This window comes from Streptomyces sp. NPDC033174, assembly GCF_055577795.1.
Genome location: NZ_JBVIPQ010000011.1, coordinates 131,126 through 186,793 on the forward strand (window position 1 = coordinate 131,126; position 55,668 = coordinate 186,793).

50 protein-coding genes and 1 pseudogene (1 of these 51 running past the window's edge) are annotated in these 55,668 nt (G+C 72.6%); 14 read left to right on the plus strand and 37 right to left on the minus strand.

The window, feature by feature from the left end; translation table 11 throughout:
* Window positions 1-129 precede the first annotated feature (129 nt).
* Window positions 130-1,278 carry a DUF5685 family protein gene (locus ACZ5VC_RS29640; protein ID WP_469123058.1) on the minus strand — a complete coding sequence of 383 codons (1,149 nt, stop codon included), beginning with the start codon at window positions 1,276-1,278 and terminating at the stop codon, window positions 130-132.
* A gap of 287 nt (window positions 1,279-1,565) precedes the next feature.
* Between ACZ5VC_RS29640 and ACZ5VC_RS29645 the strand changes: the two genes are divergently transcribed.
* Window positions 1,566-2,000: a cell division protein SepF gene (locus ACZ5VC_RS29645; protein ID WP_469123059.1), complete on the plus strand. Its 435-nt coding sequence runs from the start codon at window positions 1,566-1,568 to the stop codon at window positions 1,998-2,000.
* Between the two features lie 28 nt (window positions 2,001-2,028).
* Here ACZ5VC_RS29645 and ACZ5VC_RS29650 read toward each other — a convergent pair whose 3' ends face one another.
* The gene (locus ACZ5VC_RS29650; protein ID WP_469123060.1) at window positions 2,029-3,219 is read right to left on the minus strand and encodes an acyl-CoA dehydrogenase family protein; all 1,191 of its coding nucleotides are present in this window, start codon (window positions 3,217-3,219) and stop codon (window positions 2,029-2,031) included.
* A 69-nt stretch (window positions 3,220-3,288) separates the two neighbouring features.
* Window positions 3,289-4,989, minus strand: coding sequence for an MFS transporter (locus tag ACZ5VC_RS29655; RefSeq protein WP_469123061.1), 1,701 nt, complete (start codon window positions 4,987-4,989; stop codon window positions 3,289-3,291).
* A 418-nt stretch (window positions 4,990-5,407) separates the two neighbouring features.
* On the opposite strand from ACZ5VC_RS29655, the gene ACZ5VC_RS29660 reads away from it, so the two are divergent.
* A complete protein-coding gene (locus tag ACZ5VC_RS29660) occupies window positions 5,408-6,403 on the plus strand; it encodes a phosphatase PAP2 family protein (RefSeq protein WP_469123062.1) in 996 nt (331 codons plus the stop codon).
* Window positions 6,404-6,528: 125 nt separating this feature from the next.
* Here the strand turns inward: ACZ5VC_RS29660 and ACZ5VC_RS29665 are convergent, their stop codons facing one another.
* The 6 genes from ACZ5VC_RS29665 to ACZ5VC_RS29690 form a co-directional block, all read right to left on the minus strand.
* Window positions 6,529-6,744, minus strand: a complete 216-nt coding sequence (locus ACZ5VC_RS29665) for an I78 family peptidase inhibitor (RefSeq protein WP_468709637.1) — start codon at window positions 6,742-6,744, stop codon at window positions 6,529-6,531.
* A gap of 388 nt (window positions 6,745-7,132) precedes the next feature.
* On the minus strand, window positions 7,133-8,095 hold the full coding sequence (locus ACZ5VC_RS29670; protein ID WP_469123063.1) for a helix-turn-helix transcriptional regulator: 963 nt from the start codon (window positions 8,093-8,095) through the stop codon (window positions 7,133-7,135).
* Between the two features lie 55 nt (window positions 8,096-8,150).
* A complete protein-coding gene (locus ACZ5VC_RS29675) occupies window positions 8,151-9,002 on the minus strand; it encodes a hypothetical protein (RefSeq protein WP_469123064.1) in 852 nt (283 codons plus the stop codon).
* Window positions 8,999-10,282 carry a glycosyltransferase family 4 protein gene (locus tag ACZ5VC_RS29680; protein WP_469123065.1) on the minus strand — a complete coding sequence of 428 codons (1,284 nt, stop codon included), beginning with the start codon at window positions 10,280-10,282 and terminating at the stop codon, window positions 8,999-9,001. Before ACZ5VC_RS29680 ends, ACZ5VC_RS29675 begins: the two co-directional genes overlap by 4 nt.
* 74 nt (window positions 10,283-10,356) lie before the next feature.
* Window positions 10,357-11,658: an ABC transporter substrate-binding protein gene (locus ACZ5VC_RS29685; protein WP_469123066.1), complete on the minus strand. Its 1,302-nt coding sequence runs from the start codon at window positions 11,656-11,658 to the stop codon at window positions 10,357-10,359.
* Complete coding sequence (locus ACZ5VC_RS29690; protein ID WP_469123067.1) at window positions 11,636-12,193, minus strand: MTB12 C-terminal domain-containing protein; 558 nt, start codon at window positions 12,191-12,193, stop codon at window positions 11,636-11,638. The genes ACZ5VC_RS29685 and ACZ5VC_RS29690 overlap by 23 nt, the downstream gene beginning before the upstream one ends.
* Before the next feature lie 115 nt (window positions 12,194-12,308).
* Between ACZ5VC_RS29690 and ACZ5VC_RS29695 the strand changes: the two genes are divergently transcribed.
* The 3 genes from ACZ5VC_RS29695 to ACZ5VC_RS29705 are packed head-to-tail and all read left to right on the plus strand — an operon-like array spanning window position 12,309 to window position 16,035.
* Entirely contained in the window at window positions 12,309-12,734 is a 426-nt protein-coding gene (locus ACZ5VC_RS29695) for a hypothetical protein (RefSeq protein ID WP_469123068.1), read from the plus strand.
* Window positions 12,722-15,379, plus strand: a complete 2,658-nt coding sequence (locus ACZ5VC_RS29700; RefSeq protein WP_469123069.1) for an ABC transporter permease subunit — start codon at window positions 12,722-12,724, stop codon at window positions 15,377-15,379. The genes ACZ5VC_RS29695 and ACZ5VC_RS29700 overlap by 13 nt, the downstream gene beginning before the upstream one ends.
* On the plus strand, window positions 15,376-16,035 hold the full coding sequence (locus ACZ5VC_RS29705; RefSeq protein WP_469123070.1) for an ATP-binding cassette domain-containing protein: 660 nt from the start codon (window positions 15,376-15,378) through the stop codon (window positions 16,033-16,035). Before ACZ5VC_RS29700 ends, ACZ5VC_RS29705 begins: the two co-directional genes overlap by 4 nt.
* Here the strand turns inward: ACZ5VC_RS29705 and ACZ5VC_RS29710 are convergent.
* Entirely contained in the window at window positions 16,022-16,534 is a 513-nt protein-coding gene (locus ACZ5VC_RS29710) for a LysM peptidoglycan-binding domain-containing protein (protein WP_469123071.1), read from the minus strand. The genes ACZ5VC_RS29705 and ACZ5VC_RS29710 overlap by 14 nt on opposite strands.
* Window positions 16,535-16,725: 191 nt before the next feature.
* Between ACZ5VC_RS29710 and ACZ5VC_RS29715 the strand changes: the two genes are divergently transcribed.
* Entirely contained in the window at window positions 16,726-17,499 is a 774-nt protein-coding gene (locus ACZ5VC_RS29715) for a hypothetical protein (RefSeq protein WP_469123072.1), read from the plus strand.
* Window positions 17,500-17,627: 128 nt separating this feature from the next.
* Complete coding sequence (locus tag ACZ5VC_RS29720) at window positions 17,628-17,984, plus strand: hypothetical protein (protein WP_469123073.1); 357 nt, start codon at window positions 17,628-17,630, stop codon at window positions 17,982-17,984.
* A gap of 124 nt (window positions 17,985-18,108) precedes the next feature.
* On the opposite strand, the gene der is transcribed toward ACZ5VC_RS29720, so the two are convergent.
* The 5 genes from der to aroH form a co-directional block, all read right to left on the minus strand.
* Window positions 18,109-19,557 (minus strand): ribosome biogenesis GTPase Der, encoded by a 1,449-nt coding sequence (gene der, locus ACZ5VC_RS29725; protein ID WP_469123074.1) that lies wholly within the window; start codon window positions 19,555-19,557, stop codon window positions 18,109-18,111.
* 62 nt (window positions 19,558-19,619) lie between these two features.
* The gene (locus ACZ5VC_RS29730; RefSeq protein WP_469123075.1) at window positions 19,620-20,303 is read right to left on the minus strand and encodes a lysophospholipid acyltransferase family protein; all 684 of its coding nucleotides are present in this window, start codon (window positions 20,301-20,303) and stop codon (window positions 19,620-19,622) included.
* Entirely contained in the window at window positions 20,261-20,944 is a 684-nt protein-coding gene (cmk, locus tag ACZ5VC_RS29735) for a (d)CMP kinase (RefSeq protein ID WP_469123076.1), read from the minus strand. Before cmk ends, ACZ5VC_RS29730 begins: the two co-directional genes overlap by 43 nt.
* Before the next feature lie 156 nt (window positions 20,945-21,100).
* Window positions 21,101-22,189, minus strand: coding sequence for a prephenate dehydrogenase (locus tag ACZ5VC_RS29740; RefSeq protein ID WP_469123077.1), 1,089 nt, complete (start codon window positions 22,187-22,189; stop codon window positions 21,101-21,103).
* Window positions 22,186-22,548, minus strand: coding sequence for a chorismate mutase (gene aroH, locus ACZ5VC_RS29745; RefSeq protein ID WP_468709664.1), 363 nt, complete (start codon window positions 22,546-22,548; stop codon window positions 22,186-22,188). Before aroH ends, ACZ5VC_RS29740 begins: the two co-directional genes overlap by 4 nt.
* A 269-nt stretch (window positions 22,549-22,817) precedes the next feature.
* On the opposite strand from aroH, the gene ACZ5VC_RS29750 reads away from it, so the two are divergent.
* The 3 genes from ACZ5VC_RS29750 to ACZ5VC_RS29760 all read left to right on the plus strand — a co-directional run bounded on the left by ACZ5VC_RS29750 (window position 22,818) and on the right by ACZ5VC_RS29760 (window position 24,524).
* Window positions 22,818-23,153, plus strand: coding sequence for a DUF952 domain-containing protein (locus ACZ5VC_RS29750; RefSeq protein WP_469123078.1), 336 nt, complete (start codon window positions 22,818-22,820; stop codon window positions 23,151-23,153).
* A gap of 96 nt (window positions 23,154-23,249) precedes the next feature.
* The gene (locus tag ACZ5VC_RS29755; RefSeq protein ID WP_469123079.1) at window positions 23,250-23,756 is read left to right on the plus strand and encodes a Rieske (2Fe-2S) protein; all 507 of its coding nucleotides are present in this window, start codon (window positions 23,250-23,252) and stop codon (window positions 23,754-23,756) included.
* 30 nt (window positions 23,757-23,786) lie between these two features.
* On the plus strand, window positions 23,787-24,524 hold the full coding sequence (locus ACZ5VC_RS29760) for a nucleotidyltransferase domain-containing protein (RefSeq protein ID WP_469123080.1): 738 nt from the start codon (window positions 23,787-23,789) through the stop codon (window positions 24,522-24,524).
* On the opposite strand, the gene ACZ5VC_RS29765 is transcribed toward ACZ5VC_RS29760, so the two are convergent.
* The 13 genes from ACZ5VC_RS29765 to ACZ5VC_RS29825 form a co-directional block, all read right to left on the minus strand.
* On the minus strand, window positions 24,456-25,208 hold the full coding sequence (locus ACZ5VC_RS29765) for a nucleotidyltransferase domain-containing protein (protein ID WP_469123081.1): 753 nt from the start codon (window positions 25,206-25,208) through the stop codon (window positions 24,456-24,458). The genes ACZ5VC_RS29760 and ACZ5VC_RS29765 overlap by 69 nt on opposite strands.
* A 3-nt stretch (window positions 25,209-25,211) precedes the next feature.
* Window positions 25,212-26,234, minus strand: a complete 1,023-nt coding sequence (locus tag ACZ5VC_RS29770) for an ADP-ribosylglycohydrolase family protein (RefSeq protein WP_469123082.1) — start codon at window positions 26,232-26,234, stop codon at window positions 25,212-25,214.
* Window positions 26,231-26,974, minus strand: coding sequence for an NUDIX hydrolase (locus ACZ5VC_RS29775; RefSeq protein ID WP_469123083.1), 744 nt, complete (start codon window positions 26,972-26,974; stop codon window positions 26,231-26,233). Before ACZ5VC_RS29775 ends, ACZ5VC_RS29770 begins: the two co-directional genes overlap by 4 nt.
* Complete coding sequence (locus tag ACZ5VC_RS29780; RefSeq protein ID WP_469123084.1) at window positions 26,971-28,047, minus strand: AAA family ATPase; 1,077 nt, start codon at window positions 28,045-28,047, stop codon at window positions 26,971-26,973. The genes ACZ5VC_RS29775 and ACZ5VC_RS29780 overlap by 4 nt, the downstream gene beginning before the upstream one ends.
* 129 nt (window positions 28,048-28,176) lie before the next feature.
* Entirely contained in the window at window positions 28,177-29,286 is a 1,110-nt protein-coding gene (locus tag ACZ5VC_RS29785; RefSeq protein WP_469123085.1) for a pseudouridine synthase, read from the minus strand.
* Window positions 29,286-29,891, minus strand: a complete 606-nt coding sequence (scpB, locus tag ACZ5VC_RS29790) for an SMC-Scp complex subunit ScpB (RefSeq protein WP_469123086.1) — start codon at window positions 29,889-29,891, stop codon at window positions 29,286-29,288. The genes ACZ5VC_RS29785 and scpB overlap by 1 nt, the downstream gene beginning before the upstream one ends.
* Window positions 29,888-31,030, minus strand: coding sequence for a segregation and condensation protein A (locus tag ACZ5VC_RS29795; RefSeq protein ID WP_469123087.1), 1,143 nt, complete (start codon window positions 31,028-31,030; stop codon window positions 29,888-29,890). Before ACZ5VC_RS29795 ends, scpB begins: the two co-directional genes overlap by 4 nt.
* A gap of 50 nt (window positions 31,031-31,080) precedes the next feature.
* The gene (locus tag ACZ5VC_RS29800) at window positions 31,081-31,617 is read right to left on the minus strand and encodes a hypothetical protein (protein ID WP_469123088.1); all 537 of its coding nucleotides are present in this window, start codon (window positions 31,615-31,617) and stop codon (window positions 31,081-31,083) included.
* Entirely contained in the window at window positions 31,602-32,627 is a 1,026-nt protein-coding gene (locus ACZ5VC_RS29805; protein ID WP_468709684.1) for a ParA family protein, read from the minus strand. Before ACZ5VC_RS29805 ends, ACZ5VC_RS29800 begins: the two co-directional genes overlap by 16 nt.
* A 529-nt stretch (window positions 32,628-33,156) precedes the next feature.
* The gene (ald, locus tag ACZ5VC_RS29810; protein WP_469123089.1) at window positions 33,157-34,272 is read right to left on the minus strand and encodes an alanine dehydrogenase; all 1,116 of its coding nucleotides are present in this window, start codon (window positions 34,270-34,272) and stop codon (window positions 33,157-33,159) included.
* 146 nt (window positions 34,273-34,418) lie between these two features.
* On the minus strand, window positions 34,419-36,467 hold the full coding sequence (locus tag ACZ5VC_RS29815) for a tetratricopeptide repeat protein (RefSeq protein WP_469123090.1): 2,049 nt from the start codon (window positions 36,465-36,467) through the stop codon (window positions 34,419-34,421).
* Between the two features lie 313 nt (window positions 36,468-36,780).
* Window positions 36,781-37,407, minus strand: coding sequence for an NUDIX domain-containing protein (locus tag ACZ5VC_RS29820; RefSeq protein WP_469123091.1), 627 nt, complete (start codon window positions 37,405-37,407; stop codon window positions 36,781-36,783).
* Between the two features lie 81 nt (window positions 37,408-37,488).
* On the minus strand, window positions 37,489-39,138 hold the full coding sequence (locus ACZ5VC_RS29825; RefSeq protein WP_469123092.1) for a CTP synthase: 1,650 nt from the start codon (window positions 39,136-39,138) through the stop codon (window positions 37,489-37,491).
* Window positions 39,139-39,605: 467 nt separating this feature from the next.
* Here ACZ5VC_RS29825 and ACZ5VC_RS29830 point away from each other — a divergent pair, with 467 nt between their 5' ends.
* Together ACZ5VC_RS29830 and ACZ5VC_RS29835 are read left to right on the plus strand one after the other, a co-directional pair.
* Window positions 39,606-41,408 carry a glycoside hydrolase family 15 protein gene (locus ACZ5VC_RS29830; RefSeq protein ID WP_469123112.1) on the plus strand — a complete coding sequence of 601 codons (1,803 nt, stop codon included), beginning with the start codon at window positions 39,606-39,608 and terminating at the stop codon, window positions 41,406-41,408.
* 95 nt (window positions 41,409-41,503) lie between these two features.
* Window positions 41,504-42,904 carry an FAD-binding oxidoreductase gene (locus ACZ5VC_RS29835; protein ID WP_469123093.1) on the plus strand — a complete coding sequence of 467 codons (1,401 nt, stop codon included), beginning with the start codon at window positions 41,504-41,506 and terminating at the stop codon, window positions 42,902-42,904.
* 2 nt (window positions 42,905-42,906) lie between these two features.
* On the opposite strand, the gene ACZ5VC_RS29840 is transcribed toward ACZ5VC_RS29835, so the two are convergent.
* Window positions 42,907-44,526 (minus strand): flavin monoamine oxidase family protein, encoded by a 1,620-nt coding sequence (locus ACZ5VC_RS29840; RefSeq protein WP_469123094.1) that lies wholly within the window; start codon window positions 44,524-44,526, stop codon window positions 42,907-42,909.
* A gap of 11 nt (window positions 44,527-44,537) precedes the next feature.
* Window positions 44,538-46,036: pseudogene (locus tag ACZ5VC_RS29845) on the minus strand (APC family permease).
* A 161-nt stretch (window positions 46,037-46,197) separates the two neighbouring features.
* Between ACZ5VC_RS29845 and ACZ5VC_RS29850 the strand changes: the two are divergent.
* Window positions 46,198-47,826 (plus strand): PucR family transcriptional regulator, encoded by a 1,629-nt coding sequence (locus tag ACZ5VC_RS29850; protein ID WP_469123095.1) that lies wholly within the window; start codon window positions 46,198-46,200, stop codon window positions 47,824-47,826.
* An 80-nt stretch (window positions 47,827-47,906) separates the two neighbouring features.
* Here the strand turns inward: ACZ5VC_RS29850 and ACZ5VC_RS29855 are convergent, their stop codons facing one another.
* From ACZ5VC_RS29855 to ACZ5VC_RS29875, 5 genes are all read right to left on the minus strand, one after another.
* On the minus strand, window positions 47,907-48,983 hold the full coding sequence (locus ACZ5VC_RS29855; protein WP_469123096.1) for a glycosyltransferase family 4 protein: 1,077 nt from the start codon (window positions 48,981-48,983) through the stop codon (window positions 47,907-47,909).
* Window positions 48,984-49,182: 199 nt separating this feature from the next.
* Window positions 49,183-50,901 (minus strand): DNA repair protein RecN, encoded by a 1,719-nt coding sequence (gene recN, locus ACZ5VC_RS29860; protein WP_469123113.1) that lies wholly within the window; start codon window positions 50,899-50,901, stop codon window positions 49,183-49,185.
* A gap of 496 nt (window positions 50,902-51,397) precedes the next feature.
* Complete coding sequence (locus tag ACZ5VC_RS29865; RefSeq protein ID WP_469123097.1) at window positions 51,398-52,306, minus strand: NAD kinase; 909 nt, start codon at window positions 52,304-52,306, stop codon at window positions 51,398-51,400.
* 23 nt (window positions 52,307-52,329) lie between these two features.
* Entirely contained in the window at window positions 52,330-53,145 is an 816-nt protein-coding gene (locus ACZ5VC_RS29870; RefSeq protein ID WP_468709706.1) for a TlyA family RNA methyltransferase, read from the minus strand.
* 7 nt (window positions 53,146-53,152) lie between these two features.
* The gene (locus ACZ5VC_RS29875) at window positions 53,153-53,425 is read right to left on the minus strand and encodes a hypothetical protein (RefSeq protein ID WP_469123098.1); all 273 of its coding nucleotides are present in this window, start codon (window positions 53,423-53,425) and stop codon (window positions 53,153-53,155) included.
* 42 nt (window positions 53,426-53,467) lie between these two features.
* On the opposite strand from ACZ5VC_RS29875, the gene ACZ5VC_RS29880 reads away from it, so the two are divergent.
* Window positions 53,468-53,815 carry an SCP2 sterol-binding domain-containing protein gene (locus tag ACZ5VC_RS29880; protein WP_469123099.1) on the plus strand — a complete coding sequence of 116 codons (348 nt, stop codon included), beginning with the start codon at window positions 53,468-53,470 and terminating at the stop codon, window positions 53,813-53,815.
* Here the strand turns inward: ACZ5VC_RS29880 and ACZ5VC_RS29885 are convergent.
* Window positions 53,812-54,699, minus strand: coding sequence for an ABC transporter ATP-binding protein (locus ACZ5VC_RS29885; RefSeq protein ID WP_469123100.1), 888 nt, complete (start codon window positions 54,697-54,699; stop codon window positions 53,812-53,814). The genes ACZ5VC_RS29880 and ACZ5VC_RS29885 overlap by 4 nt on opposite strands.
* Window positions 54,696-55,668, minus strand: the 3' portion of a protein-coding gene (locus tag ACZ5VC_RS29890; RefSeq protein ID WP_469123101.1) for a FecCD family ABC transporter permease. Its footprint extends 80 nt past the window's final position; only the last 973 of its 1,053 coding nucleotides appear in the window; its start codon lies beyond the right edge, outside the window; the stop codon is at window positions 54,696-54,698. Before ACZ5VC_RS29890 ends, ACZ5VC_RS29885 begins: the two co-directional genes overlap by 4 nt.

Here is a 55,668-nt window from a genome sequence, read left to right on the forward strand (position 1 = left end):
ACGTCCCCCCCCCCCCCCCCCCCCCCCCCCCCCCCCCCCCCCCCCCCCCCCCCCCGCCCTCCCCCCCCCCCCCCCCCCCCCCCCCCCCCCCCCCCCCCCCCCCCCCCCGGGCCCCGGGGGCAGGGGAAATCAGCAGTCGCAGCCGCAGTCGCAGCAGTCGCACCCATCCCCACAGTTCGAACAACAGTCACAGCAATCGCAGCAGTCCCCGCAGTCCCCCTGGTGACACAGCCCTTCCCGCCGCTCCCTGCTCCACGGGTCCTCGAACGTGCCGCAGCACATCTGGCACGTGCAGGCCAGGCCCATCCAGACCGCGCAGCCGGCTATCAGGCCGCGCCTGCGGTTCGGGGGTTCCGGAGGGAGGGGCGCGCCGGGACCGCCCGGGGCGTACGGATTGCCCGGCAGGGGCTGGTGGGCGCAGGGGGCCGTCGCGAAGGCCCTGTTGACCGACTGCTTCAGCTCGTGCACCAACAACACGTGCAGCAGCGTGTCGTCGACGAAGTCCGCGTCCCGCAGGGCCAGCCGGATCCCGTGCAGTGCGTCGTCCGCCAGGCGGCGCGCCTCGCCGAGTGAGGTGCCCGTCGCCGTGAGCGGGTTCCATGCGCCCGACGCCGCGTCGGCGTCCTTGTCCTCCACCGCGTCGAGGAGGTGCGCGAGACGGCCGAAGAGCCGGCCCGCCTCCGCGAGGGGCGCCGCGTTGCCGGGGCGGCCGGCGAGGACGGCGGTGTGCGCGAAGGCCGCCGCCGTCGCCGTCTCGGTCGGCTCGGTGACCGTGAGGACGGACGTGCCGGGACCGGCGAGCGCCTCGATGCCGGTCTGCCGGTCGACCGCGTCGACCAGGACCGCCGTGTCGAAGCCGAGCGCCCGTCCGGTCCTCGCCCCGGCCCGGTCCCAGCCGAGGGCGACCCGCCGGGCGGCCGCGGCGGCCGGCCGCCGAGCCAACAGCCCGTCCCCGTCGGCGACGTGGTCCCGTACCTTCGCCGAGGCCAGCACCAGCGACACCGCCGCCGCCAGCCGCGCCCCCTCTCCCCGGGCGACCGGGGCGGTGCGCATCGAACGAAGCGGGCAGGGCCCGGCGGTGCGCCTGCCGCCGGCCGTGACCCCCGTCTGAGCCTCCGTCAGAACCGAGACAATGAGGCCGTCGTAGTTGGTGACGACCCGGGCGAACTGGCCGTGGTCGGCCCGGAGTGCGAGGCACAACCCGCAGAGATGGGCCATCCACTCCGTCTTCAGGCCCTCGCTGAGCCGATGCGTGCAGGGTCTGACGATTCCGAACATGAGCACTTCCCCGTGAGTCGATCGCACGTGCGCCGGGCATCGTATCGAGTGAGTCGTTCACCCGTACGTCCCCTCGATCACCCGTCTGGCCCGACCTTCATATTTTCTGTTCCGCGATGCCCCATCAGGGGCTGTACCAAGGAAGAACCTTGACGAATCGCCACATGTTCTGCACCAGTACCGTCACGAATCCCCTGCGCGCCGACTATCCACTTGGCGCACGATCCGCATCATGGACGACCATAGGGGTGCGGAACCACAAGTGACCGCGCTGAAAGGAGGCGTCCATGGGATCGGTGCGCAAGGCAAGTGCCTGGCTGGGACTCGTCGAGGACAGCGACGAGCGTTACTACGACGACGAGTACGCCGAGGGTGCTGAGAGCGACGACGCATGGGTGACCGACCCACGGGTGCGGGTGGCCTCCGAATCGGCGCAGGAGGAGGGCCGCCGGATCGCGACGGTCTCCCCGGACGGCTTCCGGGACGCCCGCGGCATCGGCGAGCTGTTCCGTGACGGCGTCCCGGTCATCGTGAACCTGACGGCGATGGAGCCCTCCGACGCCAAGCGCGTGGTGGACTTCGCGGCCGGTCTCGCCTTCGGTCTGCGCGGGTCGATCGAGCGCGTCGCGACCCGCGTCTTCCTGCTGACCCCCGCGGACACGCAGATCGTCAACGGGGAGTCCGCGGGCCGGGCGACGGACGGCTTCTTCAACCAGAGCTGACGGCAGGGCCCCTCACCGGCGGCGCCTCTCAACGGAAGGCGTCGAGTCCGGTGAGCGCCTTGCCGAGCACGAGCTGGTGCATCTCGACCGTGCCCTCGTAGGTGAGGACCGACTCGAGGTTGGTGGCGTGCCGCATCACCGGGTACTCCAGTGAGATTCCGTTGGCGCCCAGGATGGTGCGCGAGGTGCGGCAGATCTCGATCGCCTCCCGCACGTTGTTGAGCTTTCCGAAGCTGACCTGCTCGGGGCGGAGCTTTCCGGCGTCGAGCCGCCGCCCGAGGTGATGGGCGAGCAGGATGCCCTTGTGCAGCTCCAGTGCCATGTCGGCGAGCTTGGCCTGGGTGAGCTGGAAGCCGCCGATCGGCCTGCCGAACTGCTCACGGCTCTTGGCGTACTCCAGCGCGGCCTCGAACGACGCGCGCGCCGCCCCCATCGCGCCCCACACGATGCCGTAGCGGGCGTGCGACAGACAGCTGAGCGGGCCCTTGAGACCGGTGACCCCGGGAAGGACCGCGTCGGCCGGCAGCCGCACGTCGTCGAGGACGAGTTCGCTGGTGACCGACGCGCGCAGCGACCACTTGTGCTTGATCTCGGGCGCGGAGAAGCCCGGGGCGTCCGTCGGTACGACGAACCCGCGGACGCCCTGGTCGGTCTGCGCCCACACGACGGCGACTCCGGCGACCGACCCATTGGTGATCCACATCTTGCGGCCGGTGAGCACCCAGTCGGCGCCGTCCTTCTTGGCGTACGTCCGCATCCCGGCCGGGTCGGAGCCGTGGTCCGGCTCGGTCAGACCGAAGCAGCCGATGATCTCGCCCGCGGCCATCGCGGGCAGCCAGCGCTGCTTCTGCTCCTCCGAGCCGAACTTCCAGATCGCGTACATGGCGAGCGAGCCCTGTACGGAGACGAGGGAGCGGATGCCGGAGTCGGCGGCCTCCAGCTCCAGGCAGGCCAGTCCGTACTGGACGGCGGTGGCGCCCGCGCAGCCGTAGCCGTCGAGGGACATGCCGAGCGCGCCGATCGAGCCGAGTTCGCGGGCCAGTTCACGGATGCCGGGCAGCTCGCCGCGCTCGTACCAGTCGGCGATGTGGGGCATGACCCGGTCGGCGGCCCAGGTGCGGACGGTGTCGCGGATCGCGAGGTCCTCGGGGTCGAGCAGATCGTCGATGCCGAGGGGGTCGCTGGGGTCGAAGGGCGGGAGCTTCGCGGGTGCGGACATGGCGGGGCCTCCGGCGGCTGACACTCGTAAAACTAGCGTTGGTAGTTACAGCGGCGCTGACGTTACGGCTCAGTGTGCCGTGCGTCCAGACCGGGCCGGCTCCACGACCTCGCGCCTCGCCGGGACCCTCGCTTCGATGCGCGTGACGGGCTGCGGCGGAACGGCGACGGCGGCCTGGTCGCGCTCGTCCGCCGTCCGGTCGCTCTTGTCCGCGGACGTGTCCGGCTCGTCCGCCGGGCACTCCATGATCCGGGGCAGTCGCAGGGCCATCAGCGCTCCGAGGAGCAGCAGGCCGGCGCTGACGAGCAGCGTGACGTGGAGGCCGTGGACGAAGGCGTGGCGTGCGGCGGCGTGCAGGGAGGCTCCGGCGGCGCCGCCGAGATGGGCCGCCACCTGATAGGCCTCGCCCAGCGAATTGCCGGCCGCGCGGCTCGCCGCGGCCGGAACGCCGGTGATCGACGCGAGGCCGGGGGCGTAGACCGCGTTCATGACGCTGCCGAGCAGGGCGATGCCCATGCCGGCGCCGAGCTGGTAGGAGGTCTCGCCGATCGCGGCGGCGCCGCCCGCGCTGTCGGCCGGCGCCTCGCTGAGCATCGACTCGTACGCGCCGAAGAGAGTGGTCTGCAGTCCGAAGCCGAGGAGCACGAAGCCGGCGGTGAGCAGCAGCGGACGGTCGTGCTGCCCCATGAGGAGCAGGAGGAGTACGGCGCTCGCGGTGAGCATGAAGCCCCAGCCGACCATGCGGCGGGGGCCGATGCGGTGCAGGGTGGACGACCCGGTGGCGCCGGCCGCCATGGCGGCGAAGGTCAGCGGCAGCAGCCTCAGGCCGGTCGCCAGTGGGCTGAGCCCGAGCACCAGCTGGAGGTACTGCACGGCTATGAGCTCGAGGCCGACCAGCGCCAGCATCGCGAGGACGATGCACCCCACGGAGGTGGTGAAGGTCGCGCGGGAGAACAGCCGCATGTCGATCAGCGGATGGGTGCGGCTCTTCTGCCGTCGCACGAAGAGGACCAGCAGCGCGGCGCCGACCAGCAGCGGCACGGCGGTCGCCGCGGACAGCAAGGGGTCCATGGCGCCGAGACGCTTCACTCCGAGGACGACACCCAGGACACCGGCCGCCGCCATCAGCGCGCCCAGCACGTCCCAGGGTCCGTCGGCGGCGCCTCTCGACTCGGGCAGGAGCCAGCGGCCGAGGGGAAGGATCAGCGCCATCAGCGGGATGTTGACCAGGAAGACCGAGCCCCACCAGTAGTGCTGGACGAGGAAGCCGCCCAGGACCGGCCCGGTCGCGGCGCCGACGGCGGCGACGGCCGTCCAGATGCCGATGGCGGTGGCCCGCTCGCGCCGGTCGGGGAAGACCGCACGGAGGAGGGAGAGCGTCGCCGGCATGATCATCGCGCCGCCGACTCCGAGCAGGGCGCGGGCACCGATCAGTACGCCCGGGTTGGTGGCGAGGGCGGCGACCGCGGAGGCGGCGCCGAAGATCCCGTACCCGAGGAGCAGGACCGTGCGCCGTCCGATCCGGTCGCCGAGCGTGCCGAAGAGGATCAGCAGTGAGGCACAGACCAGCGGGTAGGCGTCCACGATCCACAGCAGCGCGGTGCCGCTGGGGCGGAGGTCCTCGGTGACGGACGGCACGGCGACATGGAGCACGGTCGCGTCGAGCGCGACCAGCAGCAGGCTCACACAGAGGACGAAGAGGACGACCCAGCGGTTGGCACCGCCGCCGGCGGCACGCAGCCGTGCTCCGGCCGTGATCGTCCCGGACATGTACGTACCTCCCAGTGAATCCCTCGCGCTCGGTGGGCGCCGGCCGGGGGCGGGACCCTCCGGGGCGGCCCGGCATCGACGGGCGAGTGAGCAGTCAGCGTACGCGAGTTCACCCGGGGGGCGCGTGGTCCATCTCTCACCCTGTGGGCCGGGGAGTGTGGCGTACGCCACTCCGGGCGCCCCGCGCGTCGTCTCGCATCGCGGCGGGAATTCCGTACTCACATCCGTACGGGCCATTTCATCGACGTACAAACACACTTCCGCCAAAGCTTCACGGCGGTAATAGGGCGCAAGGTCCCGGGGGTTAGTGGATTGTCCGGGAATAAATCACTCGCTGAGACGGACTCCACATCACATGGTCATCACGAAGAGGCCGGATCGGCCGGGACCCGCACTCACTCGCTGTAACGTCGATTGGGTGCGTACCGACATCTTTGCCCGGCTGGACCGGGAGCCGGAACCGCCGAAGATAGAGATCCCGGGGATGACCCACACGCGTCTCGCCCTCTTCGGCGGGACGTTGGCGTTCTATCTCGCCATCGTCGTCGCCGTGCTCATCTCGTCCTGGCTGGTCATCCTCGACTGGAAGATCATGCTCTTCCGGCCCTACCAGCAGTGGCCGGAGCTGCACGCCTTCCTGGACTACTACGTGGTTCTCGGCCAGCGCGGCCCGACGGCCGTGATGGTGGCGGCCTGGCTCGGCTGGCGTTCCTGGCGTCAGCACACGCTGCGACCGCTGCTCGCCCTGGGCGCGTCGCTGCTGCTGCTGAATGTCACGGTCGGCGCGGTCAAGATCGGCCTCGGCCGGCTCGGCCCTCACTACGCGACGCAGATCGGCTCCGCCGAGCTCTTCGCCGGCGGCGATATATTTCCTTCCGGACATACCGCCAACGCGGTCGTGACCTGGGGAATCCTGGCCTATCTGGCCACCACGCCGCGGGCGAGGCGCTATCTGTCGGCCGTCTCGGCCGTGGTCGCGCTCGGCGTCGGGCTCACCACCGTCTATCTCGGTACGCACTGGCTGAGCGATGTGCTGCTCGGCTGGGCCGCCGGTCTGCTGATCCTGCTGGCACTGCCCTGGTGCGAGCCGGCGATCGGCCGGGCCGAGGCGTTCATCCTCTCGGTGCGCGAGCAGCTGCGGGCACGCCGTCGTCTGGTGCCGTCTCTTCCGGTCGCCACCGGTGGACCGCGGCCCGCGATGTTCCCGCGGCGGGACCTGGCCGAGGAGGGCGAGGAGCCGGTGCGCGAGCCGGTGGGCGCGGCCAGCGGCGGGCGTCCGACCGTCCGGTCGACGGCCCAGTTGGCGCCGCCGCTCGGCACGCACCGGGCGCACACCGCGCGCTCGGAGCGCACCCCGGTCACCCCGGTCGGCAGCCGCCGGCCGCCGCACTCGCGGCCGGTGACGGGCGGCTGATCCCGGCGGTCCCCCTCTTTTCAGGACCGCGGGGGCGGTACGCACAGACCGGCCCCCGCAGCGCGAAGGCCCCGGCTTCGGCCGGGGCCTTCGGCGTTGTCCGGCCCGGCGCCCCGGGCGCCGTCTCAGCCGAGCCAGCAGCGGGTCACGGTGTCGTCCTCGACCTCGAAGTTGATGCGTTCGGGCATGTACTCCATCGTGATGATCGAACCCGGCGGCAGGGCGCGGACAAGGGCCCAGCCGCGGTCGTGGGCGAGCTCTTCCGCGGCGTGCGCGTCCAGGCCGACGTACGACTCTGGGGCGTCCTCGGGCGGTACGGGAGGGGTCGGAATCGGTGCCATGTTCCTCACCGTAGGCGGCCTCGGACGGTGACGGAAGCCGGGGGGCGGGCAGTTGTGCCAGCATCCTCACGTACCTCAGCTGTCACACTTGTGTCACAGGCTCTCGACATCCGTTTGGCGCGAAGGCGGTGACTCGAACTGTCGGGAACCGGCCTCTTCGACGGCAATTGGGGGCCATTCCGGCGGTAACTCGGACACACGTTCCGGAATTCGGTCCGAGCACCTTGTCCGATGAATTGGCGGGCCGCCTTCCATTCCTCTTTCCGTGTCTGCCGCGACTATCCGTCCGGTAGGCGCTCTGTCCCGTCCGCCCAGGGGAGAGAGGAGGTGGCGTTCCGGTCGGCGGGCCTCGCCCGGGTCGGCGCCGGCGAGTCCGGGCCGCCCGGGGTCATTCCCCGAGAGCCCGGGAGAGACGGTCCCGGATCTGCCTGATGTGGTCGTCCAGCGACCTCGGTTCGATCACCTCGAACGCGAAGCCCATCAGCACCACATGGATGACCAGCACATCAAGGCTCGTTCCGCCTGTGTGCAGCAGACATGTCGACGCGGTCTCGGCCTCCAGCACACCGTCGGAGGGACCCACGGTCCGGGCCGCCTCCTCGATCGGGACATGCAGCCGGATCACCGCCCTGGCCGCGTACGCCGCCGTCGACACTCCCTCGGACACATAGGCGGCCAGATCCTCGGCCGGCGGCTCCCTCGGCGGGAAACGCGGGCCGTGGGGCGGCGTGGGCACGATCCGGTCCGCCCGGAACGTACGCCAGTCCCGGCGGTCCACGTCCCAGGCGACCAGGTACCAGCGGCGTTCGGTGCACACCAGCCGGTGCGGCTCGGCGGTCCGCCGGGAGGTGGAGCCGTTGTGGTCGCGGTATTCGAAGCGCAGCCGCTCACTGTCCCGGCAGGCGTTGGCGAGTTCGGTGAGCACGGACGGGTCGAGGCCCTGGGGCTGCGGGGCGCGCAGCATCGGGACGGTGAAGGCGTTCAGGGCGCTGACCCTGCGCCGCAGCCGGGCGGGCAGTACCTGCTCCAGCTTGGACAGCGCCCGTACGGAGGTCTCGCCGATGCCCTCGATCCCCTGGCCCGCCGCGGTGCGCAGGCCGACGGCGACCGCCACGGCCTCCTCGTCGTCGAGGAGCAGCGGCGGCAGCTCGGCCCCCGCGCCGAGCTGATAGCCGCCGCCCGTGCCGGGGCTCGCGTTGACCGGGTAGCCGAGTTCGCGGAGCCGGTCGACATCGCGGCGTACGGTACGCGGCGTGACGCCGAGCCGGTCCGCGAGATCGGCGCCCGACCATTCGCGGTGGGCCTGCAGCAGTGAGAGCAGGCGCAGCAGTCGTGCCGAGGTCTCCAACATGCGGGGATTCTGGCAGCCGTTGCGGACAGCTAATGTCCGCGGGGGCGCGGCGCGGTCAGCTCACGCGGACGCAGAGGTCGTTGGCGGAGGTGTAGACGGGAGTGACCGTGCGGTCCCCGACGGCCCGGTCCGGGTAGACGAAGATGGTCCTGCGGTCCCAGATGTCGTCGAGGAGCCGGGCGATCCTGACCGGTTCGGCGTCCTCGGCCGGCCGCAGCCACAGCTCCCACAGCCGCGGCGCCGCCCCGGAGGCTCCCGCCCCCGCGGCCCCGGATCCCTCCGGCTCAGCGGTTCCCCCCGTCTCTTCGGTCTCTTCGGCCAGCGGCGCGTACGGCAGGGTGAAGGTAAACGTTTCCTCGTTCCCGGCCACCGGCACCTGATGGGTCCGCTCCCCCAGCCTGGCCTCGGCCACCGCTCCGGCTCCGAGCGCGGCGCCGTGCAGCCGCCCCTGGACCGTGCAGCCGGCCGGCCCGAAGGCCAGATCGCCGGCCTCGGCATGGGGTGCGCGCAGCCAGCTGCGGACCGCGAGCCCGCCGTCGGGGGTCGGCTGCGGGATGCGCACCGAGACCGGGCCGGTACGGATGTGCTCCCGGGCCATCAGCGCTCGTACGTCGCGGACGCCGGGCTCGACGGCCAGGCCGTCGACGTACGCGTCCCAGCGGCCTTCGGCGAGCTCGGTGCCCGCGTCGAGGACGGCGCGCGACCGGCCGGCGCCCGCCGGGGTCAGCGGCAGGAGGATCTCGTCGGCCAGGCCGGCCGCCCCGCGCGGTCGCAGGACGAGTGCGCCGGGTTCTTCGGTGAGACCGGTGCTCAGCTCGAAGACGACGTTCCCGGCGGCGTCGGCCACGCAGTCGGCGCGCGGCGCGCGCACGCTCGCGCTCTCCACGGCGGTGCTGGAGGTGGTCATGCGCGCTTCCCCTTCCGGAGGACGTCGGCGACCTTGTAGCGCAGGGCGTAGGCGGTGTCGAGGAGGCCGCCGCGCGCGCGGTGGAAGCCGTCGCGGAGTCCGCCGCGGGAGCGGCCGTTGGTGCCCCGCTCGACCAGTTCGGTGAAGAGCGCCTCGTGACGCTCGGCGATCGGGACCGGGTCGAAGCGCTCGGACGCGGCCAGCGCGGCCTGTCCCCTCTTGCGGCGCAGCTCGTCGTCCTCGATCAGCTCCAGCAGCGCCCCGGCCACGGCGTCCGCGTCACCGACGGGCACCAGCCGTCCGTCCACACCGTCCTCGATGATCTCGCCGGGACCGTGCGGGCAGTCGGTGGAGACGACGGGCAGCCCGCAGCGCATCGCCTCGACGATGGTCATGCCGAACGACTCCAGGCGGGAGGTGACGGCGGCGATCGAGCCCTTCACCCACTCGGGCTCCAGCGGGTGGGCCGGGCCCATCAGGAAGACGTGGTTGTGCAGGCCGCGCTGCTCGATGAGGGCGCGCAGGGCGTTCTTCTCGTTGCCGGTCGCGTCACCGCTGCCGTAGATCCGCAGCCGCCAGTCGGGACGGACCTCGACGACCTTGGCGAACGCCTCGACCAGCAGGTCGTACCGCTTGACCTGGGTGAGCCGGCCGGCCGTGACCACCCACTTGGCGCTGGAGTCGGCAGGCGGCACGGAGGGGACGGGGACGCTGTTGGGCACGGAGTCGATCCGTACCCCGGGGAGCTTCAGCCGGGTGCGGTAGGAGCGGGCGTCGGCCTCGGTGACGGTCGTGATGGCGTCCAGGAGGGCGTAGCGGTGCCCTATTTCGCGGCGCAGCCGGTAGCCGTGGCTGTCCAGGGTCAGATGCTCCTGGCCGACGCGCACCGGGCCCCGGCGGACCTGCCGGGCGATGTGGATGTTGAGTCCGGGGCGCGTGCCGACGACGACGTCGGCCCGGAGGTTCTTCAGGTGGGCGCCGATCCGCGCGTCGGTGAGCCGGCTGTACTGCTTCCAGCGGCCGTCGCCGCGCGGGAAGACCCGTGCGGGGCGCTGGTAGTCGGGATGGTCGCCGTCGTAACCGGGGCTGTTCCTGCGGAGATCGACCAGGTGCTTCATGGTCACTCCGGCCGGTGCGCCGAGGGTCGGCTCCTCGCTGTGCCGGAAGACGGACACTATTTCGACGTCGTGCCGCTGGGCCAGGATCTGGGCGAGGTTGAACGTCGTACGGATCGTTCCCCCGATGCCGTACGCGTTGTGGAGCAGAAATGAGATGTGCATCGCGCTGCCGCGTCTCCCCCGGTTTTTCATGGTCGTCAGTCAGAAAGGGACTGTACTTGGCTCCCCCCGGCGCATCAGGGCCGGTAGCCGAGCTGGGGAACCGTGGCGCAGTTGGTGGTCATGTCACCGCTCTGGGTGACCCATCCACTGCCGTCCTGCCAGCGGGCGACGGACAGACAGGTGCGCAGGGTCCGGGGCGGTTGGGCCAGTCGGTCGAACCGTACGGGCAGCAGCAAGCCATGGGCCGTGTAGGCCTCTTGGCGCTCCAGGAAGCGCTCGACGCAGGCGCGCGTGAGGGTGCCGCAGGCTTTGGCGGCGTCCGTGAACCACATGGCGGCGGCCCACCCCTCCAGCTGCCACTGGGAGACCTGACGGCCTTTCAGAGCCTGCCGGAACTCCCGTACCGCCGGGTGGCCGACGTCCTCGTAGTTGCGGCTGGAGCCGGTGACCCAGAGGGTGTTGCGGCAGACGGGTGCCTTGCGGAACTCCTCCGGGACGGCCGACGACCAGTTCTGCACGTTGGTGACCTTCGCCGTGACCCGGACGCCGACCGCGTCCATCGCCTCGCACAGGCGGGCGTTGCCGTGGGTGTCGAGGGCGTCGAAGACGAGGTCGGCGCCCTGCTCGCGGAGGTCGGCGGCGACGGCGCGGAAGTTGGGCAGCGCGAAGTCGACCTGTTCGCTGACGACCCGGTAGCCCTCGGCGCGGAGGCCGTCGGTGACGAGCCGTGCGTAGGCGGCGGACGCGGCCTGGTTGTACGAGACGACCCCGGCCGTGCGGGCGCCGTGGCGCGTCTTGAAGTAGCGGTAGACCTCCGTGCCGCCGTAGAGGGTGCCGTTCCAGCCGGGCGCCCTGCCGGTGCGCGGGGCGAGGCTGCCGTAGATCCCGTACAGGTGCGGATAGGTGTCGTACGCCGGGCCGAGCGGCTGACCACCGATGTCGGGGACGCCCGCCCGGGAGACGAGCGGGGCGCCCGCGTAGTCGAGGGCCGTGGTGGCGACGAGGGCGAAGACCTTCCGCTCGTCGACGAGCCGGTGCACGCACTCGTTGTTGCCGACGCCGCTTCCTCCGTCGTCGCAGGTGAGGACCTCCACGCGGCGTCCGCCGATGCCGCCGCGGGCGTTGAGGGCGTCGAAGTAGGCGCGGGCCCCGTCGCGCGGGCCGGTGAAGGCGGCGCCGCCGACGGGGCTGGTGGCACTGGTGATGATGCCGACGCGGATCGGCTCGGCGGAGGCGTCGGTGTTCGCGGAGGCGTTGGTGTCCGGGGAGGTGCTTCGGCCTGCGAAGTCACTCTCCGGCAGCCGGCTTCCGCAGGCGGCGCCGAGGAAGAGCAGTGCCGCCAGGAGGAGTGTCTCAGCAGCCCGGAACGGCCGCATTGCCGCTGATCCGGACCAGGCCACAGAGTGTCTTCACGGACACCTTCCAGGTGTTGTCCTGGAAGACCGCGGTGCCCTTGGAGTCGGGCAGGGCGGGCGTCCCGCCGACCAGCAGGTCGTAGGTGACGTCGGCGGTGGTGGCCGAGGTGAAGCTGACGGCGGTGACCTTGGCGGAGGTCTTCGCGGCGTTGGGATCGCTGCCGAAGGCCATCAGCACGGGCCGCATCCGCTCGCCGTCCTCCAGTACCGCGGCCTTCTCGTCGGTGGACGCCGTCGGGTCGAAGAACGTCTGCCAGGCCTTCTCGATCTGCGCCCGCGCGGCGGTCGCGTCGGCGGGGGCGTCGGCGGCGGGCTGCTCGCTGCTCCGGGTCACCGAGGGGCTCGGGGACGTCGTGGAGCCGTAGCCGTCGTCGTCCGAGCAGGCGGCGAGGGCGGGGGTGAGGGCCAGCACCGCGGCGGCTGCCAGCGCCGCCATACGGGGGCGACCGCCGGGGCCGCCGAGACCCTTGAGTCCGCCGTTTCCGCGAAGGCCCATCTGGCTCACCACCGGGTGTACGTCCAGGCCGGGCGGCCTGATGCTTCCAGGGTCGGACGCTTTCGGGCATAGTGCAAAAAATCGGATGTTCACCAGCGGAGCGGAAGGCCATGCCATGCCGACATCCCGACTGCTGTGGTGGGGCGGGCTCGCGGCGGTCGTGTGCGGGGCGGTGCTGTGCGCGGCGGGCTGGTACGGGGTGTCGGGGGAACGGTTCGCCGAGCGTCAGATCCCGTACCTGGCGTCGTGCACGGTACCGGGGGCGGCGCTGCTGGTGGCGGGGGCGGTGCTGTGGGCCGCGGCATGGGAGGCGGCCGGACGGGCGGCGGGGCCGGAGGGTGACGGGGCTTCGGACGAAGGCGCGGCCGGCGGCGGGCCCGGGGCGCCGCCGCCCTCCTCCAAGAGTCCGCCGCTGCGCGTCCCGGGCGGCACGCTCGCCCACCGGCCCGACTGTCCGCTGGTGGCGGGCAAGCCGGAGGCGGTCCCGGCGGGCGACGAGCCCCTCGACCCCTGCCCGGTGTGTGAGCCGTGGCCTCGCTGACGTACGAACTCACCCTGGCGGGCCTCGCGATCGGCAGCGCGGCCGCGCTCACCGGCATCGGACTCGTCGTCACCTACCGCGCGACCGGTGTGCTGAACCTGGCGCACGGGGCGATCGCGATGGTGTGCGCCTATGTCCTGCGGCAGTTCGCGGTCGAGTGGGGGTGGCCGCTGCCGCTCGCCGCGTGCGTGACGCTGCTTCTGGTGGCGCCCGGCATCGGTCTGCTGCTCGACCGGGCCGTCTTCCGCCCCCTGTCCCTCCTCGGCTCCGACCCCGCCCGGACGCTGGTCGCGTCGATCGGCGTCTTCGTCCTGCTGGTGGGCGCCGCCGCGCTGGCGTGGGGCTCCGGGGCGCGCGACGACGCGCCGGTGCTGCTGTCCGACGACCCGTGGCTCCAGTCGGCGGCGGCGGTGCTGCTGGCCGGCGCGGTGGGAGCGGTGACCCGCTGGACCCGCGCGGGCAGGGAGCTGCGGGCGGTGGTCGACGACCGGGCACTCGCCGAGCTGGGCGGGATCCACGCGGACCGGGTGTCGGCGGCGGGGTGGGCGTTCGGATCGTTCACGGCGGGTCTGACGGGGGTCCTGCTCGCGCCGTACGTACGCCTCGATCCGTACGGGCTGCCGCTCCTGGTCGTCGAGGTGATCGCGGTCGCGGTGGTGGCCCGGATGCGGAGCCTGCCGGTGGCCGTGGTGGTGGCCCTGGCGATCGGTGTCGCGCAGGCGCAGCTGACCCGGCTGCACCCCTCCGGCTGGGCGGGCCCGCTGGTCCAGGCGGTCGGGGCGAACCTGTTCGTGGTCGCCCTGCTGCTCGCGGCTCTGCTGCTGCCGGGGGTGGGGGCGCGGGACGCGCTGCCGCGCGCCTCGACGGCGGGCACGCGCGTGCCCGGCGGTCTGTGGGTCGTCGTCGGCGTCCTCTTCCTCCTCCCGCTGGGATTCGCGGGCCGGGACCTGCACACCGCGATCCAGGTCCCGGCGCTCGCGGTGATCCTGCTGTCGCTGGTCGTCGTGACCGGGCGCGGCGGGCAGGTCTCGCTCGGGCAGGCGGCGTACGCGGGGCTGGGCGCCCTGTTCACCGCCCTGCTGGCGTCCGGCCGCGTCCCCGGGCTGCCGACGATGCCGGAGCTGGTGTCCTTGGCCGTGGCGGTGCTCCTGGTCGCGCCGCTGGGCCTGCTCACGGGCTGGCCGGCGATCGGCCGCCGGGGGCTCGCCCTGGCGCTGGCCACGCTCGCCGTCGGCGTCGCGGTGAGCCGCTTCGTCTTCGCCCAGCCGTACGCGACGGCGGACCTCGGGCTCGGCCGCCCGGCCGGCTTCACCGAGGACCGCTGGTACTACACCCTCGAACTCGTCCTCCTGGGCTGCGCGTTGTACGCGGTGGCGGCGCTGCGCCGAGGCCGTACGGGCCGGGCATTGGCCGCCCTGCGGGACCACGAGGCGGGCGCGTCGGCGGCGGGCGTGCCCGTCCCCTCCCTGAAGCTCCTGGCCTTCGTCACCGGCGCCGCACTGGCGGCCCTCGGCGGCGGTCTCCTCGGCATGGGCCTGCGCGCCTTCGACCCGGACGCCTTCGACCCGGTCCGCGGCCTCCTCTGGTTCGCCGCGGTCATCGTCCTCGGCGCGGACAGCCTCCTCTCCCCCCTGGCGGCCGCGGCCCTCCTGATCGGCCTGGACGCGGGCACCCGAGGCGGAGTGGCGGCGGCGACTGTCGGCCTGCTGGCGGCCCTGACGGGGCGCATCCCGCCGCTGACGTCGCTGCTGGAGCGAGGGGGCGTCGTCGGGAACGGCCCCGCCCCGGCGGCGGGAACCCGGCCCGCCGCAACGCGCGCCGCCGCGCGGGCGGGGGACGACACACGGGGCGCCGGCGCGCCGCCTCACGGCTCGGCACAGCCCCCGGCCCGGGGGCCTGCGAACGTCGGAAGGCCCGGCCCTCCCGGCCGGGACGGCACCCCTCCCGCCCCCACCGGCGCCGCGCGCCACGCCCCCACCGCCCCGCCCGCATCCCGGCTCAGCGCCGAAGGGCTTCTCGTGCGGTACTCCGGGGTCCTCGCGCTCGATGGTGTCGGGATGGCGGTGCCGCTGGGGCGGATCACCGCCGTCGTCGGGGCCAACGGGGCCGGGAAGAGCACCCTCTTCCACTGTCTGGCGGGGACCCTGCGGCCCGGGCGGGGGCGGGTGGTGCTCGACGGGAGGGACATCACCGCGCGGCCCGCGCACGCGCGGACCCGGCTCGGGGTCGCGCGGACCTTCCAGGAGCTGGCCGTGTTTCCGTCGCTGACCGTGGAGGAGAACGTGCGCGTCGGCGCCGAACAGGGCCGCGTGCGGGACCCCGCGGCCGGCCGGGAGGCCGTCGAGCAGGCGCTGCGGCTGCTCGGTCTCGACGGGCCCGTGCGGCACCGGCCCGCCGCCGGGCTGGCCACGGGGACGCTGCGACGGGTCGAGCTGGGGCGGGCGCTCGCGGGGCGGCCGCACACGCTGCTGCTGGACGAGCCGGCCGCCGGGCTCGACGCCGTCGAGACACGGGCGCTGGCACGGGTGCTGCGGGCCCTCGCCGCGGACGGACTCGCCGTCCTCGTCGTCGAGCACGATCTCGATCTCGTCGCCGGGATCGCCGACACGGTCCATGTCATGGAGGCGGGGCGGATCGTGTCATGAGCGCCGAGATCGAACTGCGCGCGGCCCGTGTGCGGTACGGCCCCCTGGAGGCCCTGCACGGCGTCGACCTGCCGGTACCGGCCGGCACGCTGACCGTTCTCCTCGGCCGCAACGGCGCCGGCCGTACGACCACCTTGCGCGCCCTCGCGGGGACCGTCCCCCTTTCCGCCGGACGCGTGTTCTGGCGGGGCGGGGACGTGACCGGTCTGCGGGCCCACGCCCGGGCCCGCCGCGGTCTGTGCTTCGTACCGGATCTGCGCGCCGTCCACACCACCCTCGGCGTCGCCGAGAACCTCGAACTCGCTTCACCCGCAAGGGACTTCAAGGCCGCCCTGGAGGCCTATCCGGAGCTGCGGCCCCTGCTCGCCCGCCGTGCCGGCACCCTCTCCGGCGGCGAGCAGCGGATGCTCGCCGTCTCCCGCGCGCTGCTCGCGCCCGCGCGTGTCGTCCTCGTCGACGAGCCGTCGCTCGGCATGTCGGCGGCCGTCTCGGCACGTACGTACCGTCTGCTGGCCGCCCTGACCACCGCCGGCGCCGCGGTCGTCGTCGCCGAGCAGCAGCTGCCCCCCGGGCTCCCCCGGGGGACGCTCGTGCACGAACTGCGGCGGGGCTTCCTCGCGTTCAGCGGGGAGCCCTGCGAACTCAGGCCCCGATGACCAGCATCGCGCCCACCTTCAGGAGGTTCGGGTTCGCGCCGACGACCGTCCTGTTCGCCTCGTAGAGCGCCTGCCAGCCGCCCGGGATCGCGAACCTGCGGGCGATCTTGCTGAGCGTGTCCCCCGGCTGGACCGTGTGCACGCGGCCCTTGAGCCCGTACTTCTTGGAACACACCGGCCAGGCCCGCCACCCCTGGGTCCGCAGCACCTCCTCCGCGACCTTGATCTGCTGCTGCCGTGTCGCGAGGTCGGCGCGGCGCGCGTACGCGAGACCGCCGTGCCCCTCCCAGGTCGGCTGCCAGAACTGCAGCCCTCCGTAGTAGCCGTTGCCGGTGTTGAGGTTCCACCGTCCGCTGCTCTCGCACTCGGCGACACAGCCCCACGGCCACTGGTCGGCGGCGCACTTCGGTGTACCGGCGTCGGCCCGCGCCTGGGCGGGGACGAGCGCGAGCAGCGCGGCCGCGAGTGCTCCCGACGTCCACAATCGGATCTTCGACATCGGGTCACGCTAGGCACCTCCCCCGCCGTCCCGGGCGGTGCCGCGCGGGAGCCGGACCGTCACCCACCCGGACGGCGGTCCGATTCCGTTGGCGTTCGCGCGTGACCCCGGCCACGGATCTCCCGTTGAAGTCTCCATGAGACGAGCCGGGACCCGCCCGCCTCGTATGCACCGAGTCCGAGGAGCCACCCGTGCCGCGCATGCTCGACGTCAGCGAGGAAGTACGCGCCGAGATCGGCGATGAAGAAGCCGACCGGCTGCTCGCGGGCGAGAACGCCCCGGGCAGCTATGACTGCACCTCCTGCCGCACCCCGGGCGACTCCGAGCAGGAGCGCACCAGCACGGTGCTCTTCGTCGGCGAGGAGACCGCGGTGCTGGCGTTCGCCCACGCCACCTGCATCCCGTCGCAGGTGGTCCAGGTCGCCGAGGAGCAGCTGCAGGGCGCCGTCCGGTCCATCACCGGCAAGGAATCCGGCCCGGGCGTCCCCGAGCAGGCCGTTCTGGGCGTCACCAGCGGTCTCGTCCTGATCCAGGGCGAGCTGTACCCGGCGATCGTGGTCGAACCGACCGCCCCGGTCGTCCGCCCCGGCTCCGGCAGCACCACCGACGAGTTCATGCAGCTCCTCTCCGAGCAGGGCTTCCTCCCCGTGCACGACATGGAGACGCTGCCCTCCCCGCTCCCCGGCTGGTCCGTGCTGGTGGCCATGGGCCAGTTGCACGCCGTGCTCCAGCCGGGTACGGGCGGCGGCGGCACCGGCCCCGCCTGGTGGCAGGCCCACCAGCCGCTCCAGGTCACCGAGGGCTGGCGCGCGGCGGTCAACAAGTCGAAGTCGGTTCTGGTGTACGCGGCCTCGGTCGGCACGATCGGGCAGCAGCCGCGCGAGGACCTGCTGCGTGAGGCCCTGGAGAAGGCGGCTGCCAACGGTCGGCTCGTCGGCGCCGTGATGCCGCTGGCGGGCACCTGATGGACGGCGTACGCGCGGGCATAGGCCCGGCGTACGTCCCCCGGGTGCCGAGCCTGGACCGGCCAGGGCGGGCTTCGATTTCCGATGCCCGCCCGCATCCGAAGGGCGGTGGGTTCGTTGGCACCTACGTGCACGCATACGACCCCTCCCGCCAGCCGTCCCAGAACCAGATCCCCGCGATGCGCCCGGCGCACGAGGCGACCGTCGGCCCTTCCCCGACGCCCATCTACGACGCGCTGTACTCCGAGTACCTCCGCGCGTTCCGGGCGCTGCCGGGTGACCGCAGCGGCGAGGAGGACCTGACGTTCCAGGGGTTCGGGACGGGTCTGCACGCCGGCCGTGCGAGACATGGCGGCACCGGGCATTCCGGGCACGGCGGCGGCGCCCACGCGGCGCCGCGCACCCCGTACCCGGGGGCGTGGCGGCCCTACACGCAGCATCACGTCCCGGCGGCGCTGCCGCCGGCTCCCCGCAAGGGCCTGTGAGCACGGCTCGGCAACAGCGGCCGGCTCACCACAACGGCTGAGGGCCGGGGCGATTCGCCCCGGCCCTCAGCCGTTGTCCACGCGGGTCACCCCGTCGGTCACCCGATCGGATCGCCCGGCCGGGTCACTTCTTGCGGCCCCGCTTCTCGCGCACCCGCACCGAGATGTGGATCGGGGTGCCCTCGAAGCCGAACTCCTCACGCAGCCGGCGCTCGACGAAGCGGCGGTAGCCGGCCTCGAGGAAGCCGGAGGCGAAGAGCACGAACCGGGGCGGCTTGGTGCCCGCCTGCGTACCGAACAGGATGCGGGGCTGCTTGCCGCCGCGGATCGGGTGCGGGTGCGAGGCGACGATCTCGCCGAGGAAGGCGTTGAGCCGGCCCGTGGGGATGCGGGTCTCCCAGCCCTCCAGGGCCGTCTCGATCGCGGGGACCAGCTTCTCCATGTGGCGGCCGGTCAGGGCGGAGACGTTGACCCGGGGGGCCCAGGCGATCTGGGCCAGCTCGGTCTCGATCTCGCGCTCCAGGTAGTAGCGACGCTCCTCGTCGAGGGTGTCCCACTTGTTGAAGGCGACGACGATGGCACGGCCGGACTCGACCGCCATGGTGACGATGCGCTGGTCCTGGACGCTGATGTTCTCGCTCGCGTCGATCAGGATGACCGCGACCTCCGCCTTCTCGACGGCGGCGGCCGTGCGCAGGGAGGCGTAGTAGTCGGCGCCCTGCTGGAGGTGGACGCGCTTGCGGATACCGGCAGTGTCGACGAACTTCCAGGTGACGCCGCCGAGCTCGATCAGCTCGTCGACCGGGTCGCGGGTGGTGCCGGCCAGCTCGTTGACGACGACCCGCTCCTCGCGCGCCACCTTGTTCAGCAACGAGGACTTGCCGACGTTGGGGCGGCCGATGAGCGCGATGCGGCGGGGGCCACCGAGGGCGCTGCCGAAGGTCTGCGCCGGGGCCTCGGGCAGCGCCTCCAGGACGGCGTCGAGCATGTCGCCGGTGCCGCGGCCGTGCAGCGAGGAGACCGGGTGCGGCTGGCCGAGGCCGAGCGACCACAGGGCCGTCGCGTCCGCCTCGCCGCTGGGGCCGTCGACCTTGTTGGCGCACAGGACGACGGGCTTGCCGGCGCGGCGCAGCAGCTTGACGACGGCCTCGTCGGTGTCGGTCGCGCCGACCGTCGAGTCGACCACGAAGACGACCGCGTCGGCGGCCTCGATGGCGTACTCCGCCTGGGCGGCGACGGAGGCGTCGATGCCGAGGACGTCCTGCTCCCAGCCGCCGGTGTCGACGACCTTGAAGCGGCGGCCGGCCCACTCGGCCTCGTAGGTGACGCGGTCGCGGGTGACGCCGGGCCTGTCCTCGACGACGGCCTCGCGGCGGCCGATGATCCGGTTCACCAGGGTCGACTTGCCGACGTTCGGGCGGCCGACGACGGCGAGAACGGGGAGCGGGCCGTGCCCGGCCTCCTCGATCGCGCCTTCGACGTCCTCGATGTCGAAGCCCTCTTCCGCGGCGAGCTCCATGAACTCCGCGTACTCGGCATCGCCAAGTGCCCCGTGTTCGTGCTGGTCGTTCATGAAGTCCGTTCCTTGATCTTTTCGTGGTCGGTGGGCGCGAGGCCCACTACTCAGAGTCTCGCTCAGCGCCCGGTGAGGCGCCTGGCGTTTTCCAGGTGGGCGGTGAGCCGCTCCTGGATACGTACGGTGGCGTCGTCGAGCGCCGTGCGGGTGCGGCGTCCGCTGCCGTCCCCCGCCTCGAAGGCGTCGCCGAAGACGACGTCGACACGGCTGCGCAGCGGAGGCAGTGCCCGTATCAACCGTCCGGGGCGCTGGGTGCTTCCCAGCACCGCGACGGGGACGATGGGCGCGCCGCTGCGGACGGCGAAGTAGGCGAGTCCCGCCCGCAGCGAGGCGAAGTCGCCCTCGCCACGGGTGCCCTCCGGGAAGATCCCGAGGACGCCGCCGTCCGCCAGCACGCCGAGCGCGTTGGTGATGGCCGCCCGGTCCGTGCTCGTACGGTCCACCTTCAGCTGGCCGATCCCTTCCAGGAACGGGCCCAGAGGCCCGACGAAGGCCTCCTGCTTGATCAGGAAGTGCACCGGCCGGGGCGCGGTGCCCATGAGCATCGGCCCGTCGATCATGTGCGAGTGGTTCACGGCGAGGATCACGGGACCGCTCGCCCGGACCCGCCAGGCGCCCAGGACGCGCGGCTTCCACAGCCCGTACATCAGCCCGATGCCGATGCCCCGGCCGACCGCCGCACCCTTCTCGGAGGGCAGGGTCACGCGGCGGCCCGCTTCTCCTCGACGAGGGTGACGACACACTCGACGACCTGCTGGAGGGTCAGCTCGGTGGTGTCCACCTCGACGGCGTCGTCGGCCTTGGCGAGCGGGGAGGTCTTACGGCTGGAGTCGGCCGCGTCCCGCTTGATCAGGGCCTGCCGGGTGGCGGCCACGTCGGAGCCCTTGACCTCGCCGGAGCGGCGGGCGGCGCGGGCCTCGGGCGAGGCGGTCAGGAAGATCTTGAGGTCGGCGTCCGGGAGGACGGTCGTGCCGATGTCCCGGCCCTCGACGACGATGCCCTGCTCGGCGGCCGCGGCGATGGAGCGCTGCAGCTCGGTGATCCGGGCGCGCACCTCGGGGACGGCGCTGACCGCGCTGACCTTGGAGGTGACCTCGTCGGTACGGATGGGGCCGGCGGCGTCGGCGCCGTCGACGGTGATCGTGGGGCGGGCCGGGTCGGTGCCGGAGACGATGTCGGGCTTGCCGGCGGCGTTGGCGACGGCGTCCGCGTCGTGGACGTCGATCCCGTTGCTCAGCATCCACCAGGTGATCGCGCGGTACTGCGCACCGGTGTCCAGGTAGCTCAGACCCAGCTTGGCGGCGACCGCCTTGGAGGTGCTCGACTTGCCCGTGCCGGAGGGCCCGTCGATGGCGACGATCACGGATTCCACGGTGTGGGACACCTTCCTGATACGCGGGGAGGGCCGGCCGGACTGCCGAGGGCCCCGCACAAGGTTACCGAGTACTGGCGCTTCCCCATGCACCCGTTCGGCGGAGCCCCTCGGCGGGCGGCGGAACGGAGGCCGCCGGGGGCCCGTCCGCCACCCCCCGGGGGCCTGTCAGCCCGCCCGCAGCGCCCAGCCCCGTTCCCTCAGGGCCGCGCTCAGCTTCGGCGCCGCCGTGGGTTCCACCATCAGCTGGACCAGACCCGCCTGCTGGCCGGTGGCGTGCTCGATGCGGACGTCCTCGATGTTGACGCCCGCCCGGCCCGCGTCCGCGAAGATACGGGCCAGCTCGCCCGGCTGGTCGCTGATCAGCACCGCGACGATCTCGTAGGTGGCCGGCGCGGCGCCGTGCTTTCCCGGGACCCGTTCGCGGCCCGCGTTGCCGCGGCGCAGGACGTCCTCGACGCCCGTGGCACCCTCGCGGCGCTTCTCCTCGTCGGAGGACTGCAGGGCCCGCAGCGCCTGGACCGTCTCGTCGAGGTCGGCCGCGACGCCGGCCAGCACGTCCGCCACCGGCCCCGGGTTGGCCGCCAGGATGTCGATCCACATCCGGGGGTCGGACGCCGCGATCCGGGTGACGTCGCGGATGCCCTGCCCGCAGAGGCGTACGGCGGTCTCGTCCGCGTCCTCCAGGCGTGCCGCGACCATCGAGGAGATCAACTGCGGGGTGTGCGAGACGAGGGCGACCGCCCGGTCGTGGGCGTCCGCGTCCATGACGACGGGGACGGCGCGGCACAGCGCGACGAGTTCCAGGGCGAGGTTCAGTACCTCGGTGTCGGTGTCGCGGGTGGGTGTCAGCACCCAGGGACGGCCCTCGAAGAGGTCGGCCGTGGCGGCCAGCGGGCCGGAGCGCTCCTTGCCGGACATCGGGTGCGTGCCGATGTACGAGCCGAGGTCGAGACCCAGCTGTTCCAGTTCCCGCTTCGGTCCGCCCTTGACGCTGGCGACGTCGAGGTAGCCGCGGGCGATCCCGCCGCGCATCGCCTCGGCGAGCGCGCCGGCGACGTGCGCCGGGGGTACGGCGACGATGGCCAGGTCGACGCGGCCCTCGGGCGCCTCGTCCGTCCCGGCGCCCAGCGCGGCGGCGGTGCGGGCCCTGGCGGGGTCGTGGTCGACGAGGTGGACGGTGACGCCGCGGCCGGCGAGGGCCAGGGCCGCCGAGGTGCCGATGAGGCCCGTCCCGATGACGACGGCGGTCCTCACTGGGCGATGTCCTTGCGCAGGGCGGCCGCGGCGCCGAGGTAGACGTGCGCGATGCGGGACTTCGGCAGGTCGGACTCGATGTGCGCGAGGAGCCGGACGACGCGGGGCATGGCTCCGTCGATGTCGAGCTCCTGGGCGCAGATCAGGGGTACGTCGACGATGCCCAGCTTGCGCGCCACCGCGGCGGGGAAGTCGCTGTGGAGATCGGGCGTGGCCGTGAACCAGACGCTGATCAGGTCCTCCGCGGTGAGCCCGTTGCGCTCCAGCACGGCGGTGAGCAGCTCGCCGACCTGCTCATGCATGTGTACGGCGTCGTCCCGCTCCAGCTGGACGGCTCCCCGGACCGCTCGTACCGCCACGACGTACTCCTTCACCTGTGCGAGTGCTGCGGCTTCAGCCTAGTCAGCCGGCCGGACACGCACGCGCCGCGACCGCCCTCCGAGACACGGGCCCGCCACGGCCGGGCGGGCGCGGGGCTCGGGGCACCCGCTGCCCGGAGATGACGTCCGTCCCGGTCCTGCTCGATCCCGAGTTCCGTCCGGTACGGGACAGGGTCAATCTCACCCGGACCCGCCCGAGGCGCTACTCGGCCCGAACGCGGCGGCCGGCTCTGCGCTAGAACTGTCGGATGCTGCTTCATGTCGTGCCCCTGGACGAGTGGGCCGCGGACGCCGGGCGTCCGTACGGCCCCGCCTCCCTCTCCTCCGAGGGCTTCGTGCACTGCTCACCGGACGGGGCGTCGGCCCTGGCCATCGCCGACGCCCACTACCGGGAGGTTCCCGGGCCGCTGCTGGTACTCGTCATCGACGAGGCGCTGCTGGGCTCCGAGGTGCGCTGGGAGGGCTCCGAGGACATGATCTACCCGCATGTGTACGGGCCGATCGAACGGGAGGCCGTGACCGGCGTGCTGGAGGTCCGCCGGGACGCGGACGGCCGTGCGAGCGAGCTCGTGCCCTGGATCTAGGGAGAGTCCGTCTCCGTGCCCGCGTCAGGTCCATTAGGGGTCGCGCGCGCCCGTGTCGCGGGGGCGTGGGGGCCACGCCGCGCCAAGCTGTACGGCATGACTGCTGATGCCACGCCCCGCCGTACCGTTCTGCTGGCCGGTGCGGGTTCCGTCGCCGCACTGGCCACGGGCTGCGACTCGGGCGACGACGGGGGCGCCAAGACCGCCACGCCCACGCCGCCCGCGACCACCGCCGGGTCCGCGGTTCCGCCCGCGGTGAGCCCGCCCGCCCCTTCCCCGTCGGAACCGTCCCCCGGCGCGTCGTCCCCGGGCGCCGGCGACGTGCTCGCCAAGACCTCCGACATCCCGGTGGGCGGCGGCACGGTCTTCGCGGACCAGAAAGTCGTCGTGACCCAGCCCGAGGCCGGACAGTTCAAGGCCTTCTCCGCGATCTGCACCCACCAGGGCTGCACGGTCGGCAAGGTGGCCGACGGCACCATCGACTGCCCCTGCCACGGCAGCAAGTTCGCCATCGCCGACGCCGAGGTCGTGCAGGGTCCGGCACGCCGGCCCCTGCCGCCCCGTCAGATCACCGTCTCCGGGGACACCATTCGACTGACCTGACGCCGGTGGGGCTGACGTAATCTCACGCCCATGACTCCGGAAGAGCTGGTGCGCGACCACACGATCTACTCCTGTGTCATGGGGTCGCGCGCCTTCGGTCTGGCCACTGACGGCAGTGACACCGACCGCCGTGGGGTGTTCCTCGCGCCGACGCCGCTCTTCTGGCGCTTCGAGAAGCCGCCGACCCATGTCGACGGCCCCGCGGAGGAGCAGTTCAGCTGGGAGCTGGAGCGCTTCTGCGAACTGGCCCTGCGCGCCAATCCGAACGTACTGGAGTGTCTGCACTCCCCCACCGTCGAGCGCGTCGACGACACCGGCCGCGAGCTGCTGGCGCTGCGTGACGCGTTCCTCTCCCGGCAGGCCCACACGACGTTCGTCCGCTACGCCCTGGGCCAGCGCAAGAAGCTGGACGCGGACGTCCTCCGGTACGGCGCGCCCCGGTGGAAGCACGCCATGCATCTGCTGCGGCTGCTCGTCTCCTGCCGCGATCTGCTGCGCACGGGCGAGCTGGTCATCGAGGTGGGCGAGGACCGCGAGCGGCTGCTCGCGGTCAAGCGCGGCGAGGTGTCGTGGCCGGAGGTCGAGTCCTGGATGACACGGCTGGCCGCCGAGGGGGACGAGGCGGCCCTGAGGACACCGCTGCCGCCCGAACCGGACCGGGCGCGGGTGGAGGACTTCCTGACGCGTACGCGCCGCGCCTCAGCCCGCGAGGCGGACCCGTACGACGAAGTCGTGGAGGGCGTCGTGCGCGCCGGGGGCGTCCGCTAGCCCGGACGCGCCCTGCGCCTCGTCGAGGACCCGGTGCAGGGCCTCCACGTCGGCCCGCACGGTGTCCTGGTCCACCTCGGCCCTCCCGTGCTCGGCCTCGGCCTTGAGCTCGACGAGTTCCGGAAGATACGCGGGAGCGGCCACCTCCCCGACCAGGGTGGGGAGATGGGCGACGACCTCACCGGAGCGCATCAGATGGATGCCGGTGAGCAGGGCCCGGTAGGTGTAGAGCAGCGGCTTGAGCTCGCCGGTCTTCTCGAAGAGCCGCCATTGTGTCGCGGCGAACCCCCGGTAGTGGTGGGCGTGGTGCACGGTCACCACACCGGGTACGTGGGAGACCAGCTCGGCGTGCGCGTCCGACGTGTGGGCCACCAGCGGGGAGAGCAGCTGCTCCAGTACGTAGCCGTTGCGCCGCAGCATCAGCCGGACGAACTTGCGCAGATCGTGTGTGACCAGATCCATCTCGACGCCGTCCCGGTCCCACATCCGGGACCGGGTCTCCTCCGGCTCGCGCAGCCCTATCAGGCCGGACACCGGCAGCAGATGGACCCCCCGCAGGTCCACGTCCGAGTCGCGGGAGGGAAATCCGTAGAGATGTGCCCCGGAGACGGTGGCGAACAGCAGGGGGTCGGGCTGTTCGGCCACCACGGCGGCCAGGTCGAGGTCGAGCGGTGCGGTCGTCATGGATCAAGCGTCCCAGAGGGCTCCCAGGGTCAGCAGCTCGCTGCGGTACTCGATCCGCTCGGCCCATTCCTTGGGCCAGGCCCCCGCCCCCAGGTGCGCCCCGGCGAACGCGCCCGCCAGGCAGGCGATCGAGTCCGAGTCGCCCCTGGTGCAGGCGGCCCGGCGCAGCGCCGTCACCGGCTCCTCGGGGAAGAGCAGGAAGCAGAGCAGTGCCGTGGTGAGCGCCTCCTCGGCGATCCAGCCGTCACCGGTGAGCAGGCAGGGGTCGACCTCCGGGCTCGCCGTGCCGAGTGCGGAGGCGAGGACTTCGAGGGCCGCGAGGCAGTCGTCCCAGCCGCGCTCGATGAAGGCGGTGGGCGTCGCGTCGTGGGAGTAGGTCCACAGGTCACCGAGCCACTTGTGGTGGTAGCGGGAGCGGTTCTCGTACGCGTAGGAGCGCAGCTGGCCGACGAGTCCCAGCGGCTCGGCCCCCCGCGCGAGCAGGAACACCGCCCGTGCCGTCAGGTCGGAGGCGGCCAGCGCGGTGGGATGCCCGTGGGTGAGGGCGGACTGCAACTGGGCCGCGCCCGCGCGCTGTTCCTCGCTCAGTCCCGGTACGAGCCCGACGGGGGCGACCCGCATGTTGGCGCCGCAGCCCTTGGAGCCGATCTGGCTCGCCTCCTGCCAGGGCCGGTCGCTGTCCAGCAGACGGCAGGCGACCATGCAGGTGCGGCCGGGCGCGCGGTTGTTCTCCGGCGAGTGGTACCAGGAGACGAACTCGTCCCGTACCGGACGGATCAGCCGCAGCGGAGCGAGCACGCCCCGGTCCATCGCGGTCCTTATGCCGCGCGCCAGGGCGAGCGTCATCTGGGTGTCGTCGGTGACGATCGCCGGCTTCGGCAGCCGCATCTCCCGCCACGGCCCGCACTTGGCGAGGATCGAGGGGACGTCGTTGAACTCGGTGGGGAAGCCCAGCGCGTCCCCGAGGGCGAGGCCGACGAGTGAACCCGTCGCGGCCTGCTTGGTGATGGTGCGTGCGGCGATCACGTGGAACGTCCTTCCGGTCGCAGAAGTGGCGGGTGCAGCGCCGTCGCCGCACCCGCCCGGTAGAGAGCGGCCGGTTTCCCCCGTCCGCCGGTGAGGCGCGGCGGTCCTTCCACGGCCTGGACGAAGCCGGGCGTGGCGAGGACCTTGCGCCGGAAATTGGGGCGGTCGAGCTCGACGCCCCAGACCGTCTCGTACACCTGCCGCAGCTCGCCGAGGGTGAACTCGGGCGGGCAGAAGGCGGTGGCGAGGCACGTGTACTCGAGCTTGGCGCCGACGCGCTCGTGGGCGTCGGCGAGGATCCGGTCGTGGTCGAAGGCGAGCCGCCCCTGCGCGCCGTACGGCGTCCAGCGGGCACGGGCGGCGTCGCTGCCGCCGCGCGGCTCGGGAAGGTCCGGTACGAGCGCGGTGTACGCGACGGACACCACCCGCATCCTCGGGTCCCGGTCCGGCGCGCTGTAGGTGCGCAGCTGCTCCAGGTGGAGGGAGGCGACGGTGTCCGCGGACAGGCCGGTCTCCTCGGCCAGTTCGCGCCGGGCGGCCTGCCCGGCGGACTCCCGAGGCAGGACGAAGCCGCCGGGAAGCGCCCAGGCGCCCTTGTAGGGCTCCTGGCCGCGTTCGACGAGCAGGACGTGCAGCCGCTCCTCGCGGACGGTGAGGACGGCGAGGTCGACGGTGACGGCGAAGGGCTCGAAGGCGTACGGGTCGTAGCCTTCGGGGGCCCGTCCCCCCGGGGCGGTCATCGCGTCTCCGGCGGGGTGTCCTCGAGGTCCCAGCCCTCGGCGAGGAGGGCGTCCACGGCGGCGACGGCGGTGGCGAGGCGCTGCTCGTGGGGGCCGGTGAGCAGGACAGTGCGGCGTCCGGTACGGGTGAGCCGGGCCATGAACCGTGCGGTCATCCAGGGCCGCAGCCGGCCCCCGTCGGGCGTGACCCCGCCGGCGGCGCGGACGCCCCGGTGGTCGGTGAGCAGCCACAGGTGCCGGGTGCCGCGGGCGGCGACCCGGCGGACGTCGTCGTCGGCCGTGCCGAGGTACCGCTCGTGCCGGATGCCGGTGGTGAAGGCGTCGGTGTCGCAGAAGACCACGGGGGAGCCCGCCCGGGCGGCCTCCTCCTCCAGTTCGCTCTGCCGCTGGGCGACGAGGAGGAACTCCTCGGAGGTGAAGGCCACATCCGCCGGGCCGGCCTCGGGACGTCCGGTCCGCAGAGCGGCCAGCTTCTGCTCGGCGAACGCCTGCAAGTGGTCGGGGACGAAGCGGGTGCGCGTCCAGACGCCGCCGCGCCGCCGGTAGTGCTCGGCGAGTGCCCACGCCATGGTGGTGGTGCCGGTCGACTCGGCGCCGAGCACCACGACCCGCCGGGCGAGCGCGGCCCGCACGGGCGGCTCCAGGAAGTCCCAGCAGCCGACGGGGTCCTTGCGGACGGCCCTGCCCGACACGGGGAAGACCGTGTGGCCCGGGTCGACACGGACCGGCTCGGCGCCGAGGCGGCGGCCGAGCTCCTCCCCGTACGCCTCCGAGGTGAACACGGCGTCGACGGGCTCGGGTACGGCGGCGAGGACGGCAGGCAGCCGGGCCTCCCAAACCCCGGGGGCGTGCGGATCGACGGGGGCGTCGTCGAGGGCGCCGACGACCTGCACGCCGGGGTGCACCTCGCGCATCCAGGCGATCCGGTCGTCGAGCGGCAGGGCCGCGGAGAAGCCGCAGACGAGCACGGTGAGCCGCTCGCAGCGGTCGGCGGCGGTCCGTACGAGGTGGTGGTGGCCGGCGTGCGGCGGGCAGAACCTGCCGGGCACGAGCCCGTGCGCGTACCGCTTCATCTCACCACCACCTTTATAGTCACTTTGACTATAAAGGTCCGGCGGGAGCCCCGACAAGCGCGAAAAGCCCGCAGCCTGGACGGGCTGCGGGCTTTTCGTACGGGTCTGCCGGGAAGTGTCCCGAAGTCTCTAGAGACCGACTTCCTTCATCAGCATGCCGACCTCGGTGTTGGTCAGGCGGCGCAGCCAGCCCGACTTCTGGTCGCCGAGGCCGATCGGGCCGAAGGCCGTCCGCACGAGCTTGTCGACCGGGAAGCCCGCCTCGGCGAGCATCCGGCGCACGATGTGCTTGCGGCCCTCGTGCAGGGAGACCTCGACCAGGTAGTTCTTGCCGGTGTTCTCGACGACCCGGAAGTGGTCGGCGCGGGCGTAGCCGTCCTCCAGCGGGATGCCGTTCTTCAGCTGCTTGCCGAGGTCACGCGGGAGCGGGCCCTGGATGGCGGCGAGGTAGGTCTTCTTGACGCCGTACTTGGGGTGCGTGAGGCGGTGGGCCAGCTCTCCGTGGTTGGTGAGCAGGATGATGCCCTCGGTCTCCGTGTCCAGCCGGCCGACGTGGAAGAGCCGCGTCTCACGGTTGGTGACGTAGTCGCCGAGGCACTGGCGGCCGTCCGGGTCCTCCATGGTGGAGACCACACCGGCCGGCTTGTTCAGCGCGAAGAAGAGGTACGACTGGGTGGCGACGGTCAGGCCGTCCACCTTGATCTCGTCCTTCTCGGGGTCGACGCGCAGCCCCTGCTCGGTGACGATCTGGCCGTTGACCTCGACGCGGGCCTGCTCGATGAGCTCCTCGCACGCGCGGCGCGAGCCCATGCCGGCCCGGGCGAGGATCTTCTGAAGCCGCTCACCCTCCTGCTCGGCGCCCGGGAAGGTCTTCGGGGTCTTGATCTCCGGCTTGTTCGCGTACCGCTCCCGGTTGCGCTCCTCCGTACGGGCGTCGTACTCCCGGGAGCGCGCGGGCGCCGTACGGCGCCCGCTCTGCTGCGGGGACTGCTTGGGGCCACCCTTCGCGCCACCGCGGGCGGCGCTGCCGCGCCCCTTCTTCGGCGCCTCGGAGGGGCCGCTCACGTCGTAGCGGCGCTCCTCCGGGCGGGGCTTGCCCGCCCGCTTCTGCCTGTCGTCGCGCCCACCGCCGGCGCCCGGCTTGCCGCCGCGCCCGCCGCTGCTGCCGCGGCCGCCGCTGTTGCCACCACGGCTCCCGCCGTTGTTTCCGCTGCTGTTCCTGCCGCTGCTGCTTCGCATCAAATTTCCGTCTTGTCGTCTGCGTCCTCGGAATCCGGTGCATCCGGATCGAACGACGGGACCCCTTCCTGGGTCTCGGCCTCGATCGCCTCCGCCTCGGGGAGGAAGGGCGCGAGCTCCGGGAGCTCGTCCAGGCCTCGCAGGCCCATCCGCTCCAGAAAGTAGTTCGTCGTCCTGTACAGGATCGCACCTGTTTCGGGTTCCGCGCCCGCCTCCTCGACCAGACCGCGCTGGAGGAGGGTGCGCATGACGCCGTCACAGTTCACTCCGCGCACCGCCGACACCCGCGAACGGCTGACCGGCTGGCGGTAGGCGACGACCGCGAGAGTCTCCAGAGCGGCCTGCGTGAGCCGCGCCTGCTGGCCGTCGAGCACGAAGCGCTCGACCGCGTCGGCGTGCTCGGGGCGGGTGTAGTAGCGCCAGCCGTCGGCGACGAGACGCAGCTCGAAGCCGCGCCCCTGGAGGGCGTACTCGTCGGCGAGCTCGCGCAGGGCGTCGGCCACCTCCCGCCTCGTCCGCTCCAGGACCTTGGCGAGGTGCTCCTCGGTGGCGGGCTCGTCGACGACCATGAGGACGGCTTCGAGGGCGGGCTTGAGCTCACTCATGGCTTCTCCTCCGGGGTCTCGGGTGCGCGGTCGAATTCATCGGTGACGGTCACGTTCTCCCCGCCGGTCCAGGTGACGGTCAGCTCGCCCAGGGCGTCGTCCTGGTCGAGGGTGACGGCCTTGTCGCGGTAGAGCTCCAGCAGGGCGAGGAAGCGGGCGACGACGGTGAGGGTGTCCCCGGCGTCCTCCGTGAGCTCCTGGAAGCTCACGGCCCCGCGCTCCCGCAGCCGCGCGACCACCACGGCGGCCTGCTCCTGAACGCTGACCAGCGGCGCGTGGATGTGGTCCACGTACACCTGCGGTTCGGCCCTCGGCTGCATGGCCTTGACGGCGAGCCGGGCGAATCCCTCCGCGCCGATGCTGATGACGACCTCGGGGAGCAGCTCGGCGTGATGGGGCTCGAGGCCGACGGTCCGGGGGTAGCGCCTCCCCTCTGCCTCCCAGCGGTCGCCGAAGATCGCGGCGATCTGCTTGTACGCGCGGTACTGGAGGAGACGGGCGAAGAGCAGGTCCCGCGCCTCCAGCAGCGCGAGGTCGGCCTCGTCCTCCACTTCGGCGGCGGGCAGCAGCCGGGCGGCCTTGAGGTCGAGCAGGGTCGCGGCGACGACGAGGAACTCGGTGGTCTGGTCGAGGTCCCAGTCGGGTCCCATGGCCCGGATGTGGGCCATGAACTCGTCGGTCACCTTGGAGAGGGCGACCTCGGTCACGTCGAGCTTGTGCTTGGAGATGAGCTGCAGGAGCAGATCGAAGGGCCCCTCGAAGTTCACCAGCCGCACGGTGAAGCGCCCGTCGCCGGGGGGCTGCTCCCGCTCTTCGGGGGCGGGGGCCTCGGCGGACGCGGGGGTCGGGGGCTCGGCGGGGGCCGGGGCCCCGACCAGGGCGGGCTCCTGCGGCACGACGGCCTCCGCGACCGGCGCGGGCGGCGGCGCGGGCGCGCGGGCCCCCGCCGGGGCCGGGGCCGCCTGGGCCGACGGCGCCTCGGCCGCGGGCGCCTCGGCGCCGTCTCGCACGGGTTCCCGGGGCGCGGCGGCCGGTTCCACGGGCGAGGGCGACGCGGACGCCGACGGGCCGGCCCCCGGGCCCCGGCCCAGGGTGCGGCGGCGGGAGGCGGGGGCGGAGGGGTCGTCCGTCGGGGGCATCGTGGTCCAGGGAGGAGCTGGGGAGCGGCAGGCAGGCCCGCAGGCTACCCTCAGCGTCCGCGCAGGCGCCGCACGAGGATGCTCGCGTCGCCCCGGGACTCCAGGTCCGCGAGGACCACCGCGACCGCCTCACGGACGATCCGGCCGCGGTCGACCGCCAGGCCGTGCTCCCCGCGGAGCACCAGGCGGGCGTGCTCCAGGTCCATCAGCTCCTCGGCGGAGACATAGACCGTGATCTTCTCGTCGTGACGCTCGCGTCCGCTGGGCCGCCGGTTCGCCGCCCGGGCCCGCCGCCGCGCGGCGGCGTCGTCGCCCGAGCGCCGGGGCGCGCGGGGCGCCTCGGCCGCCTCCTGCGTACGGGACCGCGGCTCCGCGTTCTCCGCGTCGGCGGCCGAGTGCTCCTGCGACGACGGGGCGGGCGAGGACGGGGGCGGCGTCGGAGCCGCCTCCGTGTCGCTCTCCCCCGCAGGCGCCGGCACCCGTGGCTCCCCGTTGGCGCCCCGCCGCGGTGACGACGCCTGCAGCGCCATGCCCCCGGTCGTACGGAACAGCTCGTCGGCCCCGGGCAGACTCACTCGGCGTGACACCGGGCGAGCACCTCCCTGGCGAGCTGGCGGTAGGCGGCGGCGCCGACGGAGTTGGAGGCGTACGTGGTGATGGGCTCACCGGCGACCGTGGTCTCCGGGAAGCGCACGGTCCGCCCGATCACCGTGTGGTAGACGTGGTCGTCGAAGGCCTCGACGACACGCGCCAGGACCTCACGGCTGTGCACGGTCCGCGAGTCGTACATCGTGGCGAGGATGCCGTCGAGCTCCAGGTCGGGGTTGAGCCGCTCCTGGACCTTCTCGATGGTCTCCGTCAGCAGGGCCACACCGCGCAGCGCGAAGAACTCGCACTCGAGCGGCACGATCACCTTGTGAGCCGCCGTCAGCGCGTTCACGGTCAGCAGACCGAGCGAGGGCTGACAGTCGATCACGATGTAGTCGTAGTCCTGCATCAGCGGCTTCAGGGCCCGCTGGAGCGTCGACTCGCGCGCGACCTCGCTCACCAACTGCACTTCCGCGGCCGAGAGGTCGATATTGCTCGGCAGCAGGTCCATGTTGGGCACGGCGGTCTTCAGCAGCACCTCGTCCGCCGACATGCCCCGCTCCATGAGCAGGTTGTAGACGGTGAGGTCGAGCTCCATCGGGTTCACGCCGAGTCCGACGGACAGGGCGCCCTGCGGGTCGAAGTCGACGAGCAGCACCCGCCGTCCGTACTCGGCGAGCGCGGCGCCCAGGTTGATGGTCGACGTCGTCTTGCCGACGCCGCCCTTCTGGTTGCACATCGCGATGATCGTCGCGGGTCCGTGCTCTGCCAGCGGGCCCGGGATCGGGAAGTACGGCAGGGGACGTCCCGTGGGGCCGATCCGCTCGCGGCGCTGGCGGGCAGCGTCGGGTGCGAGGGTGGCCGCGTACTCGGGGTCGGGCTCGTACTCGGCGTCAGGGTCGTAGAAGTGCCCCTCGGGCACCTCGTCGTAGGCGGCGAAGTGGGTGGACTCTCGGCCACTCTCGTTGCCGGCCGTGGCGTTCACGTGTAGGCCGTCCATCATCTTCATCGTGTGGGCTGTCGTCGTGTGCTGGTTGGTCGCGAAGGTTCGGACAGCGACGGAGCCGACAGCCTCGAGCCCGGACTGCCCCGGTGACGGGACCAGGCCCCTCGCTGGGGGCACCTCCCCCACGCCCCCCGGGCGTCGGCGGGGAGTTCCTGGTTGACCACCTCCGGGAGTAAATGTCGACTCATTCACAAGTCGTCTTACCTCCTTGGATGTGACCAGGAAACTTATCGATTCGTCAGCGTGGCACCATGCCGACGGTTGGCGACTCTATGGCGTGTCACCGCTCCGCAGCAACACAATCCGCCGGACCCGGCCCGATGTGTCGGCAACGGAACACCGTGATGTCAAGGGTGCACGGCTGTGCATCGCCACGTTTCGGGGGTGTGCGAAACGGTTAAAGGGTTACGTTCGAGGCGAGTTGAACGAGGGTCACAAAGTGGCCGGACACACATGCGGCCGGACCTTTGTCGACAAGGTCCGGCCGCATGCGTGAGGTTGACGGCGCGTATTGACGGCACGCCGCCCGAGGTCAGCCGAGCAGGCTGCTGAGCTCCAGGTGCTCGAGGCCGTGCGCCTCGGCGACCTCCTTGTAAACCACCTTGCCGTCATGGGTGTTGAGGCCCAGGGCGAGCGCGGAGTCGCGGCGCAGCGCCTCGACCCAGCCGTTGTTGGCCAACGACACGATGTAGGGCAGCGTGGCGTTGGTCAGCGCGTAGGTGGAGGTGTTCGGGACCGCGCCCGGCATGTTGGCGACGCAGTAGAAGACCGAGTTGTGGACCTGGAAGGTCGGCTCGGCGTGCGTGGTCGGGTGCGAGTCCTCGAAGCAGCCGCCCTGGTCGATCGCGATGTCGACAAGGACACTTCCGGGCTTCATCTTGGCGACGAGCTCGTTGGTGACCAGCTTCGGGGCCTTGGCGCCCGGGATGAGGACGGCGCCGATGACGAGGTCGGCCTCGATCACGGCCTTCTCCAGCTCGAAGGCGTTGGAGACGATCGTCTTCACCTTGGTGCCGAAGATCTTGTCGGCCTCGCGGAGCTTGTTGATGTCGCGGTCGAGCAGGGTGACGTGGAAGCCCATGCCGACGGCGATCTGGGTGGCGTTCCAGCCGGAGACGCCGCCGCCGATGACGACGCACTCACCGGCGTGGGTGCCGGGGACGCCGCCGGGGAGCACGCCGCGGCCGCCGACCGAGCGCATCAGGTGGTAGGCGCCGACCTGCGGGGCCAGGCGGCCCGCGACCTCGGACATCGGAGCGAGCAGCGGCAGCGCGCGGTTCGCGGTCTCGACGGTCTCGTACGCGATGGCGGTGGTGCCGGACTCGAGCAGGGCGTCCGTGCACTCGCGGGACGCGGCGAGGTGCAGGTAGGTGAAGAGCGTCTGGTCCTTGCGGAGGCGGTGGTACTCCTCGGCGATGGGCTCCTTGACCTTCAGCAGCAGGTCGGCGGTGGCCCAGACCTCGTCGGCGGTCGGCAGGATCTGCGCGCCGGCGGAGACGAACTCGTCGTCCGTGATCGAGGAGCCGACACCGGCGTTCTGCTCGATGAAGACCTGGTGGCCGTGGCGCACGAGCTCGTGCACACCAGCGGGGGTGATGGCCACCCGGAACTCGTTGTTCTTGACCTCGCGGGGGATGCCGACCTTCATCGTCGATCACGGTCCTTGGCTCAGGGGGATTACTGGGGCAATGCCATACATACCCGGGCGCACCACGGCACACCGGGGTAGACCGCGAACGGTTGCGGCTCACCCAGTCTAATGAAGGAGTTCCCTCTGTCTAGCCTTGCAAAGCATTAATCTTCGTCGAAAGCACTGCGGATTTCGTAGGCAGAGTCCTCGGTTCCCAGAAGACGTTCGGCCGTGGCGCGGTGCAGCCCGGCGGCGGCCGGGTCTCCGAGCCGGTCGAGGGTGTCGGCCAGCCTGAGCTGCAGCGCGGCCTGGAGCCGTACGTCCTCGGCCCGCCGCGCCCACTCGACGGCTTCCTCGCAGGTACGCAGCGATTCCTCGGGCCGGCCGGCGTACTCCTGGACCCGGGCGGCCTCGCTCAACGCCCGTGCGTAGCCCGGCAGATCGGCGAGCCGCCGGTAGCCCGCGGCGGCCGCTCGCCAGTTCCGCAGCGCCTCGCCGTAACGCCCCGCGTAGCTGTGCACCGCACCGAGGCGCCCGTACAGCCGCGCCTGATCGGCCCGCTCGTCCCGGGCGAGGCGGTGGGAGAGCGCCCGCCCGTACCAGTCGGCGGCCCGCTGCCAGTCCCCCAGCTCCTGGTAGGAACCGCCTACGGATTCCATCGCGCGGCCGATCGCGTACGGGTCGTTCGCCGCCCTTCCGGCGTCCAGCGCCGCCCGGTAGCGGGCCAGCGCGGACTCGGTCCGGCCGGTTCCGGCGTCCAGATCGGCGAGATTCAGCAGGGCGGCGGCCTGCTCACGGTGCAGTCCGCGCCGCTCGGCGACGCCGAGGACCAGCTGGTGCAGTCCGTACAGCTCGGGGGCGGCGGCCTCGGCGCCCCGGTGTGCGCTCAGGGCTCTGACCAGGGCGGCGACCAGTCGGCGGGCCAGCGTGTCGAGCTCTCCGTCGGCGACGGCCAGCCGGGCGCAGGCCAGCAGCACGGGCTGCCGGGCCCGCAGCCAGTCGGCGGCGGCCCGCGGAGAGGGGAAGCGCAGGGCGCGGGGCAGTCCGGCGAGCTTGCGGCGGGCGAGCGAGCCCTCCGGCTCGGTGACCGCCCGGCAGGACTGGAGGAGCCGGACCGTCCGCTCCAGCATCCGCGCCCGGGCGAGCTGCAGCTCCCCGGGCCGGTCCCGCTCCTCCATGAGCGCGCGGAGCAGGGGGACGAGATGGCCGGGCACCTCGTACTCCCCGTCCTCCCCGGTCCGCAGCAGCCCGGCGGCGGCGAAGTCGTCGAGCGTCGACTGGGCGGCGGAGACGGAGCAGCCGGCCAGCGCGGACGCGGTGTGGGCGTCGGCGAGACCGAGCGGCGCGAGGGCCAGCAGCCGGAGCAGGCGGCCGGCGGGCCCCGACAGGGACTCGTACACCATGTGGAAGGCGCGGGACAGCGGATCACCGGGCAGGGCGTGCAGTCGCTTGGCCAGATCGGCGACGGACGCCTTGGGGCGGGCGGCGAGCCAGCCACCGGCGAGGACGAGCGCGGCGGGCTGGCCGCCGCAGACCTCGGCCAGCGTCTCGGCGGACTGCGGGTCGACGGTGATCCGTACGGAACCGGTGAACCGTTCGAGCAGTTCGATCGCGGACTTCGTGTCCAGCCCACCGAGGGTGCAGGGGCGGACGTCCGGGATGCCGGTGAGCGGCCCCCGGGCGACGGCGACGACCAGGCACTCGGGGTTGTCCGGCAGCAGCGGGTCGACCTGCTCGGCGTCGCGGGCGTCGTCGAGGAGCAGCAGCGCGCGGCGGACGGCGAGGGCCTCCCGGACCATCTCGGACAGCTCGTCGCCGTCCGCGCCGGCCGGGGCGGGGATCCCGAGCGTGTCCAGGAGGTCCCGGGCCGTCCGCTCGGTGGGGACGCGCTCTCCCCCGGGCTCGGTCAGCCGGGCCCGGAGAACACGGTCGGGGTAGTCCTCGGCGAGCGAGGCGGCGAGCTCCTCGGCGAGCGCGGTTCGGCCGGAGCCGGGGCGTCCGGCGATGAGAAGCACACGCGCGCGAGGGGCTTTGCGGCCGGAGATGGTGTCCAGTCCCGCGCGCTGGATGTCGGCGCGCAGGGCCTTCAACTCGCGCTGTCTGCCGAAGAACTGACGGTCCGTGGGTGTCGGTGTCCCGGTCGGCTGCCCACCGGGCGCGCGCCGGGCGCGCTCCCGGCCGACGCCGCCCACGCCCACCGCCTGATCCGTCACGGGCCACGCTCCCGTCCACTGCGCACGAGCCGAACCCGTCGGGTCTCCGGACGGGTGATCCCGAGCGTAGTTCAGGCCGGTTCCGGTTCCCGGCGGAGCACGACCGACGGGTCCCCCGATCGGATCAGCGGATCGTCACACCGCGAGCACATTGGGGTGGAGCCTCGGGGCTCGGAGGGCGCGGAGGGGAGGAGGGACCCCGCCGCGGACCGGCGCACCGGAGCCGCCGGGCCGCGGCGCCGAGAGTCCCCCTCGCGAGGGGACGGGACACCGGGACGAGCCACCGCCCCCGCCCCCGCCCCTACGCCTACGCCTACGCCTCGAACGGCCTCGCCGGCCATTCCGCTTCCGCCGGGCGGAGGGTGTCGAGGCCCGGGCCGTGCAGCGCGGCCGTCAGCGCGAGGGCGCCCACCACCAGGCAGTTGTTGTGGAGCTCTCCCGCCAGCGCGCCCTTCACCAGTTCCTCCAGCGGAACCCGCGCCAGCTCCATGTCCGCCTCCTCCTCGGCGACCTCGAAGCGCTCGCCCTCCGCCGCCGAAAGACCGCGCGCGAGGAAGATCCGTACGGCCTCGTCGCAGCCGCCCGGCGTCGTGTAGACGTCCGTCAGGACGTTCCACTCCTCCGCCTTGACGTGCGCCTCCTCGTACAGCTCGCGCTGGGCCGCGTGCAGCGGGTTCTCGCCGGGGACGTCCAGCAGGCCGGCCGGGATCTCCCACAGCTTCTGCCGCACCGGGTGGCGGTACTGGCGCAGGACCAGGACCTGGCCCTCGTCGTCGAGCGCGAGGACCCCCACCGAGCCGGGGTGGACCTGGTAGTCGCGGCGCGCGACCGACCCGTCGGGCATGACGACGTCGTCGGCCCGGACACTGGTCTTGTTCCCCCGGAACGGAGTCGCGGTCGCGGTGACCCGCCACTCCTCGGGCGTGTCCTTGATGGTCATGAAGACGTCCTCCCTCGCACAGAAAACCGGGGCACGTGCCTGAAGAAGGCTCGTACCCCGGTCAACCGTATCGCCTGTGCGCTACTTACCCGTCTTGCGCTCCACGGCCGCCTTCACCAGGCCCGCGAACAGCGGGTGCGGGCGGGTCGGGCGCGACCGCAGCTCCGGGTGCGCCTGGGTGGCGACCAGATAGGGGTGCACCTCGCGCGGGTACTCGACGTACTCGACGAGCTTGTTGTCGGGGGACGTGCCCGAGAAGACGATGCCCGCCTTCTTCTCCAGCTCCGCGCGGTAGGCGTTGTTCACCTCGTAGCGGTGGCGGTGGCGCTCCTCCACGTAGGGCTGGTCGCCGTAGACCTCACGGACGATCGAGCCCTCGGCGAGCTTCGCCGGGTAGAGGCCGAGACGCATCGTGCCGCCCAGGTCGCCGGCGCCCTCGACGTAAGCGAGCTGCTCCTCCATCGTCGAGATGACGGGGTGGGCGGTCGCGGGGTCGAACTCGGTCGAGTTGGCGTCGGGGATCTCGGCCAGGTTCCGCGCGGCCTCGATCACGATGCACTGCAGGCCCAGGCACAGACCCAGCAGCGGGACCTTGTTCTCGCGGGCGTACTGGATGGCGCCGACCTTGCCGCTCACGCCGCGGTCGCCGAAGCCACCGGGGATGAGGATGGCGTCGACGTCACCGAGCTGCTTCTTCGCCCCGGCCGGGGTCTTGCAGTCGTCGGAGGTGACCCACTTGACCTTGACCCGGGCCTTGTTCGCGAAGCCGCCGGCCCGCATCGCCTCGGTGACCGAGAGGTAGGCGTCGGGCAGGTCGATGTACTTGCCGACGAGCGCGACCGTGACCTCGTGCTCGGGGTTGTGGACGCGGTCCAGCAGGTCGTCCCAGGTGGTCCAGTCGACATCGCGGAACGGCAGGTCGAGCTTGCGCACGACGTAGGCGTCCAGACCCTCGGTGTGCAGCACCTTCGGGATGTCGTAGATCGACTTGGCGTCGATGGCGGCGACCACCGCGGCCTCGTCGACGTCGCACATCAGCGAGATCTTGCGCTTGATGGCGGTGGGGACCTCACGGTCGGCGCGCAGCACGATCGCATCGGGCTGGATACCGATGTTCCGCAGGGCGGCGACCGAGTGCTGGGTCGGCTTGGTCTTCAGTTCGCCCGACGGGCCGATGTAGGGCAGCAGCGAGATGTGCACGACGAAGACGTTGTCCCGACCGACCTCGTGGCGGACCTGGCGGACGGTCTCCAGGAACGGCAGCGACTCGATGTCACCGACCGTGCCGCCGACCTCCGTGATCACGACGTCGACGTCGTCGGTGGCCATGCGGCGGATGCGGTGCTTGATCTCGTTGGTGATGTGCGGGATGACCTGGACGGTGTCGCCCAGGTACTCGCCGCGCCGCTCCTTGGCGATCACCTGCGAGTAGACCTGGCCGGTGGTGACGTTGGCCGAGCCGTCGAGGTCGACGTCGAGGAAACGCTCGTAGTGACCGATGTCCAGGTCCGTCTCGGCGCCGTCGTTGGTGACGAACACCTCGCCGTGCTGGAACGGGTTCATCGTGCCCGGGTCGACGTTCAGGTACGGGTCGAGCTTCTGCATGGTGACGCGCAGACCCCGCGCCTTGAGCAGCGCACCCAGGCTGGAGGCGGTCAGGCCCTTGCCGAGGGAGGACGCGACACCCCCGGTGACGAAGATGTGCTTGGTCGTCGTGGATTTGGGCGGCATCGCCAAGAGGGGGCTCCCGTGGTCGCTGAGTCGAGGTGCGTGCCGGCTTCCGCCCAGATTTCGGGGGTGCCGTCGCTGCGGTTTCGGGGCCCCTGGATTTCACAGGCCGACCACCGGTCCACGGGGTACCAGGGTATCAGCGACGGCGGGCGGCCGCTTCCGGCCACGCGCGGCAGTCGTCCGTGCACTTCGCGCGACGACCCCCCGGGCTCGACCCCTTCGCCACCCTTGAGTCAAGCGTTCGGCCGCGCCGTGTTGCCAAGGCGGTCGCGCAGATCATCACCTTGCGTCGTATCCTGCTCGGACACTCGCTGCCGAGCCAGGCCGGCCAACGGCACCACCCCCGCCCACCGGAACAAGAGCTCGTCAACGATCCCTTGACCGCAGAGACTCATGTGAGAACAGAGTCATGTGAGACTCAGTAAGCGCCCCGCGGGGCGGACGTGGCCGTTCGACTGGAGATGCACGTGGCCGGGCGCATCGAGGATTACGCACTCATCGGAGACATGCAGACCGCAGCCCTGGTCTGCCGGGACGGCTCGGCGGACTGGCTGTGCCTGCCCCGCTTCGACTCGCACGCCATCTTCGCCGGGCTTCTGGGCACGGAGGACCACGGCTTCTGGCGGGTGGGGCCCGCCCACGCGGAGGGCAGCACCCCACCGGTCGCCGACCGCCGGCGGTACGTGGGCGACTCGCTCATCCTGGAGTCCGAGTGGGACACCCCGCGCGGCACTGTCCGCATCACGGACTTCATGCCGCCGCGTGACGGCGCCCCGCAGCTGATCCGCATCGTGGAAGGCGTGAGCGGGCGCGTTCCGATGCGCTCGGCGCTGCGGATGCGCTTCAGCTACGGCCGTGTGGTGCCGTGGGTGCACAAGGTGGACGGGCGCACGGTCGCCGTCGCCGGGCCCGACTCGGTCTGGCTGGATACCGCCGTCGAAACGCACGGCGAGCACCTGACGACGTACTCCGACTTCACCGTCACCCCCGGCGAGCGGATCGCCTTCACGATCAGCTGGCAGCCCTCCCACCACCAGCCGCCGGCGCTCCCCGACCCCGAGGGCGCGCTCGACGCGACCGCGGACTTCTGGCGGGAATGGGTCGAGCACTGCACGTACCACGGGCCCTACCGCGAGGCCGTGGTCCGTTCGCTGATCACGCTGAAGGCGCTCACCTACGCGCCCACCGGCGGCATCGTCGCCGCGCCCACCACCTCACTGCCCGAGGAGATCGGTGGCGTACGGAACTGGGACTACCGCTACACCTGGCTGCGGGACGCCGCGATCACCCTCTCCTCGCTCCTGCGCACCGGCTACCGCGAGGAGGCCAGCGCGTGGCGCGAGTGGCTGCTGCGGGCGGTCGCGGGCGACCCGGAGAACCTGCAGATCATGTACGGCATCGCGGGCGAGCGCGAGCTGGGCGAGGCGGAGCTGGACTGGCTGCCGGGCTACGAGAACTCGAGTCCGGTACGGGTCGGCAACGGCGCCGCGCACCAGCTTCAGCTCGATGTGTACGGCGAGGTCACCGAGGCCCTGCACCTCGGCCATATGACGGGCCTGGCGCGCAACGACTACGCCTCGCTGCTCCAGCTGAAGCTGATCCGCTACCTGGAGAACCACTGGGACCAGCCCGACGAGGGCATCTGGGAGGTGCGCGGGCCGCGCCGGCACTTCGTGCACTCCAAGGTGATGGCCTGGGTCGCCGTCGACCGGACGATCAAGCTGATCGAGTCCGGGGACGCGGACGGCCCGCTGGAGCGCTGGCGGGAGCTGCGGGACGACATCCACCGCGATGTCTGCGAGAAGGGGTACGACAAGGAGCGGAACACCTTCACGCAGTCGTACGGCTCGCAGGAGCTGGACGCCTCGCTGCTGCTGATTCCGCAGATGGGCTTCCTGCCGCCCGACGACAAGCGGGTCATCGGCACGATCGAGGCGATCCAGCGTGAGCTGTCGACCGAGGACGGCTTCGTCCTGCGGTATCCGACGGCGGGCGAGGACGCGGGCGTGGACGGCCTCGAGGGCGACGAGGGCGCGTTCCTCGCCTGCTCGTTCTGGCTCGCGGACGACCTGGCGATGATCGGGCGCGTGGACGAGGCGCGCAGGCTCTTCGAGAAGCTGCTCGGGCTGCGCAACGACCTCGGTCTGCTCGCCGAGGAGTGGGACCCGAGGCTGCAGCGGCAGGTGGGGAACTTCCCGCAGGCCTTCAGTCACGTTCCCCTGATCGACACGGCGCTGCGGCTGACGGCGAGCGGGGCGTACGGCGGCTAGCCCGCGCCGCCGGGGGCGGGGACCGTTCGACGCGTCGTCGGTCCCCTTCCGGGGCTAGTCTGAAATGGTCCTGTCGCCCCTTGGAAGGGGGCATCATGGCTCCCCCCGGCGTGAAGAACAGCGTGAAGAGCACGGCTCTGGACGGCTTCCGCGAGGAACTGTCCGGCGATGTCCTCGTCCCCGGCGATCCGGGCTACGACGAGGCCCGGAAGGTCTTCAACGGCATGATCGACCGGCATCCCGCGGTGATCGCACAGTGCGGCTCCGAAGAGGACGTGGCCCGGGCGGTCCGCTTCGGGCGTGAGCACGAGCTGGCGGTCGCGGTCCGCGGTGGCGGCCACAGCGTCGCGGGCATGGCCCTCACCGACGGCGGTCTGGTCGTGGACCTGCGCCGGCTGAATTCGGCGGACGTCGATCCCGAGGTCCGTACGGTGCGTCTGGGCGGCGGCGCCACCATGAGCGACATGGACCGGGCGGCGGCGCCGTACGGTCTGGCGACGACCGGCGGCCGCGCCTCGACCACCGGCGTCGGCGGCTTCACCCTGGGCGGGGGGTCCGGCTGGCTGGAGCGCCTGCACGGGCTGGCCTGCGACAACCTGGTCTCCGTCGATCTCGTCACCGCGGAGGGCGCGTCCGTCCACGCGAGCGGCGAGGAGAACCCGGAGCTCTTCTGGGCGCTGCACGGCGGTGGCGGCAACTTCGGAGTGGCCACGGCGATGACGCTGCGGCTGCATCCGCTGCCCTCCTTCGCCATGGCGCTGATCCTCTACCTGCCGGAGCGGGGTCCCGAGGTGGTCCGGATGTACCGCGACCTCCTGGGTTCAGCACCGGACGAGGCCGGGGGCGGGGTCGTCTACCTGACCGCGCCGCCCGAGGAGTTCGTACCGGAGCACCTGGTGGGACAGCTGCTGTGCGGGGCGCTGGTGACCTACGCGGGCACCGAGGCCCAGGTGCGCGAGCTGTCCGGGCCGCTGCTGGGCATCCCGCACGAGGGCGAGGTGATCGGCGCGCTGCCCTACGCCGACTTCCAGTGCATGCTCGACGATCCGCCCGGGCTGCGGAACTACTGGTCCGTGGAGTATCTCGACGCCTTCCCCGACGAGGCCGTGGACCGGTTCTGCGCCCGCGCGTACAGCATGATCGTTCCGTCCGGCAGCCAGCATGTGCTGTTCCCGCTGGGCGGCGCGCTGGCGAGGACGGGGGCCGAGTACCCGGTCCCCTGGCGTCAGGCCCCTTGGGCCACCCACCCCTTCGCGATCTGGGACGACCCGGCGGACGACGACCGCGGCAGGAAGTGGGTCCATGACGTCCGCGAGGACGTCGAGCCGTGGTCCACCGGGGCCGTCTACCTCAACTTCACCGGCCAGGAGGGCCGGGAACGGGTCGTCTCCGGCTTCGGCGCCGGCAACTACCGGCGCCTCGCCGCGATCAAGGCCGAGTACGACCCCGACAACGTCTTCCGGCTCAACCACAACATCGAGCCGGCTCCCGAGTAGCGCTAGCGCAGCGCGGCGATCACCTCCCGCGCGGCCCGCTCGCCCTCGGTGGCGCCGCCCTCCATGAAGCCCTGGAAGTCGTAGCTGCAGTGCTCGCCGCCAATGTGGACACGGCCCTGCGGGGTGCCCTCGTATCCGGCGTAGCGGTGCAGGTACCCCACGGGCCAGCACGAATAGGCGCCCAGGGAGTACGGGTTGCGGTGCCAGGCGGACAGTTGGGCCTTGCCGGTGAAGGCCCGGGACGTGCCCGGGAAGAACGCGTCGATGCCCGCGAGGTACCGCGCGGCGAGGTCGCGCACGTACGGGTCCGTCTGGGTGGAGAAGGGCCCGGCCGGCGTCAGCGACCTGGCGAGGCTGCCGCCGCCGTACTGGAGGAGGATGCCGCCGGTCCCGGGCTGGATCTTCGTGGTGTCCCAGGTCTGCTGGACCGCGGTGTCGGTGAAGCAGTCGCCCGCCGACACCCCGGGCCAGGGGCCCGTCCCCCGCCAGGGCCTCGACGAGAACTGCATGTTGAGCTTGGTGCAGTACCCCATACGGGCGTCCCGCAGCAGGTTCGTCATCAGCGGGTCGAATCCGGCGCGGGACAGATCGAGGCCCTGGAGGACGGGCAGCGGGACGCAGAGGATCGTGCGGTCCGCGGTGACGGTCCGGGTGGATCCGCCCTCGGTGAAGGTCAGCGTCTGGGTGCCGTCGGCGTTGGCCCGGACGGCGGTCAGGGACCAGCCCATGCGCAGGGTTCCGGCGGGCAGGGACTGGGCGATGGCGCGCGGGAGCTGGTCGTTGCCGCCGGTGATGTGGTACCGCTCGTTGGACAGCCCCCAGACGTTGAACTCGCCGGGATTGGTCTGGTAGCCCATGAGCAGGACCAGGGCGAGCGCGGACTGCTCGGTGGTCTCCGCGCCGTACTCGACGTTGTAGGCGACGTCGATGAACCGGCCGAGCGGGGAGCCGTGGCCGCCGGGGACCCGGGTGTCGATCCATTCGTATATCGACATGTTGTCGAGTGCGGTGCCGGCCGCGGTGGTCTGGTTCCACTTCACCTCGCCCGCCTCGGACAGGTCGCGGTGGAGGGACTGGTAGACCGCCTTGAAGTCCTCGTCGGCCCGGGAGCGGGGATAGTAGGTGCCCTGGAACCACAGGACCTCCTCGGCTCCGTTCGGTCCGCCGCCGAGGAAGTCCTCGACGGGGAGCCCGAAGCGGCGACAGAGCTCAAGGATCTTCTTGTGGCCGGTGTCGATCAGCTCGCCGCCGATCTCGGAGGTCTGGCCATTCGCCCAGAGGTCGCGCTGGGTCCACATCCTGCCGCCGACGCGCGACGGATTGGCTTCGTAGAGCGTGCAGTTCAGACCCGCGTCCTTGAGGGTGAGGGCCGCGGTGAGGCCGGAGATCCCGGCGCCGACCACGGCGATCCGGGGTGCGGCGGCGGATTCGGCGGCACGGGCCGGGGCGGGCCGGACGGCGGCCCCTCCGATCCCGGCGGCGAGACCGAGGGCGGCTGCCCTGGTCAGCAGTTCGCGCCGGGTCGAGCCGCGCACTTCGGCCACCGGCAGGTCCAGGCGCCTGGCGGCGGAGTGTTCGGCGGCGAGTCGTCTCAGGGCGTGCATCAGAGGCGTACGGGACATGGCTGGACTCCTCAGACGGTGGCGGCGGTGGGGGTCTCTTCGCGTTCGGCCGCGTCCTCGAGGACGATCCGGCCGATGATCTCGTAGCGCTCGGGCCGCTTGGCCCGCAGGTAGAAGCCGAGGCCGAGGCCGCCGAAGAACACCGCTCCGACGATCCACGGGATGGCCTTGAAGACGAGCGAGCCGCTGCCGTGCCGGCCGCCGTGTCCATGTTGATCACCAGCAGGACGACGACGGCGATCATGCCGATGCCGCCGAGCAGCGGGGCGGTGAAGGTCCTGAACCAGTGCCGGTCCTCGGGGTGGTTCTTGCGGAAGTAGCCGATGACGGCGAAGGAACAGAGGGTCTGGACGATCAGGATCGCCATCGTGCCGAGGATGGCGAGCAGCGTGTACAGGTGGATGTACGGATCCTGGCCGGTGACCCAGAAGACGCCGACGAGGACGACGGCGATCACCGACTGGACGTAGGAGGCGATGTACGGGGAACCGTGCCGGGGGTGGGTGCGTCCGAGCGCGGGATGCAGGAAGCCCTCGCGGCCGATCGCGTACAGATAGCGCGAGGCGCACTGGTGGAAGGCCATGCCACAGGCGAAGGAGCCGGTGAGCAGCAGCCACTGGAAGGCGTCGACGGCCCAGGCGCCAATGAAGGACCGTGCCGGGTCGAAGAAGAGGTCGAGGGGGCTGGTGGAGCCCGACACCTTCACGGCGCCGGTCAGGCCGTGGCCCGCGATGGTCATCCAGGAGACGTAGATGTAGAAGAGCCCGACGCCGACGACGGAGATCAGGGTCGCCTTGGGGATCACCCGCTTGGGGTCGCGGGACTCCTCGCCGTACATCGCGGTCGACTCGAAGCCGACCCATGACCAGAAGGCGAAGAAGAGCCCCAGACCGGCGGAGCTGCCGGTGAAGGCGTTCACGGGGTTGATCGGCTCGACGGGTATGCCGTCCGGTCCGCCGCCCGCGAGCAGGACCGCGGTGGCCACCGCGAACAGCACCGCGATCTCGGCGATCAGCATCACGCCGAGCGCCTTGGCGGTGAGGTTGATGTCGAAGTACGCGAGGACGGCGGTCACCGCGAGCATTCCCGCCGCGTACACGACCCACGGCAGGTCCACACCGAGCTGGTCGGCGACCGTCGTTTTGGTGAAGTAGGCGAAGACCCCGACGATCGAGGCCTCGAAGACGATGTACGCGAGGACGGCGAGCATCCCCGAGGCCATTCCGGCGATGCGGCCGAGGCCGTGGGAGATGTAGCCGTAGAAGGCGCCCGCCGCGGTGATCCGCTTCGCCATGGCGACATAGCCGACCGAGAAGACGGTCAGGACGACGGTCGCGAAGAGATAACCGGCGGGCGCGCCGGTGCCGTTGCCGAAGCCGACGGCGATGGGAAGGTTGCCGGTCATCGCCGTGATCGGGGCGGCGGTCGCCACGGCCATGAAGACGACGCCGACGAGCCCGACGGAGTTCGCCTTGAGCCGCTGCACCTCTGGGGTGGGGTTCTCTGCCATGGCGCGACACCATCCTCCGGGGTGACGTAGACCACAATCGACAGGCGGTCGCGCAAATGCCGGGTGGGGGCGACGAGTTGTCGGGGCAGAGGGCCGGAACACCACGCTTGTGACCGCGGGGTGATGTTGCCGGAACATCGACGCGGGTAGCGTCCGGACGTATGGACAATCAGGGCGGGATCACCGTGCAGCGGGCGCTTGAGCTGCCCGGACTGCGCGGCGGACTCCCGGAAGTGGTCGCCGGCGCCGACCGGCTGCACCGCACGGTGCGCTGGGTGCACGCCGGCGAGGTGCCCAACATCGCGTCGCTGCTCAAGGGCGGCGAGCTGCTGCTGACGACCGGCCTGGGGCTCGGGACCCGCCCCGCCGAGCAGCGGGCCTTCGTCCGGCGGCTCGCGGACCGCGGGATCGCGGCGCTCGTCGTGGAACTCGGCCCGCGGTTCTCCCGGCTGCCGGCGACGATAGTCGACACGGCGCGGGCGGCCGGTCTGCCGCTGGTCCAGCTGCACCGCGAGGTGCCGTTCGTGGCGGTGACCGAGGAGATCCACACCGAGATCGTCAACGGCCACTACGCGCTCCTGCGCCAGGCCGAGGAGGTCCACCGGCAGTGCACGGAGGCGCTGCTCGGGGGCGGAGGAGTACCCCAGGTCCTGCGGATCCTCGCCGACTTCACCGCGAACCCGGTCTTCCTGGAGACGGCGGACGGCCAGCTCCTCTACGCGGCGGGGACGGAGTCCGGACCGGCCGCGGCCGACCCGCTCCAGGTGTGGGACGGACTGCGCGGACAGCGGGAGGCACGGGAGGCCCCGCCGACGGGAGCGGTCCTGGTGGACGTGCCGGGCGGAGGGCCGGGGACGGGAGCGGTACGGGCCCGTCTGGTGCTGCTCGCCGTCTCGACGCCGCTGTCCCTCGTCCACCGGATGGCGGCCGAGCGGGCGGCGGGCATCCTCGCGGTGGTCCTGATGCAGGCCCGGCAGGAGGAAGAGCTGGCGGCGCGGGGCCGGGGCGACTTCCTCACCGACCTCGCGGAGGGCCGGATCACGGCGGAGGACGCGCCCGCCCAGGCCCGGGTCCTCGGCTTCAAGCCGGGCGACGGGCCGCTGCTGCCGGTGGTCATGCGGCTGGCCTCGGAACTCTCCCCCTCCGGCAACTGGGCGCTGCTGGCCCGGGCCGTACTGGAGGAGCTGTCGTCGGTGGGCGTACCGGTGCTGCTGGGCGTGCGTCCCGTGGAGGGCCGGGTGCCCCTGCTGCTGGGCCTGCGGTCGGAGTCGGAGCGTACGGCGGTCGCGGACCGGGTCGCCGCGGCGCTGCGGGCCGGCGTGGAGCGGGCCGGCCTGGAACGCGCCGGGGCGCATCCGCCGGTCGTGGTCGTCGGCGTCCCCGGCGGCTGGGCGGCGGCGTCGGCGGGGCTTCGGCACGCGGCCGAGACGGCGACGGCCGCGCAGGGCCTCTCGGACCGCCCCTGGTACGACGCCCGCCGACTGGACATCGACCTGCTGCTGTGGCGGCTGAGGGACCATCCGGACCTGGCGGCCTTCGTGGACCGGGCGATCGGCCCGCTGCGGGACCACGACCGGTCGTCGCGGCCGCCGCTGCTGCCGACCCTGGAGACCTACTTGGCGCACGCGGGCCGCAAGGCGGAGACGGCCCGCGAGCTCCACCTGAACCGTCAGACGCTGTACAACCGGCTGGGCCGCATCTCCGAACTCCTGGGCACGGACCTGGATGATCCGCAGACGGTCCTGGCCCTGTCGCTGGCGCTGAGGGCGCGCAGGCACACGGTGGCGTAGCGCGGAGGTGCCCGTGGCCCGGCGGAAGGGTCCGGGACCCGGCCTGATCCGAAAGGCAGGCCCTGGGCTGCGGACTCGACCTAGGCCCCTGTCAGCTCGTCGTACACGCTCAGGACCTGCGCGATCGTCTCGTCCTCCGTCGGCCAGGTCGACGCCTGCGCCCGGCCCGCCGCCGACAGTGCCGCGCGTCGGTCCGCGTCCGCCAGCAGCCCGGTCACCGCCCCCGCGAGCGCCTCCGCGTCCCCGTACGGCACCAGCTCCGCCGCGTCCCCGACGAGTTCGGGGACTCCGCCGACTGCGGTGGCGACCAGGGGGACGCCGAGGCGCAGTGCCTCCTGGGCCAGGAGGGAGCGGGCCTCCCAGCGGGACGGAAGGACCGCGACGTCCGCGGCGGCGAGGAGTTCGGTGATGTCGTCGCGGCGGCCGACCAGCCGGACCGGAAGCGCCTCCGTCTCGATCCGCCGTTGGAGCGCGGCCCGCTCGCCGCCCTCGCCCGCGACGACGAGCAGCGGCTGCGGATCGAGGTCCCGCCACCGCCGGGCCGCGTCGAGGAGTATGTCGTACCCGCGGTCGGGCACGAGGCTGCCGACCGCCATGAGCAACGGCCTCTCGACGGCGCCCAGTTCGGCGCGCGCCTTGCCGTCGTGCGGGCCGAGGGGCCCTCGGGCGGCCGGGATGGTGATCGGTGCCAGACGGGCGTCGCGGGCGCCCCGGCGTCGGGCCCGGTCGACGAGTTCGGACGAGGTCCCGAGGACGACGGCCGCCGCCCGTACGGTCCTTCGCTCCAGGAGCCGCAGCAGTCCGCCCCGCGCCCCGTCCGCATGGCTGCGGGTGTGCCACGTGACGACGAGGGGGGTGCCTCCGCCACCGAGGGCGAGGCCCGTGCGAACGGCGGCGTGCAGCCCGTGCGCGTGGACCACGTCCGCTCCGGCGCACGCGAGGCGCAGCGCGGCGACGGTCGCGGGGTCGTTGCGGCGCGCGACGGGCACGAAGTGCGCCCCGGCGCCGAGGAAGTCGTAGACGCGGTCGAGTTCGGCCGGGGCGCAGACGGTCACCCGCACTCCCCTGGCCACGAGCCCCGCGGCAAGTGATCTGACGTGTGCGCTGCTGCCCGCGCTGCCGCCGCCCAGCACTTGGACCGTACGCAGCTGTGTCACGCGCCCAAGGATGCCAGTCCGTACGCACGTTCCGGCACCGGTGCGGCGTCGTTCCCGTGTCGGGCGCTGCAACTCCGCGCCCGGGATCACTCACATGGGTGATCCCGGGAGGGGGCGGCGCTGACGGTCCCGTCAGCCGCCGCCCGGTCGCCACCTCGGCCGTCCGGGGGCGCGGTCGGCCCGTCGGCGGTCCCGGCGGTCAGCCGTCCGCGCGGGCCGTCGCCAGCAGTTCCTCCGCGTGCGCACGGGCCGTTTCCGAGTCCTCCTGGCCGGCCAGCATCCGGGACAGCTCCCGTACCCGGTCCTCACCCTCCAGGACGGTGACTCCGGAGCGGGTCACCGAGCCGTCGTTGGTCTTCTCGACGAGCAACTGCCGGTCAGCGAAGGCCGCCACCTGCGGAAGGTGGGTGACGACGACGACCTGCGCGGACTTGGCGAGCTTCGCGAGGCGACGTCCGATCTCGACGGCCGCCTTGCCGCCGACGCCCGCGTCGACCTCGTCGAACAGATAGGTCGGGACCGGATCGGTCCCGGCGAAGACGACCTCCACGGCGAGCATCACCCGTGACAGCTCACCGCCGGACGCCCCCTTGGCGATCGGCCGGGGCGGGGCGCCGGGGTGCGGGGCGAGCAGCAGCTCGACCTCGTCGACGCCGGACGGGGAGTACGCGACGCGGCGGCCGCCCACCTCCACACCGTCCGGGTCCTCGGTCTGCCGGATGTCGAAGGACACGCGCGCGTGGGGCATGGCGAGCGAGGCCAGCTCGGCGGTCACCGCGTCGGCGAACCGCGCGGCCGCCTCCGTACGGGCGTCGGTGAGGGCCTGGGCGAGGCCGGACAGCTCCGCCCGCAGCTTGTCGCGTTCTGCGGTCAGCTCGCCGATGCGGTCGTCGTCGCCCTCCAGCTCGGTGAGCCGGCCGGCGCTCTCCTGCGCCCACGCGAGGACGGCGTTGATGTCCTCGCCGTACTTGCGGGTCAGCCCGGTCAGCGCGGCGCGCCGCTCCTCGACGGCGGAGAGCCTGCGCGGGTCGGCGTCCAGGTTGTCCGCGTAGCCCGCCAGTTCCCCGGCCACATCCGAGAGCAGGATGGAGATCTCACCGATCCGGTCGGCGAGCGCGGCGAGCGCGGGGTCGTGCGCGCGCACCGCTTCCAGCGCCCGGCCGGCCCCGGCGACGAGGGTCGTCGCGTCGACGGACTCGGGATCCTCGGGGTCGCCCGCGAGCGCGCCGTGGGCGTGGGACGCGGCGGAGGCCAGGGCCTCGGCGTGACCGAGGCGTTCCGCCTCGGCGGCCAGCTCCACGTCCTCGCCGGCGCGCGGCTCGACCGCCTCGATCTCGCCGAGGCCGAAGCGCAGGAGATCGGCCTCCTGGGCCCGCTCCCGCGCACGCGTGGTGAGCTCGTCCAGCTCGGCGGTGACGACCCGCAGCCGCCGGTACGCCTCGGTGTAGGCGGCGAGCGGCACGGCGACCGCGTCACCGGCGTACCGGTCGAGCGCGCCGCGCTGCCGGGCCGGCTTGAGCAGGCCCTGCTGGTCGGTCTGGCCGTGGACGGCGACGAGTTCGTCGGCGAGCTCGGCGAGCAGTCCGACGGGCACGGAACGCCCGCCGAGATGGGCTCGCGAGCGCCCTTCGGCCGAGATCGTCCGGCTGACGAGCAGCACCCCGTCGTCGAGCTCGGCGCCCGCCTCCTCGGCCCGTACCGCCGCGGGCGCGCCGGCGGGCACGCTGATGCGCCCCTCGACGACGGCGGACGCCGCACCGATCCGCACCAGCGCGGGGTCGGCGCGACCGCCCAGCAGCAGCCCAAGGCTGGTGACGACCATGGTCTTGCCCGCGCCCGTCTCGCCGGTCACCGCGGTGAAACCGGGCGACAGCTCGATGACCGCGTCGTCGATGACTCCGAGCGACCGTATCCGCATCTCCTCCAACACGGACATGACCTTACGAGGTCAGAGGGCCGGTGTGCGACGGGCCCTGCCCGGTGGCGGCGAAGGCGCAGGTCGCGGCGGACCGCTGTCACCCGCCGGAGTGGGCAGGTCACCGCGAGGGACGTCCCGGCGGGGAGACGGACCGGCGAGGGCCGAAAGCACCTCCCCCGGCCGCGGACCCGGCGCACCCGGCCGTGGAGACCGGCCAGGGCGCGTTCCCCGTCCTGGCCACGTGCGGGGCGGCACTCCCCCGTACGTCACCCGGCCGGCCCCAGGGGGCTCGCGGCGGCGCCGTACCGCCCGCGCTGCTCGCCACCCGCCCGCCTGCGCGCGGTGATGCGCCACCGTGCGACGACGGTCCGGAAGGCGCTCGCACCGGACGAGTCCCGGCCACACGGCAGCGCCGAGGTCGTGGACGGCGGACATACCGACGGGGACAGCCAGGGCGCAGGGCCGTACGCCCCGACCGCGCCCGGGTCCCGCCCGGCTAGTGCGGCGCCCCGCGCCAGCCCGACACCGGCAGGGCGAACTTGGCGACCAGACGGTCCGTGAACGACGCGTGGTGCAGTCGGGCCAGGCGGACGGGCACCGCACCCCGGCGTACCTCCACGCGGGCTCCCGCGGGCAGCTCGACGGTCCTCCGCCCGTCGCACCACAGCACCCCGTGCGGGGTGTGCGGCTCCACCTCGACTGCGAGGACCGAGTCCGGCGTGGTGACCAGCGGCTTGGCGAACAGCGCGTGCGCGCCGATCGGCACCATCAGCAGCGCCTCCACCTCCGGCCAGATCACCGGGCCGCCCGCCGAGAAGGCGTAGGCGGTCGAGCCGGTCGGCGTCGCGCAGATCACGCCGTCGCAGCCGAACCCGGTCACCGGCCGTCCGTCGATCGCGAGGACCACCTCGAGCATCCGCTCGGGGGAGACCTTCTGCACGGCGGCCTCGTTGAGGGCCCAGTCGGAGTGCAGTACATCGCCGTTCTGGTACACGGCGACGTCGAGGGTCATCCGCTCCTCGACCTCGTAGGCGCGTGTGACGACCCGGTCCACGACCTTGTCGAGGTCGTCGCGCTCGGCCTCGGCGAGGAAGCCGACCCGGCCCAGGTTGACGCCGAGCATGGGCACTCCGGACGCCCGGGCGAACTCGGCGCCGCGCAGCAGCGTCCCGTCGCCGCCCAGCACGATCAGCAGCTCACAGCCCACGAGGACGTCGGAGCAGGCCTCGGGCACGGTCTCCACGGCCGAGGGCAGCGGAAGATCGGCCGCCTCCGCCGCGAGGACGCGGACGCCGATGCCGCTGCGGAGCAGCCCCTGCACCACGAGTTCCGCGCTGCGCACGGCCGCCGGACGGCCGGTGTGCGCGACCAGGAAGACGGTACGCGGCGCCCCGTCGGGTTCCACTGGCGTTGCTGCTGTCGTCGAGCTCAACGAGGTCCCTCCGCCACGGCGCGGTCCACATCCGCCGGATCGAGCGCGGGCGCCCCCGCCCGCAGCCACAGAAAGTACTCGACATTGCCCGAGGGGCCGGGCAGCGGGCTGGCGGTGACGCCCAGCACGCCCAGGCCCAGTTCCCCGGCCTGTCGCGCCACGTTCCGCACGGCGTCGGCGCGCAGCTCGGTGCTGCGTACCACCCCGCCCGTACCAAGGCGTTCCTTGCCCACCTCGAACTGCGGCTTCACCATCAGCACCAGGTCGGCGTCGGCCGCCGTACACCTCACCAGGGCGGGCAGAACCAGCCCCAGCGGGATGAACGACAGATCTCCGACGACCAGGTCGACCGGCTCACCGTCGATGAGGTCGAGTGTCAATTCACGTACGTTGGTACGGTCCTTGACCGTGACCCGTTCATCGCTCTGCAAAGACCAGGCGAGCTGTCCGTAGCCGACGTCCACGGCGACGACGTGCGCGGCGCCCGCCCGCAGCAGTACGTCGGTGAAGCCGCCGGTGGACGCGCCGGCGTCGAGCGCCCGCCTGCCCTCCACCTTCAGCCCGCGCGGCACGAAGGCGGCGAAGGCCCCGGCGAGCTTGTGGCCGCCCCGGGAGACGTAGTCCGGGTCACTGTCGTCCTGGGTGACGACGATGGCCGCGGCGGTCTCCACCTGGGTGGCGGGCTTGGTGGCGGTGGTTTTGCCGACCGTCACCCGTCCCGCCGCGATCAGCTGGCTCGCGTGCTCACGTGAGCGGGCGAGCTTGCGACGTACCAGCTCGGCGTCGAGGCGGCGGCGTGCCACTCCTGCCACGTTCGGTTCAGCTCCTGTTGTCGTACGGCTCGGGGCGGCCCGCCGGCCGCGCGTCGAGCGCGGTCAGCGCGTCCCGCAGTCCCCGGTGTACATCCTCGTACACCTCCAGGTGTCCGTCCGCAGGGAGGTGGTCCGCGTCGGCGAGACGCTCCAGGCAGGCGTCGACACCGGGGTTCCCGGTGGGGGCGCGCTCCACGCCGAGGGGCGCGGGGGCGGCGGGGTCGTACGCCTCCGGGGCGGCTTCTTCGGCGGCCTTCGGCGCTTCGGGCGCTTCGCTCATGCCCAGACGCTACCGCGAAGCACTGGGGTACGGTCGGTCTCGATGGCCACGACGGAGGAGTGCCGCGGCGCACTCGACAAGCTTTCGGACACGCTGGCGCGCGCGGACGGCGAGGTGCGCGGCGCTGTCGCGCTCGACCGCACCCTGAGCTGCCACATCACCGACCTGGACACCACCTTCACGGGGCGGCTGCGCGACGGCCGGATCGAGGACGTGGAAGCGGTGGACGGCCCGCCGCCCGGTCGGGCCCAGATCCGGCTGGCGATGACGGGCGACGACCTGGTGGCCCTGGTGAACGGCGAGCTGAACTTCGCGCGGACGTGGGCCTCGGGCCGGCTCCGGCTGGAGGCCGGATTCCGCGATCTGCTGCGCCTGCGCTCGCTGCTCTAGCGGGACTCCCCCGCCGGGGCGGCGGTGGTGAGCGAGCCGGCCCTGGAGCGTGCCTTGCGCCCCGCCGGGACGACGAGCGGAGTCCCGGTCTCGGGGTCCTCGATCACCTGGCAGCGCAGCCCGAAGACCCGCTCGACCAGTTCGGCGGTGACCACCTCGGACGGCGGGCCCTCGGCGACGACCTTCCCGTCCCGGACGGCGATGAGGTGCGTGGCGTACCGCGCGGCGTGGTTCAGGTCGTGCAGGACGGCGACGAGCGTGCGGCCCTGCGTCTCGTGGAGCTCGGCGCACAGGTCCAGTACGTCGATCTGGTGCTGGATGTCGAGGAAGGTCGTCGGCTCGTCGAGCAGTAGCAGCGGGGTCTGCTGGGCGAGGGCCATGGCGATCCAGACGCGCTGGCGCTGGCCGCCGGACAGCTCGTCGACGTACCGCTCCCCCAGCTCGGCGACGCCGGTCGCGGCCATCGACTCCTGCACGATCCGCTCGTCCTCGGGGGACCACTGGCGCAGCAGGCCCTGGTGCGGGTAGCGGCCGCGGGAGACGAGGTCGGCGACGGTGATCCCGTCCGGCGCGATGGACGACTGCGGAAGCAGCCCCAGCGTCCTGGCGACCTGCTTGGCGGGCATGCGGTGGATGGCCTGGCCGTCGAGGAGCACCTGCCCCTGGGAGGGCTTCAGCATCCGGGACAGCGCGCGCAGCAGGGTCGACTTGCCGCAGGCGTTCGGCCCGACGATCACGGTGAAGGAGTGGTCGGGGATCTCGACGGAGAGGTCACGGGCGATGACCCGCTGGTCGTAGGCGAGGGTGACCGAATCGGCGCTGAGGCGCTGGCGCTGCATGGACGTACTCCTGGGGTTCTTCGCGGTCGTGGACGCGTCGGTCATATCCGGCCCGCCTTGCGTTCGGTGACCAGCAGCCACAGCAGATAGCAGCCGCCGACGACCCCGGTGACGACCCCGACGGGCAGCCGGCGCTCGCCGAAGGCGTTGGTGGCCGTCCAGTCGGCGACCAGCAGCAGGGCGGAGCCCATGAGGGCGGAGGCGCCGAGGTTGGGGCCGGGCGAGCGGGTGAGCCGGCGGGCCAGCTGGGGGGCGCTCAGCGACACGAAGGCGATGGGGCCCGCGGCGGCCGTGGCGACGGAGACGAGCAGAACGGCGCAGGTCATGAGGACGACCCGGGTCCGCTCGACCCGTACCCCGAGCGCATACGCCGCGTCGTCGCCCATCTCCAGCATCCGCAGTGGCCGTCCGAGGCCGAGCATCAACGGGAGGAGCACCGCGCACACACCGAGCAGCGGCCAGAACTGGGCCCAGTCGCGGCCGTCGAGCGAGCCGGTCATCCACAGCACCGCGCGGGTGGCGTCGACCAGGTTCGCCTTGGTGAGCAGATAGTGGATCACCGCGGTGAGCATGGCGGCGATTCCGATGCCGACGAGGACGAGCCGGTAGCCGTGCACGCCGCGCTTCCAGGCGAGCAGATGGACGGCGACGCCGGTGACCATGCCGCCGACGACCGCGCCGCCCGCCACCGCGGTGGCGCTGCCCTGGAACAGGACGATCACCGAGAGCGCGCCGACGGTGGCGCCCTGGCCGAAGCCGATGACGTCCGGGCTGCCCAGCGGGTTGCGGGAGATCGACTGGAAGGCGGCGCCGCCGATGCCGAGGGCCGCGCCGACCAGGATCGCGACGAGGACCCGGGGCAGGCGGAGGTCCTGGACGATGAACTCCTGGGCGGCGGTGCCGTTGCCCAGGAGGGTGGCGACGACGTCGCCGGGCGCGATGGGGAAGTCGCCGCTGCCGATGAGGACGACGGCGGCCGCGAGGATCACCCCGGCCAGCAGCAGCATGGCGAGC

Excerpts from the sequence above, each read along its gene's own strand:
- ACZ5VC_RS29640 (WP_469123058.1), bottom strand. The coding sequence starts at position 1,278 with ATGTTCGGAATCGTCAGACCCTGCACGCATCGGCTCAGCGAGGGCCTG.
- ACZ5VC_RS29645 (WP_469123059.1), top strand. The coding sequence starts at position 1,566 with ATGGGATCGGTGCGCAAGGCAAGTGCCTGGCTGGGACTCGTCGAGGAC.
- ACZ5VC_RS29650 (WP_469123060.1), bottom strand. The coding sequence starts at position 3,219 with ATGTCCGCACCCGCGAAGCTCCCGCCCTTCGACCCCAGCGACCCCCTC.
- ACZ5VC_RS29655 (WP_469123061.1), bottom strand. The coding sequence starts at position 4,989 with ATGTCCGGGACGATCACGGCCGGAGCACGGCTGCGTGCCGCCGGCGGC.
- ACZ5VC_RS29665 (WP_468709637.1), bottom strand. The coding sequence starts at position 6,744 with ATGGCACCGATTCCGACCCCTCCCGTACCGCCCGAGGACGCCCCAGAG.
- ACZ5VC_RS29670 (WP_469123063.1), bottom strand. The coding sequence starts at position 8,095 with ATGTTGGAGACCTCGGCACGACTGCTGCGCCTGCTCTCACTGCTGCAG.
- ACZ5VC_RS29675 (WP_469123064.1), bottom strand. The coding sequence starts at position 9,002 with ATGACCACCTCCAGCACCGCCGTGGAGAGCGCGAGCGTGCGCGCGCCG.
- ACZ5VC_RS29680 (WP_469123065.1), bottom strand. The coding sequence starts at position 10,282 with ATGCACATCTCATTTCTGCTCCACAACGCGTACGGCATCGGGGGAACG.
- ACZ5VC_RS29685 (WP_469123066.1), bottom strand. The coding sequence starts at position 11,658 with ATGCGGCCGTTCCGGGCTGCTGAGACACTCCTCCTGGCGGCACTGCTC.
- ACZ5VC_RS29690 (WP_469123067.1), bottom strand. The coding sequence starts at position 12,193 with ATGGGCCTTCGCGGAAACGGCGGACTCAAGGGTCTCGGCGGCCCCGGC.
- ACZ5VC_RS29695 (WP_469123068.1), top strand. The coding sequence starts at position 12,309 with ATGCCGACATCCCGACTGCTGTGGTGGGGCGGGCTCGCGGCGGTCGTG.
- ACZ5VC_RS29705 (WP_469123070.1), top strand. The coding sequence starts at position 15,376 with ATGAGCGCCGAGATCGAACTGCGCGCGGCCCGTGTGCGGTACGGCCCC.
- ACZ5VC_RS29710 (WP_469123071.1), bottom strand. The coding sequence starts at position 16,534 with ATGTCGAAGATCCGATTGTGGACGTCGGGAGCACTCGCGGCCGCGCTG.
- der (WP_469123074.1), bottom strand. The coding sequence starts at position 19,557 with ATGAACGACCAGCACGAACACGGGGCACTTGGCGATGCCGAGTACGCG.
- ACZ5VC_RS29750 (WP_469123078.1), top strand. The coding sequence starts at position 22,818 with ATGCTGCTTCATGTCGTGCCCCTGGACGAGTGGGCCGCGGACGCCGGG.
- ACZ5VC_RS29755 (WP_469123079.1), top strand. The coding sequence starts at position 23,250 with ATGACTGCTGATGCCACGCCCCGCCGTACCGTTCTGCTGGCCGGTGCG.
- ACZ5VC_RS29760 (WP_469123080.1), top strand. The coding sequence starts at position 23,787 with ATGACTCCGGAAGAGCTGGTGCGCGACCACACGATCTACTCCTGTGTC.
- ACZ5VC_RS29765 (WP_469123081.1), bottom strand. The coding sequence starts at position 25,208 with ATGACGACCGCACCGCTCGACCTCGACCTGGCCGCCGTGGTGGCCGAA.
- ACZ5VC_RS29775 (WP_469123083.1), bottom strand. The coding sequence starts at position 26,974 with ATGACCGCCCCGGGGGGACGGGCCCCCGAAGGCTACGACCCGTACGCC.
- ACZ5VC_RS29780 (WP_469123084.1), bottom strand. The coding sequence starts at position 28,047 with ATGAAGCGGTACGCGCACGGGCTCGTGCCCGGCAGGTTCTGCCCGCCG.
- ACZ5VC_RS29785 (WP_469123085.1), bottom strand. The coding sequence starts at position 29,286 with ATGCGAAGCAGCAGCGGCAGGAACAGCAGCGGAAACAACGGCGGGAGC.
- scpB (WP_469123086.1), bottom strand. The coding sequence starts at position 29,891 with ATGAGTGAGCTCAAGCCCGCCCTCGAAGCCGTCCTCATGGTCGTCGAC.
- ACZ5VC_RS29795 (WP_469123087.1), bottom strand. The coding sequence starts at position 31,030 with ATGCCCCCGACGGACGACCCCTCCGCCCCCGCCTCCCGCCGCCGCACC.
- ACZ5VC_RS29805 (WP_468709684.1), bottom strand. The coding sequence starts at position 32,627 with ATGAAGATGATGGACGGCCTACACGTGAACGCCACGGCCGGCAACGAG.
- ald (WP_469123089.1), bottom strand. The coding sequence starts at position 34,272 with ATGAAGGTCGGCATCCCCCGCGAGGTCAAGAACAACGAGTTCCGGGTG.
- ACZ5VC_RS29820 (WP_469123091.1), bottom strand. The coding sequence starts at position 37,407 with ATGACCATCAAGGACACGCCCGAGGAGTGGCGGGTCACCGCGACCGCG.
- ACZ5VC_RS29825 (WP_469123092.1), bottom strand. The coding sequence starts at position 39,138 with ATGCCGCCCAAATCCACGACGACCAAGCACATCTTCGTCACCGGGGGT.
- ACZ5VC_RS29835 (WP_469123093.1), top strand. The coding sequence starts at position 41,504 with ATGGCTCCCCCCGGCGTGAAGAACAGCGTGAAGAGCACGGCTCTGGAC.
- ACZ5VC_RS29840 (WP_469123094.1), bottom strand. The coding sequence starts at position 44,526 with ATGTCCCGTACGCCTCTGATGCACGCCCTGAGACGACTCGCCGCCGAA.
- ACZ5VC_RS29850 (WP_469123095.1), top strand. The coding sequence starts at position 46,198 with ATGGACAATCAGGGCGGGATCACCGTGCAGCGGGCGCTTGAGCTGCCC.
- recN (WP_469123113.1), bottom strand. The coding sequence starts at position 50,901 with ATGCGGATACGGTCGCTCGGAGTCATCGACGACGCGGTCATCGAGCTG.
- ACZ5VC_RS29875 (WP_469123098.1), bottom strand. The coding sequence starts at position 53,425 with ATGAGCGAAGCGCCCGAAGCGCCGAAGGCCGCCGAAGAAGCCGCCCCG.
- ACZ5VC_RS29880 (WP_469123099.1), top strand. The coding sequence starts at position 53,468 with ATGGCCACGACGGAGGAGTGCCGCGGCGCACTCGACAAGCTTTCGGAC.
- ACZ5VC_RS29885 (WP_469123100.1), bottom strand. The coding sequence starts at position 54,699 with ATGACCGACGCGTCCACGACCGCGAAGAACCCCAGGAGTACGTCCATG.